This window comes from Quadrisphaera setariae, from assembly GCF_008041935.1.
Classification (GTDB): domain Bacteria; phylum Actinomycetota; class Actinomycetes; order Actinomycetales; family Quadrisphaeraceae; genus Quadrisphaera; species Quadrisphaera setariae.
On sequence record NZ_VKAC01000003.1, the window covers coordinates 343578 to 398964 of the forward strand.

The following is a 55387-nucleotide window of genomic DNA, read 5'->3' on the forward strand; positions in this document are numbered from 1 at the left end:
CGCTGGGCGTCCGCCTGACGAGCGTCCTCGGCGACGACCTGCAGCACGCCGGCCAGGCGGCGTACGCCGCCGGCGTGCTGCGCCGCCGCTGACGAGCGGTCAGTGGTTGCGGGAGAACACCCACGTCTGGGCGTGCCCGGCGGAGTCGAACCCGACCGAGTGCAGGGTGTAGCCGGTCCGCTTGCAGAAGTGGGACACCCCGGTGCCCTGGGGGTCCGGGTCTCCGTGCAGCGCGGCGTAGCCGAGGGCGTCCTCGGCCTCGGCCGCGATCTGCTGGCGGTTCTTCACGACGATCTGCTGAGCCACGTCCCTGCATCGGCACCGCCGTCCACGACCTTGAGGTCAGGCGTGGCAGTGCCCCCCTGAGCCACCCGGTCGCGGCGGGGCGACGTCGAGGGTGGGGTTCCTGTCGAAGAAGCCGGACGGCGTCAGGGAGAAGCCCACCGGGTCGCACGGCATGACCGGCCAGTCCTCCGGCCGCGGCACGTGGTGGATGCCGAAGACGTGCCACAGGACCACGTCGGTGGACTCCAGCGGCTCGTCGTCCGAGATCCACCGGGACATGCCCGTGTCCTGCGCGGACTGCGTCGGGTTGTCGCCCGCGGGCCACAGCTCGTCGTCGTGGTGGCGGGTCACCCACACCGGGTTCCCGATGACCGGCGCGCGCTTGAACTGCGGGGCACCGGGGTCGAAGAGGGACGGGATCGCGGAGGGCGTGTGGAGCTTGTAGGCCACCGGCGCGCCGTGGGCGTTGCGGCGCTGGGGGTTGGTGACCTTCCACGCGCGCGCCGTCGCGGCGTTCGTGGAGCGGGCGGCCTCCGACTCGGAGCGCACCGGCGTCGTCCGGGTCGTCACGGCCAGCCCGTACGGGTTGCCGGGGCCGATCGGCTCGGCCACCGAGTCGACCTCGACCACGGTGTTGGTGGCCAGCGCGCCCGGCGTCGACAGGTCGCGGTCCACGTCGAGGTCGAGCCTCGCGACGATGAAGTGCTGGTGGTTCGGGGCGTAGGTGCGCTCGTCCACCAGCACGCCCGTCGCGGGCGTCGCCCCACCGGGCGGCAGCGGCGTGGTGACCATGATCCCCGTGGCGCGGACCTCGCAGCTCACCGCGCCGTCCTGGTGGAGGCGCCAGTAGACGAGGTACTCGTAGTTCGCCACCGTCGCGTGGAACGAGATGACCATCACCCGCGCGCGGCGCACGGCCGCGCGGCCGTTCGCGTCGACGTGCTTCCACAGCACGCCGTCGTCCTCCTCGTGCAGGCAGATGGCGTTCGTGACGGTGTACGGCTCGCTGCGGGAGTCGGTGAGGACGGCGTCCAGGTAGCGGATCTCGCCCAGGCAGTCGCAGCCGAGCTCCAGCGACGTGGTCATGTACCCCAGGCCCCACTCGCCGATGTCGTAGGCGGTGCGGCGGTAGTGGTCGAACGACGGGTCGCGGTAGGGCACCACCATCTCGGCGAACGACATCCGGTGGCCCACGGTGCGGCGCTGGTCGCCGTCCACCCACGTCAGCTCGTGCAGCACGAGGCCCTCGCGCGGGGTGAAGCCCAGGCGCACCTGCCAGCGGTCCCAGGTCAGCAGCCCGTCGACCACGGAGAACCCGGGCCCGTCCGGCTGGGTGATGTCGAGCCTCGCGAGGGGCTCTCGCGGGGTGAACCCCGGCAGCACCTCGGTGAGCAGGTCGGCCTCGTACTCGCCCACGACGACGGGCGAGGCGTCCACCGCGCCGACCGCGCGGCGCGCCTCGTCGTCGTCCTCGTGGACCTCCAGCAGCTCGAACGTGTTCATGTCGAGCACGAACTTCAGGCCGCTCACCGGGTGCGCGTACGGCGACCCCGTCGGCGTCTCGCGGCGCCACACGTCGGCCCACCCGAGCCGGCGGTCGCGCCACTGCTCCGGCATCACCTCGCGCCCGTACGTCCAGGTGTCCAGCAGCACCAGGTCGAGGTCGGTGATGCCGCGGGCGGCGAGCGCCTCCTGCACGCGGGGGTGCGCCTTGAGCGCCTCCTCGGCCTCGTGCCACTCGTCCACGGTGAAGTTGGGCACCTCGTCGGGCAGGTGGCGCCACTCGTCCACCGCTCCCGGCCCGTCGGGGCTGATGTCGACGACGGCGGTGTAGGTCCTGTTGTCGGCGCGGTCCCACAGCACCGAGCGGGTGCGGCGGGGCACCGGGTCTCCCTCGCGCCAGGCCAGCAGCTCCGCCTTGGGCGGCTCCGCCAGCGCGACCGACGCGAAGCGCATCGTCTCGGCCAGGTGGCCGCTGGCCGCGAGCAGCTCCCGGCTGCGGGTCAGCTCCGCGGCGCTGAGGGGCACCAGGGGGTGGCTCGGCGACGACGACGGCAGGCTCGACGGCGGAGTGCTCACGGGCGAACCCTAGGACTCCGCCGGAGCGGGGAGGTGGACGGGGAACACCCAGCGCCGCCCGGGGTGCTCGCTCGCCCCCCACAGCACCGAGCCCGGGTCGGTCGGGTCCGCGGGGTCGAGGTCCTCGCAGCCCGGCGGGAGCGCCCCCCGGTGGGTGGTCCAGGCCCCGGGGGAGCCCACGTGCAGGTCGCCGCACCTGTCGTGCCCGGCGCTCGCGGACAGCACCCACGTGGGGGTGGCCCCGGGTGCTCCCGGGGGCAGCAGCGCCGCACCCTGCATCCGCGGCGGCTGGTCGGGGTGCACCGCCACCGGAGCTCCGTGCGGCAGCCCCGTCGAGGGGTCGAGGTGGTGCACCACGAGGCGGGGAGCGCCTCCCGGGCCGCGCTGGGCGGCCCGCCGGTACTCCCCGCTGACGAGCACCGCACCGGCGCCGGGCAGGTGGCCGGCGCCGGTGAAGGAGAAGCGGAAGCGCGCCGCGCCCAGCCCGGCGCGCAGCAGCGGCGCCCGCACGGACCGGCGCTGCGGCAGCACCCACCGGCCGTCACCGTCGCCGTCGTCGTGGCGCGCGAGGTCGTCGAGGGCGAACACCCGCAGGCCGAACAGGGTGTCCGCCACCAGCAGCAGCGGCCCCTCGGCCGGGGAGGCCACCACCGCCAGGCCGCCGGCGTGCACCGGCACCGCGCCCAGCGGTCGCAGCCACGCCAGCGGACGCCGAGCACCGACCACCAGCTCCGCGTGGGCGTAGCGCGGGTGGAGCGGGTCGGAGGCGTCCACCACGCTCACGCGGGAGCGCGGCACCCGTCGGCGCCACCAGGGACCGGCGGGCTCCTCGTACCAGCCGACGAGGAGCACGGCGCCGCCGTCGAGGGCGGCGACGCCCTGCGGCCACCACGCGCGGTCGTCGGCGTCGGCGGGCGCCCAGGTGAACCCGTCACCGGTGAGGTCCCCGGGCAGCTGGTCGGCGGGGACGGAGCGGGCCGGGGTGCCGCCGCCGCGGCGCAGCTCACCGAGGAGGGCGTCGAGGCCTCCCCGCCGGACGCCGGCGGCCCGCCGGAGCCGCGGCGGTCGGCGCGGACGGGTGGGGCGCAGGACCAGGCTCACGGGCCCAGCGTGCTCGCCCTCGCCGGCCGGTGCTCGCGGACGCGAGCGGCGCGCACCACCAGCACGGCGTAGCCGCCGTCGACCTCGCCGCCGTCCCCGTCCGCGCCGCGGGTCAGCTCCGCGCCCTCCCACGTCGACCAGCGCTGCTCCACGCGCAGGCCCGCCCCGGTGAAGGCTCCCTCCGCCGCGTCGAGCGGCACCGCGTCGCACCCCTCCGGCAGGTGCTCGGCGTCCAGCCCGAAGCCCGCCACCAGCAGCCCGCCCGGCCGCAGCAGATCGGCGCACCGCCGCGCGGCGGCGGCCAGCTGCGCGGCGAGGAAGGGCACGACGTTGCCCGCCAGCAGCACCAGGTCGAAGCGGCCGCCGGCCGCCTCGGGGGTCAGCGCGGCCAGGTCGGCCACCAGCCACGGCAGGTCGGGGCGCTCGCGGCGGGCCACCTCGACCATGGCGGCGTCGACGTCGCAGCCCACCACGTCGTAGCCGAGCCCGGCGAGGTGGACCGCAGCGCGGCCGGTGCCGCAGCCGGCGTCCAGCACGCGCGCCGGGGGCGGCAGGAGGCGCTGCACGCACCGCGCCTCGCCGTGGACGTCCGCGCCGTCCGCGGCGAGGGCCGCGAACCGCTCGGCGTACGCCCGCGCGTACTCGGGCCCGTGCTGGGCGGTGGCGACCCTGCGCCACAGGGCGGCGGCGTCTGCAGCGGTCACAGCGGCATCCTGCCTGGGCCAGGCTGGGAGGGTGAGCCCCGACGCCGCGCCCGCCCAGCACCCGCTCGCCGACCTGCCCTGCCACGACCCGTGGGTGATCGCCGTGGACGGCGGGTACCTGCTGTACGTGTCCTTCGACGGCGCCCGGTGGGAGCGGAGCCTGCCGCCGGGAGCCTCCAGCCCGGCCCCGAACGGCACGGGTGTGCTCGCCTGGTGGAGCCCGGACCTGCGCGCGTGGAGCGACCCCCGGGTCGTGTTCACGGTGCCCGGCGGCTGCTGGGCGGACCCCGCCAGCGCCCCGTGGGCGCCGGAGGTGCACCGCTGGGGCGGCCGGTACGTGCTGGCCACCACGCTGCACGACCCGTCCACCGACCTCGGCCCCGTGCGCCAGCGCGGCACCCGCGTGGCGCTGTCGGGGGAGACCGCGCCGCTGGCGCCCGTGCGCCGCGGCACCGTGCTCGCCGTCGCCGACGACCCGCGCGGTCCCTTCGAGCTGCTCGACCCCGCCCGCGCCCACAACCCCGACGGCTTCACCGCGCTGGACGGCACCCTGGTGGCCGGCGACGACGGCGAGCCGTGGCTCGTCTACGCCCACGAGTGGGTGCAGGTGCTCGACGGCACCGTCGAGGCCGTCCCGCTCCACGCCGACCTCTCCGGCGCGTCCGGCCCGCCGGTGCACCTCTTCCGCGCTTCCGAGGCGCCCTGGTACCGCGAGCTCGTGCCGTCCGCCGAGGCCCTGGCGCCCTACGTCACCGACGGGCCCCAGGTGCACCGCCTGCCCGGCGGGGCCCTGGCGGTGCTGTGGGCCAGCTACCGCACCAGCCCCGACCACCCGACGGGGGAGTACGTGCAGACCCAGGCCCTCTCGCCGTCGGGCTCGCTGGCGGGCCCGTGGGAGCAGGGCGAGGTGCTGGTGGGCGGCAACGCCGGTCACGGCATGCTGCTGGCCACCCACGAGGGCGACCTGGTGCTGGTGCTCCACCGCGGCATGAACACCCCGCGGGTCCGCGCGGAGGTCCACGGCGTGCAGGCCGGCCCGACCGGGCTGCGCACCACGGGCCGCCTCGTCTGACGGCGCTCCGCTGGGCGAGCGCTGACGAACACCCGTCCCGCGCCTGGGAGCCACCTGGCACACTGGTGCAGGCATCGAAACCAGGTGGCTCCGGTCCTTCGGGGGGCGATTCCTGGTGTCCGCGCAGTCCTCATCCACGCCGTCGTCGTCAGCGCCGACCTCGGTCGACCTCCTGGAGCTGCGGGTGCAGCGGCTCACCGAGGCGCTGTCCGCTGCCGACAGGGCCCTCTCGGCCCAGCAGCGCGAGGTCGACGAGCTGGTCACGAGCCGGGAGCGCGCCCGTGACGCGGTGAGCCGGCTGGTGGCGTCGCTGCCGGTGCCGATCGTCACCACGGGCGCCGACGGCGCCGTCGAGCTGTGCAACGCCGCGGCCTCGTCCCTGCTGGCGGTCCCCGCGCCGGCGCTGGTGAGCACCCCGGTGCACGCGTTCGTGGTCGCGGAGGACCGGCCGCTCGCCAGGTCGCTGCTGTCGCGCGCCGGGCGCGAGGGCACGGCCGCCGCCCGGCTGCGGCTCCAGCCGCGCGAGGGGTCGGTCCGCGAGGTGCACGCCGCGGTCTCCGCCTGGCCCACCGCACAGGGCGACCCGCGCCTCGTGGTCGTGCTGGCCCCGGCGGAGCCCGTCGACGCGGCGGAGCCCGTCGACGCGGAGGAGCCCCCGACCCGCGCTCCCGGAGGCGGCGTGGAGGCGGGTGCCCTGCGGTCGCTGGCCCGCCTCGTCGAGCTCGCGGTGGGGGGCTCCTCCGGGCACCAGCTGCTGGGAGCGCTCGCGGCGGCGGCCACGGCCTCGGTGCCGGGTGCGTCCTCGGCCAGCGCCAGCACCGGAGACCCGGCCCAGCCCGCTGACAGCGCCGCGGACTCCGCGCAGGCCCAGGCCGTCGACGGGGCGCAGTGGGCCGCGGACGAGGGCCCCGCCTCGAGCGCCCACAGCACGGGACGGCCCGTGTGGAGCTCCGACCTCAGCGCCGACGACCGCTGGCCGCGGCTCGCGCGGCGCGCGTCGGGGCTCGACGCCGGGTCCGCTGTGGCCGTGCCCCTGCGGGACGGCGAGCGCGTCGTCGGCGTGGTGAGCACCTACGGCCCGAGCGGCGGCCAGCCCGAGGTCGAGCGGGCCGTGGCGTTCGCCGAGGCCGCCTCGGCGGTGCTGGGAGCTGCCAGGCGCACCGCCGACCTGGCGGCGGAGGTCGAGAACCTCAAGCTGGCCATGCAGTCGCGCGCCGCCATCGAGCAGGCGAAGGGCGCGGTGGCGAGCCGGCTCGACTGCACCGTGGAGGAGGCCTTCGGCGCGATGGTCGTGATGAGCCAGGACCGCAACGTCAAGGTGCGGGACATCGGGCTGCTGCTGGCGGCCTCACCGGGCGACAGGTCGCTCGACGAGCCGCTGCGGGCAGCCCTGGAGCGCGCGCAGCAGCGCACCGCCGCGCGCCCGAAGGCGTGACGGCGGCGGGGAGGTCAGAGGTCGGAGACCAGGCCGCCGGCGCCGGGCTCAGCCGACGTGGCGGGGACGCAGCACCGAGGCGGCGGCGGCGGCCACGACGTCGGTCGTCTCCAGTGCCAGGGTGAAGTCGAGCACGTCGTCCCAGCTGATCGTGGACCCGCTGTGCTCCTCCAGCGCCTCGGCCGGCACCGACCAGTGCTCGGCGGGCACGCCGCCGGTGGTCAGCAGCCGCACGACGTCGTCGCTGGCGTGCTTGCGCACCTCGTCGCTGCACCCCGGGCAGCCGAACGCGTAGAAGCTCCACGCAGAGACCGTGCAGACGACCAGGCGCACCTGCGGCGGGGTCAGCTCGACGTCGCCGCAGGTGGGGCAGGAGGCCTTGATGGTCGTCATGTGAGGGTGGGTCCTTCCGGCGCGGTGCACACCCCGGCTCCTCGGGGGTACTCACTGCGTCGGGAGTTCCTCGGTCGACCTTGAGCCCCCGGCGGCGACGGCGTCGCGGCCCGTCCTCCGACCGGCCCTGCAGGACCGGTCGGAGGACGGCCCTCAGATGACCGAGCGGACCGCCACCTCGAAGCCCTTGACGTGCTGCGCCGCGCGGTGGCCCGCGTCCGCCCCCTGGCCCGCCGCGATGGCCCGCAGCAGCTCCACGTGCTCGCTGACGTGGCCGTCGACGGCGGGGAGCCGGTCGAGGAACAGGCAGAAGATCCTCGTGGCCAGGTTGTGGTGCCGCACGAGCGCGTCCTCCAGGTGCGGGTTGCCCGCGACCTTGTAGATGGCGCGGTGCACCTGCGCGTCGTAGTAGATGAGGTCGTGGTTGCTCGTCGTCGTGAGGTCGAGCCGCTCCAGGCGGTCGGCCAGGTCGAGCAGCTCCTGGCGCTCCGCCGGTGTGGCGCGCTCCGCCGCCCGCTGCGCGGCGAGGGGTTCCAGCAGCGCGCGCACCTCGGAGATGTGGGCGAGGTCGGTGATGTCCACGCCGGTGGCGAAGGTGCCGCGGCGCGGGTAGGTGACGATGAGGCGGTCCACCTCGAGGCGCTTGATGGCCTCGCGCACGGGTGTCTTGCCCATCTGCAGCTGCTCGGCGAGCGCGTCGTCGTCGAGGGGTTCGTTGGGGCGGATGTCGAGCATGATCAAGCGGTCGCGGATCTCCGCGTAGGCGCGCTCGGCCAGGGACGAGTAGCGCTCCTCGCGAAGGCCGGTGACCTGCTCCACCCCCCAACTGTAGGGGCGGGGAGCCCGCCGGCTCCGGGGGTCGCCCGCTCGGCGGGTGCGCGGACGCGCCGCGGCCGGGGCGGTCACGACCGGCTCCGGCGGGCCAGGTCGAGGAACTCGGCCCGGGTGCGGGCGTCGCTGCGCACCCGGCCCCTCAGGGCGGAGGTGCGCGTGAGGGCCCCCACCGCGCGGACCCCCCGCAGCGACATGCAGGTGTGCTCGGCCTCGAGCACCACCCCCACGCCGTCCGGGTCCAGCGCCTCCTGGAGCAGGTCCGCCACCTGGCACGTCAGGCGCTCCTGCACCTGGGGCCGCCGCGACAGCGCCTCCACGACCCGGGCGAGCTTGGACAGCCCCACCACGCGCGAGCCCGGCAGGTACCCGACGTGGGCCACGCCCGAGAAGGGCAGGAGGTGGTGCTCGCACAGCGACGTGAAGGGGATGTCGCTGACCACGACCAGCTCGTCGTAGCCCTCGTCGTTGGGGAACGTCGTCAGCGCGAAGGGCTCCGGCGTGAGCAGGTCGGCGTAGGCCCGCGCCACGCGCCGCGGCGTGTCCTGCAGCCCGGGAGCACCCGGGTCCAGCCCGAGGGCCACCAGCAGCTGGCCCACGGCGCGCTCGGCGGCGGCGGGGTCGACCGGGGGGGAGGAGGGCGCCACCTGCGCGAGCGAGCGCTCGCGGTCCAGGTCCTCGTCGGGCCTGGGCGGGGGGACGGTTGTCGCAGACCTCATGTCGACCTCTCCTCACGACCGGATGTGGAGCGGCCCCCTTGACCCGAGGGGCGGCGGTCCCTACGTTACCGGCAACTGATACATCAGTGTTCAGTCCACAGGCTCCACTCCGCCGAAGGGGGCGACATGACCGCAGGGCTCCACCAGCAGCTCCGGCAGCCGGAGGGGGTGCTCGACCGCTCGCTGGCCGACACCGACCCGGAGGTCGCCGCCGCTGTCGACGCGGAGCTCCTGCGCCAGCAGAGCACGCTGGAGATGATCGCCAGCGAGAACTTCGCGCCGGTGGCCGTCATGCAGGCGCAGGGCTCGGTGCTCACCAACAAGTACGCCGAGGGCTACCCGGGTCGGCGCTACTACGGCGGCTGCGAGAACGTCGACGTCGTCGAGCAGCTCGCCGTCGACCGGCTCAAGGCCCTCTTCGGTGCCGGCTTCGCCAACGTCCAGCCGCACTCCGGGGCCCAGGCCAACGCCGCCGTCATGCACGCGCTCCTCAAGCCCGGGGACACCATCCTCGGGCTCGACCTGGCGCACGGTGGGCACCTGTCGCACGGCATGAAGCTCAACTTCTCCGGCCGGCTCTACGACGTCGCCGCCTACCACGTCCGCGAGGACGACCACCGCGTCGACATGGACGAGGTCGAGCGGCTCGCCCGCGAGCGACGTCCACAGCTGATCATCGCCGGCTGGTCGGCCTACCCCCGCCAGCTCGACCTCGCGCACTTCCGCCGCATCGCCGACGAGGTGGGTGCCCTGCTGGTGGTGGACATGGCGCACTTCGCGGGCCTGGTGGCCGCCGGGCTGCACCCCAGCCCGCTGCCCCACGCGCACGTCGTCACCTCCACCACGCACAAGACCCTGGGCGGTCCGCGTGGCGGCATCATCCTCAGCAACGACCCCGCGATCGCGAAGAAGGTCAACAGCGCGGTGTTCCCCGGTCAGCAGGGCGGCCCGCTGGAGCACGTCATCGCGGCCAAGGCCGTGGCGTTCAAGCTGGCCGCCGAGCCGGCGTTCACGGAGCGCCAGGAGCGCACGCTGCGCGGTGCGCGGATCCTCGCCGAGCGGCTCACCTCCCCGGAGGCCACCGCGGCCGGCATCGGCGTGGTCAGCGGCGGCACCGACGTGCACCTCGTGCTCGTCGACCTGCGCCACTCCGACCTCGACGGCCAGCAGGCGGAGGACCGCCTGCACTCCATCGGCATCACCGTGAACCGCAACGCGGTGCCGTTCGACCCGCGCCCGCCGATGGTCAGCTCCGGTGTCCGCATCGGCACTCCGGCCCTGGCGGCCCGCGGATTCGACGACGACGACTTCCGCGAGGTCGCCGACATCATCGCCACCGCGCTGCAGCCCGGCACCAGCGAGGGGCAGCTGGCCGAGCTCGGCCAGCGGGTCCACGACCTCGCGCAGGCCCACCCCCTCTACCCGCACCTGTCGCCCCTGTCCTCTGAGCCGACCCGGCAGACCACGGAGACGAGCCGATGACCACCGTCGACGCCTTCTCGACCGATCCGGACGACGCCGTCCCCCACACCCCCGCGGCTGCCGCCGCGGGCCGGCTCAACGGCACCCCTCCCCGCACCCCGGGCGCGGACCTGCCGGAGCACCCCGACGCGCTGTGGAAGAACCCCGAGCCGAAGAAGGCCTACGACGTCGTCATCGTCGGCGGCGGCGGCCACGGCCTCGCGACGGCGCACTACCTGGTGAAGAACCACGGCATCACGAACATCGCGGTGCTGGAGAAGGGGTGGCTCGCGGGCGGCAACATGGCCCGCAACACCACCCTCATCCGCTCCAACTACCTGTGGGACGAGAGCGCCGCCATCTACGAGCACTCCCTCAAGCTGTGGGAGGGGCTCGAGGAGGACCTGGGCTACCCGATCCTCTTCAGCCAGCGCGGCGTGCTGAACCTCGCGCACACGCTGCAGGACGTGCGCGACAGCGTGCGCCGCGTGGAGGCGAACGTCCTCAACGGCGTCGACGCCGAGTGGGTCGAGCCCGACGAGGTCCGCAAGATCTGCCCGATCGTCAACACCTCCACCGACATCCGCTACCCGGTGCTGGGCGCCACGTACCAGCCGCGCGCGGGCATCGCCAAGCACGACTACGTGGGCTGGGGGTTCGCCCGGCGCATCGACGAGGCCGGCGTCGACATCATCCAGAACTGCGAGGTCACCGGCTTCGTGCGCGACGGCAACCGCATCACCGGGGTGCGCACCACCCGCGGCGACATCGCCTGCGGCAAGGTCGCGCTGGCCGCCGCCGGCAGCACCTCGGTGCTCACCGACATGCTGGGCCTGCGCGTGCCGATCCAGTCCCACCCGCTGCAGGCGCTCGTCTCCGAGCTCCTCGAGCCGGTGCACCCCACCATCGTGATGTCCAACGCCGTGCACGTGTACGTCTCCCAGGCGCACAAGGGCGAGCTGGTCATGGGCGCCGGCGTCGACGCGTACAACGGCTACGGGCAGCGCGGCGCCTTCCACATCATCGAGCGGCAGATGGCCGCCGCGGTGGAGCTGTTCCCCGTCTTCGCGCGGGCGCACCTCCTGCGCACCTGGGGCGGCATCGTGGACACCACCCCCGACGCCTCGCCCATCGTCGGACGCACCCCGTACGACAACGTCTTCCTCAACTGCGGGTGGGGCACCGGCGGCTTCAAGGCCACCCCGGGCCTGGGCTGGGTGTTCGCGGACACGATCGCCAACGACGAGCCGCACCCCTACGCCGCGCCGTTCTCCCTCGACAGGTTCGTCACCGGACGCCTCGTCGACGAGCACGGCGCCGCCGCCGTGGCCCACTGACGCCCCCGCCGACCCGCAGAGCCAGGAGACCCGACGTGCAGATGATCCAGTGCCCGTGGTGCGGGCCCCGCGAGGAGGTCGAGTTCCACTACGGGGGCCAGGCCCACGTGCCCTACCCCTCCGAGCCGGCGGCCCTGTCCGACGAGGAGTGGGCCCAGTACCTGTTCTTCCGCGACAACACCCGCGGCCTGTTCGCCGAGCGCTGGTCGCACAGCGCCGGCTGCCGCAAGTGGTTCAACGCCGTGCGCGACACCGTCACGTACCGCTTCCACGCCACCTACCGCCCCGACGAGCCCCGGCCGGTGACCGCATGAGCGAGACGACCTCCACCACCGCGGCCGCCGCGCAGGCGCGCGGGTCCTTCCGCACCCCGACCGGGGGCCGCGTGGACCGCACCAGCCCGGTCGCGTTCACCTTCGCCGGCGTGGAGCACACCGGCTACCGCGGCGACACCCTCGCCTCGGCCCTGCTCGCCGACGGCGTGCACCAGATCGGCACCAGCATCAAGCTCGGCCGCCCCCGCGGCGTGGGCGCGGCCTGGGCCGAGGACCCGAGCAGCCTGGTCCAGGTGGAGGAGCCCTTCCCGGACCCGATGCTGCTGGCCAGCACCGTCGAGGTCTTCGACGGCCTCGTGGCCGACGGCGTCCCCGGCCAGGGCCGGCTCGCCGACATCGCCGACTCCGCCCGCTACGACTCCCGCCACCTCCACGTCGACCTGCTCGTCGTCGGCGCCGGCCCCGCGGGCCTGCAGGCGGCGCTGACCGCTGCCCGCTCCGGCGCCCGCGTGGCGCTGCTCGACGAGCAGGCCGAGGCCGGCGGTTCGCTGCTCGGCTCCGACGACGTGCTCGACGGCCGTCCGGCCCTGGAGTGGGTGGCGGACGCCGTGGCCGAGCTCGCGGCCGCCCCCGAGGTCGTGCACCTGCAGCGCACCACGGTCTTCGGCGTCTACGACGACGGCTTCGCGCTCGCCGTCGAGCGCCGGACCGACCACCTCGGCGGCGCCGCTCCCGAGGGGACCTCGCGCCAGCGCGTGTGGCGCGTCCGCGCCCGCCGCACGGTGGTCGCAGCCGGCGCCCACGAGCGTCCCGTCGTCTTCACCGACAACGACCGCCCCGGCACCATGCTCGCCGGCTCGGCGCGGACCTACCTGCACCGCTACGGCGTGCTCGCCGGCTCCCGCGCGGTGGTGTTCACCACCAACGACAGCGCCTACCGCAGCGCCGTCGACCTCGCCGACGCGGGCGTGACCGTGGCCGCCGTCGTCGACACCCGCGACGTCGCTCCCGCCCACTGGGCCGCGGAGCTGGAGCGCCGCGGCGTGCCGCTGCGCACCGGGAGCGCCGTCGTCGGCACCCGCGGTGTCGAGCGCGTCTCGGCCGCCCTGGTGGCCCCGTACGACCGCGCCGGCCTCGCCGCCGGCGCCCGCTCCGGCTCGGGCGTGGAGCCCGAGGCGCTCGAGTGCGACCTGCTGCTCGTCAGCGGCGGTTGGAACCCGGCGGTGCACCTGCACAGCCAGGCGCGCGGGAAGCTCGCCTTCGACGCCGGTCTGGGGGCCTTCCTGCCGGCCGAGCGCCTGGAGGACCTGCTGGTCGCGGGCTCGGCCGCCGGCACCTTCGACCTGCAGACCTGCCTGCGCCAGGGCGGCGCCTCCGCCGCGACGGCGCTGTCGGAGCTGGGCCTCGACGTCACCGCGGTCCCGGTGCCCTCGGCCGGTGAGCGGTCGGCGGTCGCCTCGTCGACCGCTCCCGACCTCGTCTGGGTGGTCCCGGACCCGTCCGGCGACAGCAGCCGGCAGTTCGTCGACGTGCAGCGCGACGCCACCGTGGCCGACGTCGAGCGGGCGCTCGGTGCTGGCCTGCGCTCCCCGGAGCACGTCAAGCGGTACACGACCATCGGCACCGCCCACGACCAGGGCAAGACCTCCGGCGTCGTCACGTCGGGGATCATCGCCGAGCTGCTGGGCTCCGCCCCGGACGCCGTGGGCACCACGACGTTCCGGCCCCCGTACACGCCGGTCGCCTTCGCGACGCTCGCCGGACGCGACCGCGGCCAGCTGTTCGACCCGGTCCGCACCACCTCCGTGCACGACTGGCACGTCCAGGCCGGAGCGGTGTGGGAGGACGTCGGCCAGTGGAAGCGCCCGCGCCACTACCCGCTCGCGGGTGAGGACATGGAGACCGCGGTGCTGCGCGAGTGCGCCGCCGCCCGCGCTGGCGTCGGCATCCTCGACGGCTCAACCCTCGGCAAGATCGACGTCCAGGGCCCTGACGCCGGTGAGCTGCTCGACAGGCTCTACACCAACCTCATGAGCAGCCTCGCCGTCGGCAAGGTCCGCTACGGGGTCATGTGCGGCGCCGACGGCATGGTCATCGACGACGGCACCGTGCTCCGCGTCGCCGAGGACCGCTTCCTCGTCATGACGACGACGGGTGGTGCCGCCAAGGTCCTCGACTGGATGGAGGAGTGGCACCAGACCGAGTGGCCCGAGCTGCGGGTGCACCTCGCCTCGGTGACCGAGCAGTGGGCGGCCTTCCCGGTGGTCGGCCCCCGCTCGCGCGACGTCATCGGCGCTGTCTTCAGCGACGTCGATGCCAGCAACGACGCCTTCGGCTTCATGACCTGGCAGGACACCACCCTCGACGGCGTGCCGGTCCGCCTGGCGCGCATCAGCTTCTCCGGGGAGCTCGCCTGGGAGGTCCACGTCGACTCCCGCTACGGCCTGGCGGTCTGGGAGCGGCTGGTGGAGGCCGGACGCCCCTACGGCATCACCCCCTACGGCACCGAGACCATGCACGTGCTGCGAGCTGAGAAGGGCTACCCGATCATCGGGCAGGACACCGACGGCACGGTCACCCCGCAGGACCTCGGCATGGCCTGGGTGGTGTCCAAGAAGAAGCCGGACTTCGTGGGCAAGCGCTCCTTCGCCCGCGCCGACAACCAGCGCGAGGACCGCAAGCAGCTCGTCGGGCTGCTGCCCGTCGACCGCACCACCGTGCTGCCGGAGGGCTCGCAGATCGTCGAGCACTCCGAGAGCGGTGAGCTGCCGCCCCCGCCCGTCCCGATGCTCGGGCACGTCACCTCCAGCTACCGCAGCGCGCACCTCGAGCGCCCGTTCGCCCTGGCTCTGCTCAAGGGCGGCCGCGCCCGCGAGGGCCAGCTGGTCCACGTGCCCGTCGGGGGCCGCCTCGTCGCCGCAGAGGTGACCGGTCCCGTCCTGGTCGACCCCGAAGGAGCCCGCCGCGATGGCTGACACGCTGGTGCCCCTGCCCCGCACCCACCCGCTGGACGTCCGTCCGGACCTGACCGGGGCCACCGCCGGCGCGGTGCGCGTCGAGCAGGTCTCGGCCATGGTCCAGGTCCGGGCCGCGCTGCCCGGCCCGGCGGCCGACGCCGTCGCCCAGGTGCTCGGCGTGCCGCTGCCCGCCCGGCCGGGCACCTGGGTGCCCACGCCGGCCGGCGGCCGCGTCGTGTGGCTCGGTCCCGACGAGTGGCTGGTGACCGACCCGGCGGCTCCCTCGTGGGACCTGGAGTCGCGGCTGCGCTCCGCAGCCGCCCCGGCCGGCGGGGCCGCGGTGGACGTGTCGGCGCAGCGCGTGGTGCTCCGCCTGAGCGGTCCGCACGCCCGCGACCTGCTCGCCGCCGGCTGCGCCGTCGACACCCACCCCTCGGTGTTCACCAGCGGGTCGGCGGCGCAGACGCTGCTCGGCCAGGCCGGCGTCGTCCTGCTGGCCCTGTCCGACGACGGACGCGACTACGAGGTGCTGGTGCGGTCGTCCTTCGCGCGCTACCTCGCCGACTGGCTCGCCGACGCCGCCACCGAGCACCGCACCACCGGCGCCTGACGGCGCTCCGCACCCGACAGCAGCTCCCGACAGCAGCAGGAGACGGACATGACCTCCTCACCCCGAGTGGTGATCATCGGTGCCGGCATCGTCGGGGCCAACCTCGCCGACGAGCTCACCGAGCGCGGCTGGACCGACATCACCGTGCTCGACCAGGGGCCCCTGCCCCTGGCGGGCGGGTCGACCTCGCACGCCCCAGGGCTGGTCTTCCAGACCAACTCCTCCCAGACCATGGCCCGCCTGGCGGCCTACACGGTCGAGAAGCTGAAGTCCCTGGACGTCGACGGCGCGTGGTGCTTCAACCAGGTCGGCGGCCTGGAGGTGGCCACCACCCCCGAGCGCCTCGCGGAGCTGGAGCGCCGGCGCGGCTGGACCCGGTCCTGGGGCATCTCCGACGCGCGGGTCCTCTCGCCCGCCGAGTGCGCGGCCCTCCACCCCCTGGTCGACCCCGAGCAGGTGCTCGGCGGGCTGCACGTGCCCAGCGACGGCCTGGCGAAGGCGCACCGCGCGGTCATCGCGCTGATGGCGCGGGCCTCGGCCCGCGGCGCGGTGTTCCGCGGGCAGACCGAGGTGCTGGGCGTGGAGCAGTCCGGCGGCCGGGTCACCGGGGTGACGACGCAGGACGGCGTGGTCCCCGCCGACGTCGTCGTCTCCTGCGCCGGCTTCTGGGGCCCGAAGGTGGGCGCCATGGTGGGCATGGACGTGCCGCTGCTGCCCCTGGCCCACCAGTACGCCAAGACCGGCCAGGTGCGCGAGCTCGTGGGCCGCAACACCGAGCTGGCCGAGGCCGGCCTGCCGATCCTGCGCCACCAGGACGCCGACCTGTACTTCCGCGAGCACGGCGACCGGATCGGCATCGGCTCCTACGCGCACCGCCCGATGCCGGTGCGGCTGGACTCCCTCGACTCCTCCGACGAGGTCTCGGCGTCCTCGATGCCGTCGATGCTGCCCTTCACCGAGGAGGACTTCGCCCCCGCCTTCGAGGACGCCAAGGTGCTCCTGCCGGCGCTGGCCGAGGCGAAGGTCGAGGAGGGCTTCAACGGCGTCTTCTCCTTCACCCCCGACGGCGGCTCGCTGGTGGGGGAGAGCAAGGAGGTGGCGGGCTTCTTCGTGGCCGAGGCCGTGTGGGTGACCCACTCCGCCGGCGTGGCGAAGGCCGTGGCGCAGCTCCTGGTCGACGGGCGCTCGGAGTACGACCTCCACGCCCTCGACGTGCACCGCTTCGAGGAGGTGCAGCTCGACGAGGCCTACGTCAGCGAGACCTCCCAGCAGAACTTCCGCGAGATCTACGACATCCTCCACCCGCTGCAGCCCAAGGAGTCTCCGCGGAACCTGCGGGTCAGCCCCTTCCACGCCCGCCAGGTGGAGCTGGGCGCGGTCTTCCTCGAGGCCGCCGGGTGGGAGCGCCCGCACTGGTACGAGGCCAACGCCGGCCTCGTCGAGCAGCTGCCCGCCGAGTGGACCCCGCCGGCGCGCGACGCGTGGGCCGCGAAGTTCCACTCGCCCATCGCCGCAGCCGAGGCGTGGAAGACCCGCACCGCCGTCGCGATGTACGACATGACCGCGCTCAAGCGCATCGAGGTCTCCGGGCCCGGTGCCCTGGAGCTCCTCGAGCGCATGAGCACCGGCAAGATGGACAAGTCCGTCGGGGCGGTGACCTACACGCTGTGGCTCGACGAGGCCGGCGGCATCCGCAGCGACGTCACGGTGGCGCGCCTGGGAGACCAGCTCTTCCAGGTGGGCGCCAACGGCAACCAGGACGTCGCGCACCTGCTCGACGAGGTCCGGCGGGCCGGTCTGCAGGACAGGGTCCAGGTCCGTGACACCACGGGGGAGACCTGCTGCATCGGCCTGTGGGGCCCGAACGCCCGCACGCTGGTGGAGCGCCTGTCCACCGACGACTTCAGCAACGAGGGCCTGAAGTACTTCCGCGGCACCCGCGCCCGCATCGCCGGCGTGCCGGTGACGGCGCTGCGCCTGTCGTACGTGGGAGAGCTCGGCTGGGAGATCTACACGACGGCGGACAACGGCCAGCGGCTGTGGGACGCCCTGTTCGCCGCGGGCCAGGACCTCGGCGTCATCGCCGCCGGGCGCGCGGCCTTCAACAGCCTCCGGCTGGAGAAGGGCTACCGCTCCTGGGGTTCCGACATGACCACCGAGCACGACCCGTACGAGGCCGGCCTCGGCTTCGCCGTCCGCTCGGCCACCGGCACCTTCACCGGCAGCGAGGCCATCGCCGGCCGCAGCGAGGGCACCGCCTCGCGCCGTCTCGCGTGCCTGACCGTCGACGACGGCACCTCGGTGGTGCTCGGGCACGAGCCGGTGCTCGTGGACGGCGAGCCGGTCGGCTACGTGACCAGCGCGGCCTTCGGCCACACGGTCGGTCGTCCGATCGCCTACGCCTGGCTGCCCGCCTCGGCGGCGTCCGTCGGGAGCAGGGTCGAGATCGAGTACTTCGGCGAGCCGGTGGCCGCCACCGTGGCCGCCGAGCCGCTCGTCGATCCCGAGATGGCGCGGATCCGGCGGTGAGCCTGTCGGTCTTCGACCTCTTCAAGATCGGCATCGGGCCCTCCAGCTCGCACACCGTCGGCCCCATGAAGGCCGCCTGGACGTTCGTGGAGCGCCTGCGCTCGTCCGGTCTCCTCGCCGGGACCGCCCGGGTGCGCTGCGAGCTCTTCGGCTCCCTCGGCGCCACCGGCCACGGCCACGGGAGCCTGGGCGCGGTCGTGCTGGGCCTGTCGGGGGAGCAGCCCCACCTCGTCGACCCCGTCGCCGCGGCACCCCTGGTGCAGCGGGCGCGGGAGGAGGGGGTGCTCCGCCTCGGCGGCGAGGGCGGGCCCGTCCTGCCCTTCGACGTCGACGAGGACGTGGTCCTCCACCGCCGCAAGCGGCTGGAGTTCCACAGCAACGGCATGGTCTTCCGCGCCCTCGGCGCCGACGGCCAGGTGCTCGAGGAGCGGCACTACTACTCGGTGGGCGGCGGCTTCGTCCTCGACGAGGACGAAGCGGGCCAGCCGCAGCTGGTCCCCGACTCCACCCCGGTGGCCCACCCCTTCACCACCGGCCTGGAGCTGCTGGAGATCACCGAGCGGACCGGGTTGCGCATCAGCGACGTCATGATGGCCAACGAGCTGGCGTGGCGCACCGAGGCGCAGGTCCGCGAGGGTCTGCTGCACATCTGGTCGGTGATGCAGGAGTGCGTGGCGCACGGCACCAAGACCACCGGCGTGCTGCCGGGCGGCCTCAGGGTGCGCCGCCGCGCCGCGGCCCTCAAGGCCCGCCTGGAGCTGGAGGCCGACGAGCGCGACCCGCTGCGCGCCCTGGAGTGGGTCACGCTGTACGCCCTGGCGGTCAACGAGGAGAACGCCGCGGGCGGGCGCGTGGTCACGGCCCCCACCAACGGTGCCGCGGGGATCATCCCGGCGGTCCTGCACTACTACGAGCGGTTCGTGGAGGGCGCTGACGACGACGGCGTGGTGCGCTTCCTGCTCACCGCCGGCGCCATCGGCATGCTCTTCAAGCTCAACGCCTCCATCAGCGGTGCCGAGGTCGGCTGCCAGGGCGAGGTCGGCTCGGCCTGCTCGATGGCGGCCGCGGGGCTCGCCGAGGTGATCGGCGGGAACCCGCTGCAGGTGGAGAACGCCGCTGAGATCGGCATCGAGCACAACCTCGGGCTGACCTGCGACCCCGTCGGCGGGCTCGTGCAGATCCCGTGCATCGAGCGCAACGCCGTCGGCTCCGTGAAGGCCATCACCGCGGCCCGCATGGCGGTCCGCGGCGACGGGGCGCACCACGTGCCCCTGGACAAGGCCATCAAGACGATGCGCGAGACCGGCGCGGACATGAAGGACAAGTACAAGGAGACCGCACGAGGCGGTCTCGCGCTCAACATCGTCGAGTGCTGAGGAGGCACCCCCGTGACCACCACCGACGCTGCGCCCACCGCGGCCCCCGCACGGACCAGCACCGCCGTCCTGTCGCTGGTCTGCCCCCAGCAGCCCGGCATCGTGAACGCGGTGACGTCCTTCCTGTACCAGCAGGGGCACGACATCGTGGAGCACCAGCAGTTCGACGACGCCCTGTCCGGCAGGCTCTACTCGCGCACGGCGTTCTCCAGCATCGACGGCGGCGTGGACGTCGCCCAGCTCCAGGCGGCGTTCGCCCCCATCGCGCAGAAGTACGGCATGGACGTGACGTTCAGCGGTGGCGAGCGCCAGCGGGTGCTCGTCATGGTCTCGAAGATGGGGCACTGCCTGAACGACCTCATCTTCCGGTGGCGCTCGGACACCCTCGCCGGCGACCTCGTCGCCGTGGTCTCCAACCACGAGGACCTGCGCCCGATGGCGGAGGCCGCCGGGCTGCCGTTCCACCACGTGCCGATCACCGCCGCCACCAAGCCGGAGGCCGAGGCGCGGCTGCTGGAGCTGGTGGACGAGCACGAGGCCGACCTCGTGGTGCTGGCCCGCTACATGCAGGTGCTCTCCGACGACGCCTGCCGCAAGCTCCGCGGGCGGGCCATCAACATCCACCACTCGTTCCTTCCGGGCTTCAAGGGCGCCAAGCCCTACCACCAGGCGTTCGACCGGGGGGTGAAGCTCGTGGGCGCCACGGCCCACTACGTGACCCCCGACCTCGACGAGGGCCCGATCATCGAGCAGGAGGTCATCCGCATCGACCACACGCACGACCCGGCGGCGCTGGCCACCGTCGGCCGCGACGCCGAGGCCCTGGCGCTGTCGCGCGCGGTGAAGTGGCACTGCCAGCAGCGCGTGCTGCTCAACGGCCACCGCACCGTCGTCTTCCGCTGAGCCCGCGGCGCCCCTGAGCCCGTCCGACGAGCACCCGCCCCGCTGGGGGCGGGTGCTCGTCGGCGTCCCGGTCGTCGGGCTGACCAGGCCCGCAGCCACGACCAGTTGCCTCCAGACTCTTGACCTGGCACTGATGCATCAGACATCGTGTTACATCTAGATCACGCGCGGCAGAGTTGCCCGCGTCCTGCCTAGGGTGCAAGTCCCCGTTCCACCCGGCCCAGGCCCACCCGCCTGTCGTGAGAGGACCAGCTCATGTCGCTCGACAACGGAGCCCCCCCGGAACACCGCCACCGCAAGCAGCCCATCGACAAGCCCGTGCTGGCGGTCTCGGCCGTCGTCGTCGTGGCGCTGTGCGCCGTCGGCATCGTCGTCCCGGACCAGCTCGCGAAGGTCTCCGGAGCCTGGCTGGGCTGGATCACCGGCAACCTGGGCTGGGCCTTCGCCGTCAGCGCCAGCGGGTTCGTGGCCCTCGCCCTGGTGCTCGCCTTCAGCCGCGTCGGCCGGATCCGCCTCGGCGCCGACCACGAGCGCCCGCAGTTCAGCCGGGCCTCGTGGATCGCCATGATGTTCTCCGCCGGCATGGGCATCGGCCTGATGTTCTACGGCGTCACCGAGCCCGTCACCCACCTCATGACCCCGCCCGAGGGCGACGTGACGCCGGGCACGCCGGCCGCGGCCGACGAGGCGATGCAGTACACGCTGTTCCACTGGGGCCTGCACCCGTGGGCCATCTACGCGGTCGTCGGCCTCGCCCTGGCCTACTCCACCTACCGCAAGGGCCGCCCGGGCGGCTTCTCCGCCGCGTTCGCCCCGCTGCTGCGCGGGCCCCGCGGCCGCGGTGCGGCGAAGGCCATCGACGTCCTCGCCATCTTCGCCACCGTCTTCGGCTCCGCGGTCAGCCTGGGCCTGGGCGCCGCGCAGATGAACGGCGGCCTCACCCACGTCTTCGGCATCGCCAACGGCACGGGCGTGCAGGTCGCGATCATCGCGGTGCTCACCGCGTGCTTCGTCATCAGCGCCGTCAGCGGCATCGAGCGCGGCGTCAAGATCCTGTCGAACACCAACATGGTGCTGGCCGGGCTCCTGCTGCTCTTCCTCTTCGTCGTCGGCCCGACGGTCTTCATCCTCGACATGGCCCCCAACGCGGCCGGCAACTACCTCGCCGCGCTCCCGCACATGTCGCTGCGGACGGGCGTGTTCGGCGGCCAGGAGTGGCTGTCCGGCTGGACGATCTTCTACTGGGCCTGGTGGATGTCGTGGACGCCCTTCGTGGGCGCCTTCCTCGCCAAGATCTCGCGCGGCCGCACCATCCGCGAGTTCGTCATCGGCGTCATGCTCATCCCCACGCTGGTGAGCCTCATCTGGTTCTCCGTCTTCGGCGGCACCGCCATCAACGCCCAGCTGACCGGCGCCCTCGACGTGCTGGCCGACAGCGACCAGACCGCCCAGATGTTCAACCTGCTGGCGCTGTTCCCGTGGTCCGGGCTGACGTCGATCCTCGTCGTGCTCCTGGTGGCGATCTTCTTCGTCTCCGGTGCCGACGCCGCGAGCATCGTCATGGCCTCGCTGTCGAGCAACGGTGACGACGAGCCCCGCCGCTGGCTCACCGCCGCCTGGGGAGGCATCACCGGCGTGGTGGCGATCGTGCTGCTCCAGGCCGGTGGCCTCCAGGCGCTGCAGAACCTCACGATCATCGCCGCCACGCCGTTCCTCGTGGTGATGGTCCTCATGTGCTGGGCGCTGCTCAAGGACCTGCGCGGCGACAAGGCGCCGATCACGGGGCAGTTCCCGGTGGTGCCACCCGCGGCCGGCGTCCCCACGGGCCGCTCGGCCCAGGAGCCCCGCAAGGTCACGATCAGCGACTGATCCCGGGGCCGGTCTCGGGAGACGTCCGCTGCCCGGCTGAGCCGGTGGCCCTGCGCCTCCGGCTCAGCCGGGCTTGACCGCGCCCAGGCGCCAGGAGGCCCGCGCTGCGGCGGCCACCACGTGCGCGGCGATCGACGGGAGGGCCTCCGGGGTCATCCGGTAGGTGGGGCCCCCGACGGTCATCGCCGCGGCGACCGTGCCGTCGGCGGCCCGCACCGGTGCCCCGACCACCACCAGGCCCGTCTCGTGCTCCTCCTGTGCGGCGGCCCAGCCCCGCGTCCGGACGAGCCGCAGGTCCTCCTCCAGCCCCCGCTGGTCCACGAGGGTGCGGTCGGTGAACCTCTCCAGGCCGCCGCCGCACAGCTCGGCGAGGCGGGCCGCAGGCCACTCCGCCAGGAACACCTTCCCCGCGGCCGTGGCGTGCAGCGGGCCGCGGCGCCCCACGTAGTCGGTGCTGGCCACGATGGAGCCGCCGGCGGCCTGGTCCACGGTGGTGATCTGCACCCCGTCGCTCACCACGAGGTTGACCGTGTCGCCCACCTCCTCGGCGAGCTGGGCGCACAGCGGCCGGCACAGCGCGGTGACGTCCTTCGCCCCCGCGGCACCGGCCGCCAGCTGCGCCGCCGACGGGCCCAGGCGGTAGCGGCCGCGCTCCCCGTCCTGCTGGACCAGCCCCCGCGCCTCCAGCGTGGCCAGGAGGCGGAAGGCCGTGGCCTTGTGGATCCGCACGCCGGCGGAGAGCTCCGTCAACCCCGCGGGGCCGTGGGCGGCCAGTGCCTGGAGCAGGGAGACGGCCCTGTCGACGGACTGGACCGTGGACGCGTCGTTCCGCATCCCGGAACACTACGGCCGCCGCCACGGCGAGCGGCCGGCGTCGCCGGAGGACTTCGCGCGGATCGCCGGTCACCCCCTTGACACGCACCGCGAGCGAGAGAACGATCTGCCGGACCACAGAGTGAAACCGTCTCGCAGAACGAAACTCGCTGGCGATGGAGCTGGTGAGCCGAGCACCCCTGGCACCGCCGAGAGCCCCCCACCTCGACACCGCAGATGCCGGTCCCGAAGGGAAGTCCCATGACCACGCAGCTCACGCCCCCCGCCAGCACGAGCGCACCGGCCTCTCCTGGCGTCGAGGCTCCGGCTCCCGGCGCCAGCGCCGCCGAGCTCGTGGCGCGCCGCCGCAAGGGCTACAGCCTCGAGGGTGATTTCTACACCAGCCAGGAGGTCTACGACCTCGACGTCGACGTGGTCTTCAGCAAGAACTGGATCTTCGTGGCGGCCGCTGCCGAGATCCCCGAGGCCGGTGACTTCGTGACCGTGGACGTCGGGAAGGCGTCGGTCATCGTGGTGCGCGACGACGACGACGAGATCGCCGCCTTCCACAACGTCTGCCGCCACCGGGGGTCGCGCCTGCTGGAGGACAAGGGCTTCGTGGGCAACATCGTGTGCCCCTACCACCGCTGGACCTACGCCCTGGACGGCTCGCTGCTGCACGCCGAGTCCCAGCCGCCGACCTTCGACAAGACCTGCTTCTCGCTGCGCAAGGTGCACGTGCGCAACCTCGCCGGGCTGGTCTTCATCTGCCTGGCCCCCGAGGCTCCTGCCGACTTCGACGAGGTCGCGAAGATCGTCGAGCCGCACCTGCTGCCCTACCAGCTCGACAAGGCCAAGGTGGCCCGCCAGGTGGACCTGCCCGAGGCGGGCAACTGGAAGCTGGTCATGGAGAACAACCGCGAGTGCTACCACTGCGACGGCCACCCCGAGCTCATCAGCGCCTACTTCCCGATCTTCGCCTACGACGAGGAGGACATCACCCCTCGTCTCAAGCCCCTGTACGACCGGTACACGAAGGCCGCGGACGCCCTCGCCGAGAAGCGCCGGGAGCAGGGCACGCCCCTGGCCGACCACATGCAGCTCGACACCCGCCAGGTGGGCTTCCAGCTGACCCACCTGCCCCTGGACGGCGAGGGCAAGTCGTTCGCCGCGAACGGCGCCGCCGTCTGCTCCAAGCTCATCGGCGAGGTCAAGGACGCCGCCTTCGGAGACCTGTCGCTGCACATGCAGCCCAACAGCTGGTTCCACTTCCTCGGCGACCACGCCGTCGTCTTCTCGGTCATGCCGACCTCGCCCAGCACCAGCGTGCTGCGCACCACCTGGCTGGTGCACCCGGACGCGGAGGAGGGCGTCGACTACGACCTCGAGGCCCTGTGCACCGTGTGGAACGCCACCAACGACCAGGACCGCGTGCTGGTGACCAACACCCAGATCGGCTGCAGCGACCCGAGCTACGTGCCCGGCCCCTACTCGATGGTCGAGGACCAGGTCGAGGGCTTCGTGAACTGGTACGTCACCCGCCTGCGCGAGCACCTGGGCGTCGAGGCCACGGCATGACCGCGCACTGCCCCCCTCACCCCGCCGGCCTGGCCACCTGGGGCGACGACGAGGACGAGTCGCTGCTGGTGTGCCAGGCGGTGCTGGACGTCACCCACGACGTCAAGACCTTCACCTTCGCCTCGCCGGACGCGCACCTGTTCCACTTCGAGCCGGGGCAGTTCATCACGCTGCGGCTCGAGGTCGACGGCACCGAGGTGCTGCGCTCGTACACCGTCTCCTCCCCGCCCACGCGTCCGCACGCGCTGTCCATCACGGTCAAGCGCAAGCCGGGCGGGGTCGTCTCGCCGTGGCTGCACGACACCGTGCGCCCCGGCACGATGCTGCGCGTCCAGCCGCCGCTGGGGGTCTTCAGCACCAGCCGCCACCCCGCGCAGAAGTACCTGTTCCTGTCGGCCGGCAGCGGCATCACCCCGCTGATGTCGATGACGCGCACCCTCGCCGACCTCGGCCGCGACGCCGACGTCGTCTTCGTCCACAGCGCCCGCACGCCGGCGGACATCATCTTCCGCAAGGAGCTGGAGGCCCTCGAGGCGCTGCACCCGTGGCTGCGGGTGGAGCACGTCGTCGCCGCCACCGGCGACGAGCCGGGCTGGGCCGGGCTCGTCGGCCAGCTCGACGGGCCGGTGCTCACCGCCGCGGTGCCCGACCACGCCGACCGCGAGGTCTTCGTCTGCGGGCCGCCGCCGTACATGGACGCGGTGCGCACGGCTCTGCTCGACGCGGGCCTGCCGGCCGAGCAGTACCACCAGGAGACGTTCTCCTTCGAGCGGCTCGACCTCGGGGACGCCCCCGCGGACGCGTCGCTGGACTCCGAGGACGTCGAGCGGGTGGCAGACGCCGCCGCCGACTCCGGTGACGGCGCCGCGGCGGCCGCCAGCGCGGAGGAGGGCTTCGCGGTGCAGTTCACCCGCAGCGGCTGCTCGATCCGCTGCGGCCGCGACGAGACGATCCTGCAGGCGGCGTTCCGCGCCGGGCTGACCCCGCCGTCCTCGTGCAGCGAGGGCGTGTGCGGCACCTGCAAGACCACGCTCGTCGAGGGCGAGGTGGACATGCAGCACCAGGGCGGCATCCGGCCGCGCGAGGTCAAGATGGGCAAGGTGCTGCTGTGCTGCTCCAAGCCCCTCACCGACGTCTCGGTCGAGGCCTGACCCCCGGCCGGGACGTCAGTCCCGGGGCTCGTCCGCCTGGCGGTCGCTGGACAGGGTGAACCACACGACCTTGCCGCCGGGCTCCTCCCGCACGCCCCAGGCGTCGGCGAGGTCCTCCAGGAGCGCCATGCCGCGACCGTGGGGCGAGCCGCGGCGCAGCCGCAGCACCTGCGGCAGCTCCGTGCTGTCGTCGCCGACCTCCACGCGGATCGACTCGTGGTTCGCGATCACGCTCAGCCGGGCCCGGCTGGCGGCGTGCAGGACCGCGTTGGTGACCACCTCGCTGGTGAGCAGCACGGCGAGGTCACGGGACAGGTCGGTCGCCCCGGCCACCCGGCAGCGCTCACGCACCATCGCACGGGCGGCGGCGATGGAGCTGGGGATCGCGTCGAGGACTGTCGACGCCGGTTCCACACCCCGAGATTAGGGGCGGCTCCGCCGTCGCACCCGTCGGGGAGGGCCCGCGCCGGCACCCCTCGTCGGACGACGGCGATCAGCCCTCGCCGTCGTGATCTTCCGTGGGGAGTGCGTCACGCTCCGTAGCCGCGGCGCGTCGCTCGTCGGCGGCCGAGCGACGAGCCTCCGCGGCGCGGCGACGGTCGGTGCGGGACTCGTAGCGGTCGCTGGCCGCCCAGTCCCGTGCCACCGCGGCGTGCTGGCGATCGAGCGCCCCCACGTCCGGGACGCCCTGCGCGGTGGCGCGGTCTGCCGCGGCGCGGTCGCGGGCCAGGGCCCGGGTGCCACGGGCCTCTGCGTCGCGGTCCCGCCTCTCGGCCTCGGTGTCGAAGGCGTCGGCCAGCGCGTCGAGCCGGTCGGCCAGCGCGTCGAGCTCCGCGACGAGCCGCGCCCGCTCCTCCGGGTCTGCGGTGCGCTCGAGGCGCTCGCGCAGGTCGGAGATGCGGTCCAGAGCGTTCTGCTGGTCCAGGACCAGCGCGTCCTCGTCCTCGGGGGGTGGACCGACGGGCACGCCACCACCGTAGGGGACGTCGGCGCCGGGCACCCCCCTCAGGCTCAGCGCCCGGTGCGTCCGCGGTTCTTGCGCTTGCTGCGCTGGGCCGCGTCCGCGGCCTTCGTCAGACCCTTGGTGACGGCGCTGGGGCCGCGGCGCGCTTCGATGCTGCGGGCGACCTTGCGAGCCACAGCCGCCCCGACCGGCACGGCGACGGACAGCAGGACCCAGCGGCGGATGCTGGAGGCGAGCAGAGCGGGCACGGCGTCTCCCAGGGAGTCGGTCGACGAGGACGCCGACGGTGTCTGCTGACGGCGCGTCACCGCAGCAGGAAGATCAGCCTTACACCGCAAGGCCGTCCCGGCGACCCGAGCGTCCGTCGGCTGGGGCGCACCACCGGCGGGCTGAGCGCGATCAGCGCTGGGGGAGCTCCCCGCTGGCGGTGAGGTCCACGGCGACGTCGTGCAGCTTGCGGTTGGTGTGCTGGCTGGCCGAGGCCAGCAGGGCGAAGGCCTGGTCGGCGGTGATGCGGTGGCGCTCCATGAGGATGCCCTTCGCCTGTCCGATGACGTCCCGGTGGGCGAGGCCCAGCTGGAGGTTCTCCAGCTGGTGGGCGTCGGCGATGGCCCGTCCCGCGTGGACGGCCAGCAGCGCCGCCACGCGCTCGGCCTCGGCGTCGAAGGCCCCCGGCTCCTCGCTGAGCAGCTTCAGCGCCCCCAGGCCCCTCTTCCCCGAGCGCACGTGCAGGCACAGCACGCTGAGCGTCCCCAGCGCCCGCGCGCGGGAGGCGAGCTCCGGCCAGCGCTCGACCTCGGCGCCGACGTCGGCCACGCGCGCGGCCCGCTGGTGCAGCGCCGCGTCCCAGCACGGCCCCTCACCGGTGTCGGCCTGCAGCTCGTCCAGGCGCAGCACCAGCTCCGACGTGGCCGACGCCGGACCGACCCGGCGCCCGGCCCGGACCAGGCAGACACCGGCGTGCTGGGCCCCTGGGACCAGCTCGACAGCGGCAGCGGCGGTGCGGTCGAGGACGGCTTGGTGGGACGGGTCCTGCTGCAGCTCGTCGACGAGCTCGGCCAGCTGCTGCGCGAGGTCACCGTCCGCACTCCGGGTGCCGACCGCGGGCGCACCCGTGGAGCTGAAGGCGTCGCCGTCCATCGCACGAGCGTGTCAGCGCCCGACCAAGAACACCTCCCGAACGGGGGACTCACCAGGGCCAGCGGGACGGGAACCGCCGGCGGGCGTCGTCGGCCTCCTGCCACCGCGCACGGGTCAGGTCCACGTCCTCGTGGGCGCGCTGGAGCTGCCCGGTGAGCGCCGGGTCGGTGCGGGCGAGGTGGGTGACCACGCGCTCGCGGCGCAGCGCGGCGTCGAGCGCGTGGTGCAGGCGCCTCTCCTCGTCCTCGGCCTCGTGCCGCAGGCGCACCTGCTCGTCGCGGACGCGGCGGTCGGCGCTCTGGCGCTGCTCCACCTCGTGGCGGTGGCGCTCCTCGACGTCGCGCTGGTGGCGCCACAGGTCCACGGCGGCGCGGCGGCGCTGGGCGGCGTCGACAGCGCGTCGCTCGAAGGTCTCGTCGTGCTGGCGGCGCTGCTGCTCGAGGGCGGCGAGGTCGTCACGGGGTGCAGGTGCCTGGGGGGCCATCGGTCCGCCCTTCGTGGGCCCCGCCCGATCGGCGGAGGGCGCGCACGTGCGCGCACCACCAGGGTCGCACGCCGGGAGCACACGGCCGGCACGCCGCGCGGTGACCGCGCGGTGGCCGAGCTCAGTCCCCTCGGGAGAACGCCACTGCGGCCGCCCCGGCCAGCAGCCCGGTGTCGGTGGCCACCACGACGTCGGAGAACCCGAGCTCGAGCAGCAGCTGCCCGCGAGCCGCGTCACCGCCGTAGGCGCCGGCGCGCACCCCCGCGGCGCGGCACGCGGCGACCACCCGGGGCAACGGGCCGCCCTCGTCGTCGTCGGCGAGGAGCGCGTCCAGGGTGGTGCCGAGGGAGAGCGACAGGTCGTTGGGTCCGACGAACACCTGGTCGACGCCGGGTACCGCGGCGATCTGCTCGACGCGGTCGAGGCCCGCCGCGGTCTCCACCATCACCGCGCACCCCACGGCGGCGTCCGCCTCGGCGGTGGTCGGCGCGGTCCCTCCCACGAGGCCCTGCATCGGCCCGGAGCTCCGGCGACCCGTGGGCGGGTAGCGGCAGGCGGCGGCCACCGCAGCGGCCTGCTCCACCGACTCGACGAGGGGGACGACGACGCCGGCCGCACCCGCGTCGAGCGCACGGCCGATGCCGCTGGGGCGGTCGTCGGGCAGGCGCACCCACACCGGCACGTCCGTCGCGAGCGTGAGGAGGACGTCGGTGAGGGTGCGGTCCGTCCACGCGCCGTGCTGGGCGTCGAGCACCACCCAGCCGGGCCGCGCGGCGAGCAGCAGCCGCAGCACCCGCGGGTCGTCGAGGGTGCTCCACACGGCCAGGTGCTGCTCAGAGCTTCGCGGGGAGGTCATGGGTCGCTCCGTCTCGGTCGTCCTCGGTGGCGCAGCCACGCTAGCCACTCCCTCGGTCCGTGCTCCTCCACGGCAGGGTCCGGCTCCGGCATCGGCGACCCGGCGCAGAACGCCACGTGGCGGCGTCCGCCCTCCGACAGGGGCGCCGAGGCCAGGAGGTCCCGCAGCCGAGCAGCGCGCTCGAACCGGGGTGCACCGGACGGCCACTCGCGACAGGGACCGGACCGCCACCGCGACCTCGCGGCGCGTCTGCGCCGGGCCCCGGTGACAGGTCGAACCCCCTGCTGGGGGAGGATCCGAGCGGGTGCAGCGTCGACGTCGACAGGGGGACCCGTGCTGGTGCGGCGACTGGTGACCGGTGAGGTCGACGCCCGCGACCTCACCGCCTGCCGGCTGCTCGCCGCCTTCGAGCGGCGCCGCGGTGCCCTGGTCCCCGTGGCCTTCCTCGCCTTCGACGGCGACGTCGAGCTCGTCCACACCGCTCCGACGCACCGCCGCCGAGGCGTCGCGTCGGCGCTGCTCGCGCGGGCGCTCGAGGCGGTGCCGTCCCTCGGCTACTCGGCGGACCACACCGCTGACGGGGCTGCCTGGGGCCGCGCCCGCGGGCTGCAGGTCCCCGCTGCTGAGACCCTCACCGATGACGCCGAGGTCGCCTGGGCCGCGGCGTCGGTCTACCTCTACCTCACGCACACCGACCCGGAGGAGCTGCTGGGCCTGCGCCCGCTGCGACGGCGCCGACCGCGGGGCCGTGCTCGCACCTGAGGCGATCCCCGAGCGCTGCGACGCAGGACCTCAGCCGGCGAGGGCGTCCCTCGCGGCGCGCACGGCGGCGAGTGCCTCGTCCACGAGGCCGGCGTCCGCCCAGCGCTCCCACCACTCCTCGTCCTCGGAGGAGGTGATGCGGTCGCACGCCGCCATGGCCAGCGGGACGACCCCTGGCGCTGCCTCTGCCAGCGACCGCGCGAGCGCGTGGTGCTCGGCGGGGACGTCGACCCGGTCCACCGCCCACGCCACCACGAGCGCCGCGGCCAGCGCCTCCACCGCCTCGGGAGCGTCCAGCGGCCGACCGCGGTCTGCAGCTCGTTCCAGTGCAGCGCGGACGAGCGGCGCTCGACGGATCACCGCGGCGTCCTCCAGCTCGTCCACCCAGTCCGCGGCGATGTCGTCCTCGACGAGTCCCGTCCCCCAGGCGCCCACGGCCCGTCCCTACGCCTGTCGCTGCTGCGCGGACGCCAGCCGCACGAGGTTGCGCGCCGCCATGGCGATGGTCAGCGGGCCCACCCGCGGCACGAAGACGCCAGCCCGCTCGTGCGCGGAGGCGTCGAAGTTGGTGAACTCCGCGACGTCCACGCAGATCGCCCCCGCCTTCAGCTCATCGCCGCGGACGAGCTCGAAGTCGCGCGAGGGCACCGCCGAGATGACGACGTCGGCGTCTGCCAGCGCGGTGCGCCGGTCGACCTCGGAGTCGCGCACGTCGTGGGAGTGGCGGCCGATGGCCGGCTCGAACACCAGCGGACCCGTGAGGTCCAGGGAGTGCACGCGGGCGCCGTCGTTGGCGAGCATCGCCGCCAGGGGGCGGCCCACGACGTCGCTGCGGTTGATGACGCACGCGGTGACGCCCTCCAGCGGGGCGTTCTCCCGGTCGCTGCGCAGGCCCGCCGCCTGCAGCAGCTTGAGCACGGCCAGCGGCGTGCACGGCAGGATCGCCCGGAACCGGCGCTCGGGGTCCACGAAGCGCTGGTTCTCGTAGAGCAACCGCCCCCAGAACGAGTGCATGCCCTCGACGTCCTTGCGCGGGTCCACCAGCTCGCGCAGCCACCGGTCCCCGGTGCGGTCGGTCAGCGGGTAGTAGAGGAAGACGCCGTCGACGTCGGGGTCCGTGTTCGCCCCAGCGACAGTGGCCTCCGCCTGCTCGGACGTGGTCCGCCGCAGCTCGAAGTCGATGCCGACGTCCTCGAAGCCCCGCTGGGCGTACCGCGCGTAGGTGGCGGCCGGCCCCTTCTCCTGGCTGATCAGCCCGACCACGCGCAGCGACCGGCCTTGCACGGCGAGGCGCCGCACGTCAGCGCGGACCTGGTCGCGGAACCCCGCGGCGACCGGGGAGGGGTCGAGCACCGTCGCGGTCATGGCCCCGGACCCTACCCAGGGCAGCCGGCTGCGCCGTCGTGCGGCGGGCAGACCGGCTCCCGCTCGTGGTTGTATCGATACACAAGGGGTGGTTCGACCGCTGTCCAGCCCCCTCTCCGTCTGTCACGATCACCTTCTGCGGTCGCGACGGCTCGCCGTGAGGAGGTCGGCCCGTGGTGACGATGCGAGACGTCGCTGACGCCGCCGGCGTGTCGGCGATGACCGTGTCCAACGTCCTGGCGGGGCGGAACGTCAGGTCCGAGACGCGCGAGCGCGTCCTGGCGGTGGTGGAGCAGACCGGCTACCGGGTCAACGTGGCGGCGCAGAACCTCCGCAGGCGCCGGACCGGGGTGGTCGGCCTCGCGGTGCACGAGCTCGACAGCCACTACTTCAGCATGCTGGCCGCGCGCCTGACCGCCCGGCTCGCTCGCGAGGGGCTGCGGCTCGTGGTCGAGCAGACAGGTGCCAGCCGCCAGGGCGAGCTCGCCGCGATCAGCGGGTCGCGCGTCAACGCCTACGACGGCCTGCTCCTGAGCGCCAGCGACCTGTCCGCCGAAGACGTCGCCGCCCTCGCCGGTGACCTCCCGGTGGTGATGCTGGGGGAGCGGCAGGACCTCCAGCGCTTCGACCACGTCGAGATGGCGAACACGGCGGGGGCCCGCGACGCGGCGCAGCTGCTGCTCGACCGGGGCTGCCGCCGGCTTGCGGCGGTCGGGCTCCCGCAGCCCGCGGCCGCCGACGGGTCGCGCCGCGATGCGTTCCGCCTGCGGGCGGCGGGCGTGGCCGCCGCCGTCGAGGGGAGCCCGGCGGCGCGGGTCCGCTTCCACGAGTCCGCCACCTACCGCGCTGCCGACGGGCTGCGGCTCACCCTCGAGGCCCTGCAGCTCGAGCCCAGGACGGACGGTCTGGTCTGCGCCACCGACACCCTCGCCCTCGGCGCCCTGCGCGGTCTCGCCGACGCGGGGCTGCGGGCGCCCGACGACGTGCAGGTGGTCGGCTTCGACGACGTCCCCGACGCCTCCACCAGCGTGCCGTCGCTGTCGACCGTCGCACCGGGGCACGACGAGATGGTCGACGCCGCAGCCCGCCTGCTCGTGCGGCGGATCGCGGACCGCGAGGCTCCTCCCGAGCACGTCATCGCCTCCCACCGGCTGGTGCTGCGGGAGTCGACCCGCCGGCCCTGACGGCGGCAGCGCAGCAGCACCCGCGCGTCAGCGGGGACGCAGCGGCACCGGCAGCAGGTCGGCGTGCGCTGCCAGCAGCTCCTCGGTCATGGCGCGGGCCTGGTCGAGCGTGCACAGCGCGGCCGTCAGCGGGTCGAGCGCCACCGCGTGGTGGACGTGCTCGACGTCCCCGGTGAGCGCTGCGGCAACGGCGAGCTGCTGCACGCCGATGTTCGTCCTGTTGAGGGCTGCCAGCTGGGGCGGCACGGGCCCGGCAGCGGTCGGCTGCACACCACCGGAGTCCACCAGGCACGGCACCTCCACGCAGGCGTCGTCGGGCAGGTTGGAGATGAGCGGACCCCGGTTGGGCACGTTGCCGTTGACCACCGCGGGCACCCCCGTGACGATGGCGTTGACGATGCTCGCGCCGTACTCCACCGACGGCACGAGCTCGGTCTTGAGGCGGGCCAGCTGCTCATCCAGCTCCCCGCCGACGTCGTGCGCGGCGCACACCTCGTAGTAGTCCCACCGCTGGGGGATGAAGCTCTCCACCATCTCCGGGTCCTTGCGGAAGTACGGCAGGTACTCCGAGGCGTGGTGGCTGCTCTCGGTCTGGAAGCAGCCGAACGCCGACATGATGGCGGTCCGGACCTGCTCGTTGCCGCCCTCGTAGGTGGACGCGGCGTCCGCCACACCGCTGTGGTCGCCGTCGTCCCCGGCGAGCTGGCCGGCGGCGCGGCCGGGCACGTGCCGGGCGGCCATCTCCGCCCGCAGGCGCGGGTAGAGGTCCTCGTGGCCCCGGCGGAAGCGCAGGACCCACGCCTGGTGGTCGATGCCCGCGCAGAGGTGGTCGACCTCGTCGTAGGGGACGTCGAGGGGACGCGCCAGCATGCGCGTGGTGCCCTGCACGCTGTGGCACAGCCCTACGGTGCGCAGGCCCTTCGCGCTGCTGCCCCGCCCGAGCCGTCCACCGGCCGCGACCCCGTGGCCGACCTGGCGCGCTTCTGCGTCGAGCGCTTCCGCGACGGGGTCACCACCGCCGACGCCGCGGCGGCCGTCCACCTGAGCGCGCCGTACGCCACCACGCTCTTCCGCCGCCGGATGGGGGGTGACGCTGGGCGGGTACCTGCTCGGGTGCCGCCTGGCCGAGGCCCGCCGCCTCCTGCTCACCACCGACGCGAGCACCGCGGACGTGGCCCACGCCGCCGGCTTCGGCTCGCAGAGCTCGTTCTACGACCACTTCACCCGCCAGACGGGCACCACACCGGCCGCCTACCGCCGCGGGCGTCAGCAGTAGCGGGCCAGCACCTCCGCCTCGGCGTCCGCCTCGTCGGCGCGGTCGGCGCGTCCCGCGGAGCGCAGCTCCCGCGCCGCGCTCCGCCGCTCCTCGACCTCGCGCCGCAGTACGGCGAGCACGTCGTCCGGGGAGAGGCGCTTGCGCTCCACCTCCGTCGCGCCGACGCCGATCGCCGAGCCTGCGACGTGCTCGCTGGTCGAGGTCATCCCCATCGCGCCCTGGCCGTCGGGCGAGGGTTGCGCCTCGGCGTTGGCGACCGCCGCGAGGGCGCTCCGGAGGGCGGCCACGGCCACCCGGTCACGGGAGCGCATCGCCTCCCGCAGGTCGGTGCCGATCCGGTCCAGGAGCACGCGAGCAGGCTGCCACGGACGGCGCGGCAGCGCGCAGCACCTCCCGCCGGATCCTGTCCTGGCTCACCACCGCGCAGGTGCCCTTCGGGAACCGCCGCTGCACGGCCCTGGCGACGGTGGTCTTCCCCGAGCCCGAGTTCCCCCGCAGGACGACGAGCGTGCCCGCGCTCCCCCCACCCACGGGTCAGGAGACGGTCGCGGTCGCCCCGGCCGACTGCAGCGGCCGGCTGGTCGCGTCGCCGCGGGCGGAGGAGGTGTCCACCCACAGGTCGGCTGGACCGGTGTGGACGGCGGCTGCGCCACCACCCGTGGGCCTGTACTGCACGGTCACCAGCTGGTCCGCGGGGCTGCACGGGTAGGTGGTGGGGCCCTGGGCCGCCCGAGGCGACGACTCGCCGTCCTGGAAGAGGGTGAAGACCACGCGCACGCTGCCGGTGCACGCCGGCACCACCCAGCGCGCCGCGGCGCTGCCACCGTCGTGCCGCACGACGCCCTGGGTGTGGCGCGGCACCACGGCGGAGCCCTTGGGGAGTCCCTTCGCGCTGGCCACCGCCTTCGCGGTGGTGGAGGTGCTGCTCGTCTGGTCTCCTCCGGCAGCAGCTGAGGAGGTGGTCGTGGTCAGCACCACCGGGCTCGTGGTGAGCACCGCCTGCGACGGGTCGGCGGGGCCGTAGCGCACCGTGACCGCCTGCGGCGCGGGCTGGCACGGGTAGGCGCGGAAGCCCTTGTCCTGCAGGTGCACCGACGGCGAGCCCCCAGCCCCTTGCTGGCGCAGCACGAACTCGGCGTAGACGGTTCCGCTGCACGCGGGGATGCTCCACTGGGCGCTGGCCGAGGTCGGTGCGGAGGCGTCGCCGGTGGCAGTGATGGTCACGACGCTGGTCAGCGAGGGCGCCACAGACGCGGCTGCCGGCAGCGAGGACGGGCCGCCGTGCGCCGAGGCGGCGGGCGCCAGCGCCACCGCCGCCGTCGCGAGCAGGGCTGAGGCGGCGAGGGGAGCCACGATGCGGGGAAGGGCCATCCGGTGAGACTGGTCCTGCAGGTGGTGCCGCAGCAACCCACGTGACCACCTCCTTGCCGTGCCTGGGGCGGACGCCGCCGACGCGCTCCCGAGCGAGGCTGCTGGGTACGGTGCGGCGGTGTCCGAGGTACCCACCGTGACCCTGCGAGCGCGCACCGAAGCGGACCGTGACGTCCTCTACAGCATCGCTTCCGACCTCAGCACCTGGGAGGAGCGCGACCCGAGCGCCCCCGGGCCGGTGCCGCGCCAGCGGTACGACGCGCAGGCGAACGCCTCCGCCACCAGCTACCGCGACGACGTCTTCTTCGTCATCGACGTCGACGGGCGCCCCGCGGGCAGCGCGACCCTCTTCGCCTTCGACACCCTGGCGCGCCACGCCGAGGCGGGCATCAGCCTTGCCGACGGCTTCCGCGGGCGCGGCGTCGGCACCGAGGCGCTGCGCCAGCTGGTCGACTTCGGCTTCACCCGGCGCAACCTGCGGCGCATCCACCTGCAGGCCATCGCCTCGAACGCTGGGGCGCTGCGCGCCTACGCCAAGGTCGGCTTCGTGGAAGAAGGACGACGACGCCAGCACGCCTGGGTGCGAGGCGGCTACGAGGACGTCGTGCTCATGGGCCTGCTGCGCGACGAGCGCTGAGCAGGTCCGGCGGCGACAGCACGGCGTCCAGGTCCGCCGAAGCGGTGACCACCGCCGAGGAGTCTGGTCGGAGCGCTGCGCCAGGTGGTCCGGCTGCAGCGTCGCGGTGCTGGCGGTGTGGAGATCCCATCAGCCGAAGGGATCTCGTCCGAGTCGGTCTGGGGGCTCAGAGACCCCCGGGGGCGCCGGTAGCGGGCGGGTCGCCACGGCGACCCGCCCGCTACCGGCGCCACAGCCGGTGGTGGGAACGGCGCGCTCAGCGCGCCAGCACGTCCTCCACGTGGACGTTGACCGGCTGGGGCACAGAGGCCCCGAGACCGGCGACGGCGTCGTGCACCGCTCGCGCGGTGGCGCGGACGTCGACGCCGTATCGGACGGCCACGTGCACCTCGGTGCCGGTCGGTCGCAGGGCCACACCGTCGATCCGCCGTCCGGGGAGCAGCGTCGCCGCAGAACCGGCAGGGCCGGCGCTGAGGCTCGCGACGCCGGGGACGCGGAGCACCGTCTCCACCACCGCCTCGACCGCTGTGACCTCGTCGGCCGGATCAGGAGCGGTCACCGGCGTCGCCCCGGGAGTCGGGGCGGCAGAGGGGCTCACTGGACGCGAGCGGGCTTGGCGGGGGCCTCGTGCTCGTCGTCGTCCGAGGGGATGTGGACGTCGGCGACGTCGATGTTGACCTCCGTGACCTGCAGGCCGGTCATCCGCTCGACCGAGGAGACCACGTTGCGGCGCACGCCGGCGGCGAGGTCGGCGATGGAGACGCCGTACTCGGCGATGAGGTTGATGTCGACGGCGGCCTGCTTCTCGCCGACCTCCACCGACACGCCCTGGGAGTGGTTGGTGGTGGCACCCGGGATGCGCTCGCGCAGGGCACCGATGGCGCGGGCAGCGCCGCCACCGAGGGCGTAGACGCCGTTGACCTCGTTCGCGGCGATACCGGCGATCTTCGACACGACGGTGTCAGCGATGGTGGTGTGGCCCTGGGACGTGGTGAGCGCACCCGGCTTGGTCGAAGCAACGGCGGTGCTGGTGGTGGTCTGGGACATGGGGTTCCGTCCTTCCCTCTGCCGGCCTGTCGGCCGGTCCTCGTCGGGCTCGTGCGTCGTCCTCCGGGCTGTGCCCGAAGTGCGCGACATGAGGTGGGAGTCAGGGAGTCCCGGAACGTCACGGTCGATCCACTGTGACCTGGGTCACAGTGCCGCAGGTGGGGCTCGAACCCACGACCCAGGGATTATGAGTCCCCTGCTCTGACCGGCTGAGCTACTGCGGCGTGCGCGCCCGATGCTGCCAGACGCGGGCGGGCGGCTGGTGACGGCGCCGTCAGAGCCCGCGCGCCACGGCGGCCGCGGCCGCCAGCCACGCCCTCTGCGTCGCGGGGCGCAGGAGGTCGTGGCGCAGCTGGCCGTCCACCAGGGCGGGGTCGAACGGCACCGTGACCACCTGGTGGGCGAGGGCGCCGAAGCCCTCCACCACGCGCTGGACGTCGGCGGCGGTGGCCTTGGGGTCGGCCTGGGTGACCACCACCACGGCCGAGGCCGCGAGCTGGGCCGAGCGCTCGTCGCGAGCGGCGAGGGCCTCCAGCAGCAGCGCGCCGGCCTCGGCGTGGTCGTCGCGGGTGGTCGTGGGCACCACCAGCTGGTCGCTGTGCTCGACCATGCGCAGCCAGGTGGGGTCTGACTCGTCGTTGCCGGAGTCGATGAGGATCATCCGGTAGTACTTGCACGCCAGCTCGTGCACGGCGTCGACGTCGTGCGGGGTCACGCGCTGCTCGCTGGCCAGCGCCAGCGGCTGCGAGCGCAGCACGTCGTAGCGGTCCGCGCGCTGGTGGTGCACGTAGCGGGCGAGGTCGGCCGCGCGGGCGCCGGTGCCGAGCAGGTGCTGCACCCGGGGGAGCAGGTCCATCGACGTCGCGTCGTGCCGCGCCTGCTCGGTGCGCCACCCGAGCGTGCCGCGGGTCTGGTTGTTCTCCCACGCCAGCACGCCCGCGCCTCCGTGGCGCGCGAACGTGGCCGCGAGCATCGCCGTCGTCGGGGTCTTCCCGGCCCCTCCCTTGGCGTTGACCACGGCGATGGTGCGCGGGCCCACCCAGTGCTGGGAGACCGTCGCGGCGTCAGCGCGTCCGCTGCGCTCCGCCTCGTCGGGGGCGAGGCGCAGGCCGAAGTGGTTCAGCGCCCCTCGCCAGCCCTCCCGAGCGGACAGCTCCTGCTGCTGGTCGCGCAGGAAGGACTGGCGGCCCTCGGGGTAGTCGTAGCCCCAGGGGCGGTGGCCGGCCGGAGGGCTGCTGGTGGCTGCGGCGGCGTCGGGCTGGTGCGTGGCGGTGGACACGGGAGCTGCCTCCGGGAGGGTCTCGACGTCGGGTCCGGCGGGGGAGGGGGACGTGCGGCGGTCCGCGCGCCCGGTGGAGCGGCTGTCGGGCCGCACCGCACCGCTGGGGTCGACCACGACGGCGCTCCAGCTCGACCCACATCTCGTGAGCACGCGCACCGGCTTCCCGAGGGCTGCGGCGCGCTCCGCGACCAGCGCGGTGACCACCTCGGCGACCTCCGCCTGCGGGACGGCGCTCAGCACCTGCACCGCGCCGCCCACCGTCACCTCGGAGGTGCCGTCGGGCCTTTCCACCACGAGCACCTGCTCGGCCTCGTTCACGTGCACCACGTCGTCAGGTCCGCCTCTCGCGCTCGGCCGGGGCGCGCGTGACCCGACCGGTGGACGGCCGGAACTGTAGGGGAGATCGTCGGGTTCGTCCGATCTGCGCAGTCCGGGAGCTGCAGGGACATCCGTGAGGGTGACCAGGGGGACCGTGCGTGCTCGAGGAGTCACCCAGCGGTGACGTGGTCCGGGCAGGTCTGACGCGTCGCCTGCTGTGGGAGGTCCCTCGGACGGCGCCGCCACCGACCTCCGCGCTGGGCGACGCCGGGCGCACGGGCGCGTCGGGCTGGGAGGCCGAGCAGCGCACCCGCTCCGCGAACGACCGGCGGGCCATCACGCGAGAGCTGGGCCGGCAGGAGGACACCGCTGACGCAGCCACCTGGTCGCCGCTGTGGAGGGGGTACCAGCTGCGGGTGCCCCGGCGAGCCGGTACCGGTGGGCTGATGAACGTTCAGGAGCCCTGGAGGATGGGCTCCCGCACTTGGACTCGAACCAAGAACCTGCCGGTTAACAGCCGGCTGCTCTGCCAATTGAGCTATGCGGGATGGGACGCGCCATCGGCGGCGTCGGATGACGACACTACCAGGCGCCTCGGTGGTTCGTGGGAGGTCGCCGCTTCACCAGTCGGGGCGTCGTCGCAGGGCCTTGGTGGAGCTGCGCGACTGCTTGGCCTCCGTCCGGCGCCGCCGCGCCCCCGCGGAGATCCGCGTCGGCCGGCGCGCCGGCGCCGGGGGAGCGGCGGCCGACGCGACCAGCGCCGCGATCCGGTCGCGCGCCGCAGAGCGGTTGCGCCGCTGCTGGCGGTGCTGGGCGGCGGCGACCGTGAGCACGCCGTCCACCAGGCGTCCCTCCAGGGCCAGCAGGAGCCGCTCGCGCAGCGGCTCGTCCAGCACGCGCGAACCCGCCACGTCCCAGGACAGCTCCACGCGCGAGTCCGCGGTGTTCACACCCTGCCCGCCGGGGCCCGAGGAGCGCGAGAAGCGCCACCGCAGCTCCTCAGCGGGCAGCACGAGCCGGCCCGCCGCCCGGCCGGAGCGTCCGGTCAGTGTGACGACGAGCGGTCCCTCGGGGCGGTCCGAGGGGTGGTCGGCGGCGGTCAGCTCGGCGACGGCGGCACCTCGTCCTCCGGCGGCAGGTCCTCCAGGGCGGCGACCTCCTCGGGCAGGGGCAGGCCCTCCCCGCTGAGGTGGCCGGGCCCGTCGGCCCAGGGTGCGTCCTCGTCCGGCAGGTCCGGCGGCTGGCTCATGAGGCAGTCGTACCCCCTGCGGCGCGCGACCGCTACACCGCGCGCGAGGCTGCTGGGGTGGCAGAGGACGACGACGACCGTGTCGACCTGGTGGTGGACGCGGCCAACGCGGTCGGCTCCCGCCCCGACGGGTGGTGGCGCGACCGCCCGGGAGCCGCCCGCCGCCTGCTCGGGCAGCTGTCGCACCTGGCCGCCCGGACCTCGGCCACGGGACCGGACGGTCGCGCGCTGGCGCTGGGGGAGGTGCACGCCGTGCTCGAGGGCGCGGCGCGCAGCGCCTCCCCCGGGGGGCTGCGCGACGCGGTGCACGTCCACCTGGCCGAGGCGGACGGGGACTCCTCCGTCGCGGAGCTCACCGAGCTCCTGACCGCGAGAGGCCGGGCGGTGCTCGTGGTGACCGCCGACCGGGGCCTGCGGGCCCGGCTCCCGCCGACCGCGGTGTGCGCCGGCCCGGGGTGGCTGCGGGACCTGCTCGACGAGCTCGAGGAGTAGGTGCGTCGGGCCGGGAGCGCCTCTCGGCGCGGGGCCGCTCGAAGCGGCTTCAAGTGGAGCCCGGGGCTACCGCGGCCCGACGCACCCCCAGGCTAACCCCGCGCGGGCCCCTCAGTCGCGCGATGGGGGAGAACTGGACGGAGGCGCGCCGCCTCCTGGCGAGCGGGACGAGTCCGAGGAGGCCTCGAAGCGCTCCAGGCGCACCTGCCGCGCAGCGGCCTCGAGCTGCTCCGCGGTGCGGACCAGGCGCACGGCGGACTCCGTGGGACCCCCTGGCCGCTCCGCCGTGGCCCGACCCGTCACGGGAGGGAGGCCCTGCGCGGCGCGAGCCGCGCGTCCGGCGGCCACGACGCGCGCGAAGGCGGCAGCCCGCTCGAAGGTGGTGGGAACGTCACCCCGAGCCAGGCCGCGCAGCACCGCGTCGACGGAGCGGCGGACCTCGTCGGGGCCGGGTGGGTCCCCGACGCCCGCCACCACCTCCATCACGGGGACGCTGCGGCGCCCCTCCTCGAACTCGCGGGCGGCACCCACCGGGTCTGCGTGCACCCACTGGCGCAGCGCGAACAGGCGCCACAGGGCTCCGGCGAGGCTGTCGGCGGGCGCGTCGGCCCACAGGGTGGACAGCACCTCCAGGCCGTGCTCGTCGGCCAGGCCCACGAGGCGGGCGGCCACCTCCTCGTCGTCGGAGCCGCGGGCGCCGTCCACGATGAGGCGCGCCGTGGTCTGGGCGGCCTCCTCGCGCAGCGCCGGGTCGCCGCCGCCCCGCACCGCGTCGATCGCTGCGGGTCCCAGGAAGGCAGGTCTGCGGGGGTGGTCGACCACGTCCCCATTAGAACGCCGCGACGGCGACCGCGCCGAACCCGGCGGCCCTGGTCGGGGCGCTGGCCGCCGAGCGCGAGGGTCGACACGCCGGAGCCGAGGGCCGGGATCTCCTGGTGCCGCCCCGCCGCGTGGTGCATCATGACCGACGAGCATGGCGCCGCACGGTCCACCCGCGCAGTTCGCACCACCGCTCGTCCCGTCGCAGGTCGTTGGGGAAGACGTACCAGGCGCCGAGGTCGGAGGAGGTCGAGATGTCCGGTGGGATCACCCGTGGCGTGCTGTTCGTGCACTCCGTGCCACGTGCGGTCTGCCCGCACGTGGAGTGGGCTGCGGCCAACGTCGTGGGCGTGTCGGTCACCATCGACTGGACGGACCAGCCGGTGGCTCCCGGCCTGCTGCGCGGAGAGGTGCCCTGGCACGGGGCACCGGGTACCGGGGCGCGCCTCACCTCAGCCCTGCGGGGGTGGGCGCACCTGCGCTTCGAGGTCACCGAGGAGCCCAGCGAGGGCGTCGACGGCGGCCGCTGGAGCCACACCCCGGAGCTCGGCATCTTCCACGCCGTGACGGACGCCCACGGCAACGTCGTCGTGCCCGAGGACCGGCTGCGCGCCGCTGTCGAGCGCGCCGGGGACGACCTGGAGCTGCTGCGCGAGGGCATCGACCTCGCCGTCGGCCGCGCCTGGGACGACGAGCTGGAGCCGTTCCGCTACGCCGGTGACGGCAACCCCGTCCGCTGGCTGCACCGGGTCGGCTGACGGACGGCTGACAGACGGCGAGAGCCCCCTCACGAGCTCGTGAGGGGGCTCTCGCCGTCTGCGTGGTGCAGCCCGGCGGGCCGGTCAGCTGGCGGGGCCGAACGCCACGGCCACGTTGTGCCCGCCGAAGCCGAAGGCGTTGTTGAGGGCGATGCCCTCCGGCAGCTCGCGCGGGGTCTTGAGCACCAGGTCGACGTCGGCGCCCGGGTCGACGTCCTCCACGTTGATCGTGGGGGGCGCGAGGCGGTGGTGCAGCGCGAGGATGGAGAAGATCGACTCCACGGCTCCTGCGGCACCCAGCATGTGCCCCGTCATCGACTTGGTGGCGCTGACGGCCACGTGGTCGAGGTCGGCCCCGAGGGCCACGCGCAGCGCCTTGACCTCCGCGAGGTCACCCGCGGGCGTGGAGGTCGCGTGGGCGTTGATGTGGACCACGTCGGCGGCGCTGACGCCCGAGGTGCGCAGCGCCTCGACGACGGCCCGCGAGGCACCCGCGCCCTCGGGCTCGGGAGCGGCGATGTGGTACGCGTCGGAGGAGGTCCCGGCGCCGAGGACCTCGGCGTAGATGCGGGCTCCGCGGGCGCGGGCGAACTCCTCGGACTCCAGCACCATGATCCCGGCGCCGTCACCCATGACGAACCCGTCACGGGTGGTGTCGTAGGGCCGCGAGGCGGTCTCGGGGGAGTCGTTGCGGGTGGACAGCGCCTGCATCGCGGCGAAGCTCGCCAGCGGCATCGGGTGGATCGCCGCCTCGGTGCCGCCGACCACGGCCACGTCCGCACGACCCGTGCGGATCATGTTGAGGCCGTACGCGACGGCCTCGCCGCCGGAGGCGCACGCCGACACCGGTGCGTGCGCGCCGGCCGCGGCGCCCAGCGCCAGGCTGACCGCGCCCGCGGCGCCGTTGGGCATGAGCATCGGCACGGTCATCGGCAGCACGCGGCGCGGGCCGCGCGTGCGCAGGGTGTCGTAGGCGTCGAGCAGGGTGTGCACACCGCCGATCCCCGTCGCGACGACCGCGGCCAGGCGCAGCGGGTCGACCTGGGGCGTGCCTGCGTCGGCCCAGGCCTGGCGGGCTGCGGCCACGGCGAACTGGCCCGAGGGGTCCAGGCGCTTCGCCTCGTGCTTGGGCAGGACGTCGGGGGAGGGGACGTTCGTGCGCGCGGCGAAGGTGACCGGCAGGTGGAACTCCTCCACCCACGGCTCGTCGATGGTGTGGGCACCGGGGGTGCCGGAGAGCAGGGCGTCCCAGGTCGCCTGCACGGTGTCACCGAGCGGGGTGACGGCGCCGAGGCCGGTGACGACCACGCGCGTGCGGGACGGGCTCGAGCTCACGGGGACCTCCGAGGTGGGCTGGCGGGTGCCTGGCGTGACGCGGCCGCAGCGGGTCGCGGCAGCGGGTGGTGCGGGTGGTGCGGCTCCGGGGAGCCCGCGCGCGCGGGCCCCCCGGACGCGGGGCCGGTGTCAGCCCTGGGCCTGCTGGATGTAGGTGACGACGTCGCGCACCGTCTTGAGGTTCTTCGTGTCCTCGTCGGGGATGGTGACGGAGAACTTGTCCTCGGCCTGCACGACGATCGAGGTCATCGACAGGGAGTCGATGTCGAGGTCGTCGGTGAAGGACTTGTCCATCTCCACGCTCTCGACGGGCAGGCCGGTCTCCTCGTTGACCAGCTCGGCCACGCCGGCCAGGATCTCCTGCTCGGACTGCGCCATGGGTGTTCTCTCCTTCGTCGGCCCGGCGTCGCCGGGTCTTGGTGGGACCTGTGGTCTGGTGGTTCTGGACGCCCGCGGCGGGTCAGGGCAGCACGACGACCTGCGAGGCGTACGACAGCCCCGCGCCGTAGCCGATGAGCAGCGCCAGCCCGCCCGAGGGCGCCTGGCCCTCGGCGAGCATCCGGTGCATCGCCAGCGGCACGGAGGCCGCCGAGGTGTTGCCCATCTGCGCGATGTCGCGGGCCACCGGCACGCTCTCGGGCAGGCCGAGCTGCTTCACCATCGCGTCGATGATGCGCATGTTCGCCTGGTGGGGCACGAAGGCGGACAGCTCCTCCACGGCGATGCCCGCGGCGTCGATCGCCTTCTGCGCCACCGGGGCCATCTGCCAGACCGCCCAGCGGAAGACCTGCCGGCCCTCCTGCTCCAGCGCCGGCCAGACGACCTCCTCGCCGGCCTCCTGGGCGGCGCGCAGCTCCAGCCAGGAGCGCTTGTTCTTGATGGTCTCCCACTGGCCGCCGTCGCTGCCCCACACGGTGGGGCCGATGCCGGGGGCGTCGGAGGGACCGACGACGACGGCGCCCGCGCCGTCGGCGAACAGGAACGCGGTGGACCTGTCGGTGAGGTCGGTGAAGTCGGTGAGCTTCTCCGCGCCGACCACCAGCACGTGGCGGGCGGTACCGCCGCGGACCAGGTCGCTGGCCTGGGCGAGCGCGTGGCAGAAGCCGGCACACCCGGCGGAGACGTCCCACGCGGCGGCCGGGGTGGCGCCCAGGCGGTGCGTGAGGATCGCCGCGGCGGCGGGGGTCTGGTACGGGTGGCTGACCGTGGCGACGATCACCGCGTCGATGTCGCTGGCCGCCAGGCCAGCCTTCTCGATCGCCTCGGTCGCAGCGGCCTGCGCCATGTCGACCACGGAGGTGTCCGCGTCCGCCCAGCGGCGCTCCTCGATGCCGGTGCGCTGCCGGATCCACTCGTCGGTGGACTCGATGTAGGTGCAGATCTCCTCGTTGGTCACCACGCGCTGCGGGCGGAACGCGCCCACGGACATGATCCGGGCGTGACCGGGGCCGGTCGAGGAGACCAGCGAGGACGTGCTGCTCATGCGAGGGCGCTCCGGGAGTCGGCGGTGGCGTGGCGGGCGACGAGGTCTCGGGCCGCGTCGAGGTCTTCGGGGCCCTTCAGCGCCAGCAGCTCGACGCCGGGCATGGCCCTCTTGGCCAGCCCGGCGAGGGTACCCGCCGGGCTCAGCTCCAGCAGCGCCGTCACCCCGTGCGCGACGAGGGCGTCACTGCACAGGTCCCAGCGGACGGGGTTGGCCACCTGGGTGACGATGCGCGCCAGCACGTCGCGGCCGTCGCCCACGAGCGCGCCGTCGGCGTTGCTGAGCAGCGGCAGCACCGGGTCGGCCGTGGGCACGCCGGGGGCGAGAGCGGCCAGCTGCTCGCGCGCCGGCGCCATGTGCTCGGTGTGGAACGCGCCCGCCACCTGCAGCGGGATGACGCGGGCCCGGGCGGGCGGCGAGGCGGCGAGCGCGGCCAGCTGCTCGGCGGTGCCCGCGGCCACCACCTGGCCCGCGGCGTTGTGGTTGGCGGCGGTGGCCCCGGCGGCCTCGATCGCCGCGAGCACCTCCTCGGGCTTCCCGCCGACCACGGCGCTCATGCCGGTGGTGGTGGTGGCTGCCGCCGCGGCCATGGCGCGGCCCCGCTCGCGCACCAGCACGAGGGCCGCCTCCGGGGTCATGGCCCCTGCCAGGGCGGCGGCGGTCAGCTCCCCGACGGAGTGGCCGGCGAGCACCACGTCGCCGGTGACGCCGTCGGGCCACAGCGCAGCCGCGGCCGCCAGGCCGGCGGCCACGATGAGCGGCTGGGCGACCGCGGTGTCGCGGATGGTCTCGGCGTCGGAGGTGGTGCCGTGGGCCAGCAGGTCCGCACTGCCGCCCACGGGACCCACGACGGCGCTGGCCCAGCGGAGGCGGTCGGCCACCCCCGGGACCTCGAGCCACGGGGCGAGCATGCTGGGGGCCTGCGACCCCTGACCGGGGCACACGAGAGCGAGCACCGCACCAGCCTGCCTGGTGCCGCTGAGGCGCAGCGGTGCGGGGGGTGACGAAGTCCTGCGCCGGAACTTGTAGGGATCCTCCAAAGCGGGTCAGGGCGCCGCCGCGCCGCCGCGGCGGCCGGGCCGCTCCGCCAGCGCGCCCACGGCCAGCCCCACCTGCAGCACGAACGCCTCGCGGGGCACCGCCGGGTCCCACCCGGTGACCTCCGCGACCCGCCGCAACCGGTAGCGGACGGTGTTGGGGTGCACGAACAGGGCCCGCGCCGTGCCCTCCAGGGACCGGCCCGAGGCCAGGTGCGCGCGGAGCGTCTCCACCAGCACGGGAGCGGCTGCCGCCAGCGGTGCGTGCACCCGGTCGGCCAGCGCGCGGCGCGCGCCGGCGTCCCCGGCGAGCACCCGCTCGGGCAGCAGCTCGTCGGCCGCCACCGGCCGCGGTGCCTCCGGCCAGGCCCGGGCCGCCGTCAGCGCCACCAGCGCGGTGCGCGCCGAGCGTCCAGCCGCTGCCAGGCCCGCCACCACTGGACCCACCACGACCGGCCCGGGGCCCAGGCGCGGCGCCAGGGCCTCCGCCGCCCGCAGCGGGCCGTCCTCGCCGGTAGCGCCCAGCACCACCAGCGCCCGTTCGCCGCGCAGCCCCACCAGCGCGTCGTCGGCCACGGTCCGCGCGGCCCGGCGCAGGTCGGCCACCACCGCGTCCGACGCACCGGCGGGGCGGGTGCCCACGAGCACCGCGACCGGCACGTCGTGGGCCCAGCCGAGCGCCGCGACGCGGGTGGCGAGGTCGTCGTCGGCCTCGCCCCGCACGAGGGCGTCCACCACGAGCGCCTCCAGACGGGCGTCCCACGCCCCGCGGGCCTCCGCCGCCCGCGCGTAGACCTCCGCCGCGGAGAACGCCACCTCCCGCGAGTACCGCAGCACCGCCTCCCGCAGGTCGGCGCGGTGGGGGCCGTCGGCCAGCGCGGGGACGTGCTCCTCCACCACGTCCACCACCACCCGCAGCAGCTGCAGCGCCTGGTGCAGCGACACGGCGCGGACCAGCTCGCGCGGGGCGGTGGCGAAGACGTCCGCCGAGACCGGCGGCCGCTCGCCCGCGGCCCGGAACCACGCCACGAACGCCGCGATGCCGCCCTGGGCCACCAGCCCCACCCAGGAGCGCTCCTGCGGTCCCAGCGCGGCGTACCAGGGCTGGTGCTCCTCCAGGCGCGCGATGGCCGCGGCCGCCAGCGACCCGGTGGCGGCCTGCAGGGCGCGCGCCACGTCCTCGGAGGTCGGGGTCACCGCGCCAGCGTAGGAGCTGCGGCGTTGTGGACCTCCTCCAAGACGCCTGGCCGGGTGAGGACCGGGTGGCGACCGCAGACGGACCGGGGGCCGGCTCGTACCGCAGCGCGTGCGGTCCGAGCCGGCCCCCGGGAAGGTCGGAGACGGCGAGCGTCAGGCGTCGCCGCCCGCGTTGCCGGACGTGCCGGCGGTGACGTCGTCCAGGCGGTACTGCTCGTAGGCCTTCACCGGCAGCCCGCGGTCCACCTCACCGCGGCGGGCGAGCACCTGCAGCGCCCGGTAGGCGATGCTCGGCCCGTCGATGTGGAAGTGCCGGCGGGTGGCCGCACGGGTGTCGGACACGCCGAAGCCGTCGGCGCCGAGCGAGACGTACTCGTTCGGCACCCACTGGCGGACCATGTCCGGCACGGCGCGCATCCAGTCGGACACGGCGACGACGGGGCCGGGAGCGTCGGCGAGCTGCTGGGCGATGAACGGCACCGGCGGCTCCTCGGCGGGGTTGGTGAACGCCGCCTCGTCGCAGGCCAGGCCGTCGCGGCGCAGCTCGTTCCAGCTGGTGACCGACCAGACGTCGGCCAGCACGCCGAAGTCCTTCGCGAGCAGCTCCTGGGCCTCCAGCGCCCACGGCACGCCCACGCCGGAGGCGAGCAGCTGCACGCGGGGTGCACCCTCCTCGCCCGAGGGCGCCGGGGCGATCTTGTGGATCCCCTTGACGATGCCCTCGACGTCGACGTCCTCCGGCTCGGCCGGCTGGACCATGGGCTCGTTGTAGACGGTGATGTAGTAGAAGACGTTCGGGTCGCGCAGCTGGACCTGACCGAGGTTCTTGCGGTCGGACTCGCTGGCCTGGACCTCGGTGGAGCCTTCGCCGTACATGCGCTCGAGGCCGTCGCGGACGATGTGCCCGATCTCGTAGGCGTACGCCGGGTCGTAGGCGACCACCGCGGGGTTGGTGGACGCCAGGAGCAGCGAGTGCCCGTCGGCGTGCTGCAGGCCCTCGCCGGTCAGCGTGGTGCGACCGGCGGTGGCGCCCAGGAGGAAGCCCCGGCCCATCTGGTCCGCGGTGGCCCAGAAGGCGTCACCGGTCCGCTGGAAGCCGAACATCGAGTAGAAGATGTAGACCGGCAGCATCGGCTCGCCGTGGGTGGCGTACGACGTCGACGCCGCCTGGAACGCCGCGGCGGACCCGGCCTCGTTGATGCCCAGGTGCAGGATCTGCCCAGAGGTCGACTCCTTGTACGCGAGCATCAGCTCGCGGTCGACGGAGGTGTACTGCTGGCCCTCCGGGTTGTAGATCTTGGCGGTCGGGAAGAACGAGTCCATCCCGAAGGTGCGGGCCTCGTCGGGGATGATCGGCACCACGCGGGGGCCGAACTCCTTGTCGCGCATGAGGTCCTTGAGCAGGCGGACGAACGCCATGGTGGTGGCGATCTGCTGCTTGCCCGAGCCGCGCTTCACCACGGTGTAGGCCGAGTCGCCCGGCAGCTTCAGCGCCTTCGAGGACGTGCGGCGGCTGGGGATGTACCCGCCGAGGGCCTTGCGGCGCTCCTGCAGGTACTGGATCTCCGGCGCGTCCGGTCCGGGGTGGTAGTACGGCGGGCGGTACGGGTCGGCCTCGAGCTGGGCGTCCGTCACCGGGATCTTCAGGCCGTCGCGGAAGGCCTTGAGGTCCTCCAGCGTCATCTTCTTCATCTGGTGCGTGGCGTTGCGGCCCGCGAAGTGCTTGCCCAGGCCGTAGCCCTTGATGGTCTTGGCGAGGATGACGGTCGGCTTGCCGTTCCTGGCCGTGGCCGCCTGGTAGGCCGCGAAGACCTTGCGGTAGTCGTGACCACCGCGCTTGAGGGACCAGATCTGGTCGTCGGTCATGCCGTCGACCAGCTTGGCGGTGCGCTCGTCACGGCCGAAGAAGTGCTCGCGGATGAAGGAGCCGTCCTCGGCGCGGTAGGTCTGGTAGTCGCCGTCGAGGGTGCGGTTCATCAGCCCGACGAGCGCGCCCTCGGTGTCCTTGGCCAGCAGCGGGTCCCACTCGCGGCCCCACACCACCTTGATGACGTTCCAGCCGGCGCCCAGGAAGAACGACTCCAGCTCCTGGATGATCTTGTGGTTGCCGCGGACCGGGCCGTCGAGGCGCTGCAGGTTGCAGTTGACGACGAAGGTCAGGTTGTCCAGGCCCTCGTAGCCGGCCAGCTGCAGCAGGCCGCGGCTCTCCGGCTCGTCCATCTCGCCGTCGCCGAGGAACGCCCAGGTGTGCTGCTCGGAGGTGTCCTTGATGCCGCGGTTGTGCAGGTACCTGTCGAACTGCGCCTGGTAGATCGCGTTCGCCGGGCCCAGGCCCATGGAGACCGTGGGGAACTCCCAGAAGCCCTTCATCAGGCGCGGGTGCGGGTAGCTGGGGAGCCCCCGGCCGGGGGAGGTGAGCTCCTGGCGGAAGCCGTCGAGGTCGTCCTCGGACAGGCGGCCCTCGAGGAACGCGCGGGCGTAGGTGCCGGGGGAGGCGTGGCCCTGGATGAAGACGTGGTCGCCGCCGCCGGGGTGCTCCGGGCCGCGCCAGAAGTGGTTGAAGCCGACCTCGTACAGCGTCGCCGAGGAGGCGTAGGTGGAGATGTGCCCGCCCACACCGATGCCCGGGCGCTGCGCGCGGTGCACCATCACCGCGGCGTTCCAGCGGTTCCAGGCGCGGTAGCGGCGCTCGACGGCCTCGTCACCGGGGAAGTCGGGCTCGTCCTGCGGCGGGATGGTGTTGACGTAGTCGGTCGAGATCAGCCCGGGGACCGGGGCGCCCAGCTCTCGCGCGCGCACCAGCGAGCTGCGCAGGACGAAGGAGGCGCGGTCGCCGCCGCGGGCCTCGACCAGGCCGTCGACGGACCCGAGCCACTCACCGGTCTCCTCGGGGTCGGCGTCGGTCTGGTGCAGGGGGCCTGCGAGGGCTCCCAGCTCAGCGACCTCGTCGCGTGGTGCCACGTTGGTCTCCACATCGCTCGTCGTCCCCGCGGCGGGTGGCGCCGCGGGCTCCCGGCGTTCCGTGCGGGCGCGAGGTGGAGCGCTGCAGGGCCGCGTCGGGGCCCCTCCATCCTGCCCTCCCCGCCGGGGATGTTCACCCCCCGCCCCGACGGCGGTGCTCGTGGTCACACGGCGGCGGCGTCCAGGGGGGCGAAGCGCTCCTCACCGGCGTAGACGTTGAGCCGCGGGGCGCGGACGAAGCCGGCCAGCCCCATGCCGGCCCGGTGCGCCAGGTCGACGGCGAGCGACGACGGCGCCGAGACGGCGGACAGCAGCGGCACGCCCGCGCACCACGCCTTCTGGACCAGCTCGAAGGAGGCCCGTCCGCTCACCTGCAGCACCGTCCCGCGCAGCGGCCAGCCGCCGGCGAGCCGCTCGCGGGCCGCACGCCCGAGCACCTTGTCGACGGCGTTGTGGCGCCCCACGTCCTCGGCCACGGCGAGCAGCTCGCCCGAGCGCGTGAAGAGCCCGGCGGCGTGCAGGCCGCCGGTGCGGGCGAAGACCCGCTGCGCCTCGCGCAGCCGGTCCGGCAGGGACAGCAGCACCTCGGGGGCCACGCTGGTGGGGTCCTCGCGCAGGTCGTGCCGGCTGCGGCGGGAGACGGCGTCGATGCTGGCGCTGCCGCACACCCCGCACGCGGAGGTCATGCCGAAGGTGCGGCGGCCCTCGAGGTCGGGAGCGGGCACGCCCGGGCGCAGCGTCAGCTCCATGACGTTCATGGAGCTGAGGCCGTGCTCGTCGGCGGGGTCGGGGTCTCCGCAGTGCACGGCCGCCGCGACGTCGTCGGGGCCGGTGAGCAGGCCCTCGGTCATCAGGAAGCCGATCGCGAGGTCGACGTCGTCGCCGGGGGTCCTCATCGTCACGACGACGGGCTCCGCGGCCGGCGCGTCCAGCGCGCGCACGCGCACCTCCAGCGGCTCCTCCGCGGCGAGGGAGTCGGGGCGGCGGACGGCCGTGCCGAGCGCCGCGTCGAGGCGCAGGACCGGCCGTCGGGGGCTCGAGCGCGCCATCCCGCCAGGTTAGTGCCGCTCCCCGGGGGTGCGAGGCGGTAGCGTTCGGGCGGCCAGCCAGGAGCTGGTGCACGGCAGCGCGGCAGAGGTGTCCGCGGGAGGCGGCACCACACGGGGGGAGATCGAGCGTGAGCGAGACCGCGGGGGCACCCGCCACGGACGGGGCGGTGCGGCTGGGCCTGAAGGCGGGCCAGGCCGTGCAGGAGCGCGGCTACGACCACGACGTCGACCACGACCTGCGCGACGAGGTCGAGGACCTCATCGGCGCCGAGATGCTGGACGAGCACGACGTCGACGTGGTCGACGCGGTGCTGCTGTGGTGGCGCGAGGACGACGGCGACCTCGTCGACGCCCTCGTCGACTCGCTGGTCTCCCTCGCCGACGACGGCGTGGTCTGGCTGCTGACGCCCAAGGCCGGCAGCCCCGGTCACGTGCGGCCCTCCGACGTCGAGGAGGCCGCCCCCACCGCGGGGCTGTTCGCCACGTCCACCGTCAAGCCCTCCCCGGACTGGACGGCGATCCGCCTCGTCAGCGGCCGCGGCCGCCGCTAGGGCGCGACGAGGAGCCAGGGCCTGTAGCTCAGCTGGTAGAGCACCGCGTTTACACCGCGGCTGTCGTCGGTTCGAACCCGGCCGGGCCCACCCCACTACCCTCGCGGACGTGAGCACCCCGACGCTGGCGCAGGTCGTCGCCGTCCTGGACGAGCTGTACCCGCCGGCCTGGGCCGAGGACTGGGACCGCCCGGGCCTGGTCTGCGGTGACCCCGACGCTCCTGTCGAGCGGGTGCTGCTGGCGGTGGACCCGGTGGAGGACGTCGTCGACGAGGCCGTCGCGGAGGGCGCGCAGCTGGTGCTGGCGCACCACCCGCTGCTGCTGCGCGGCACCTCCACGGTGGCCGCGACCTTCCCGAAGGGGCGCCTGGTCCACCGGCTGGTGCGCTCCGGCGTCGCCCTGGTCACGGCGCACACCAACGCCGACTCCGCCCGCCCCGGCGTCTCCGACGCCCTGGCCCGCGTGGTCGGCCTGGTGGACCTCGAGCCGCTCGTCCCCGCCTCCCACGACGCCTCCCTCGGCCTGGGCCGGGTGGGGCGCCTGGAGCAGCCGCTGCCGCTGCGCGCCTTCGCCGAGCAGGTGGCGCAGGCCCTGCCGGGCACCGCGGGCGGCGTGCGGGTGGCGGGAGACCCCGATGCCCGCGTGGAGCGCGTGGCCGTGTGCGGCGGCGCCGGAGACTCGCTGTTCGCCGACGTCCGCGCCGCCGGCGTGGACGCCTTCGTCACCGCCGACCTGCGCCACCACCCCGCCTCCGAGGCCCGCGAGCAGGCGCCGCAGACAGCCCTGGTGGAGGTCTCCCACTGGGCCAGCGAGTGGCCCTGGCTGCACGGCGCCGCCGAGCGCCTCACCTCCGCCCTCGCCGAGCGCGGCCTGTCCATCACCACGTCCGTGTCCGTGCGGTCGTCCGACCCCTGGAGCTTCCACGTGCCCTCGCCCACTGGGACCGCCCGATGAGCCCGACCACCGCCCCCGCGAACGACCAGCGCCGCCTGCTGGACGTGCAGGCGCTGGACACGCGCCTGGCCCAGATCGCCCACCGCGCGCGGACCCTGCCCGAGCACGCCCGCGTCGCAGCGCTCGACGCCACCGAGCGGACCCTGCGCGACGAGCTGGTGGCCGCCCGCACGGTCGCCTCCGACATCGAGCGCGAGGCCACCCGCGCCGAGACCGAGGTCGACCAGGTCCGCGCCCGCGCCGAGCGCACCTCCGCCCGCCTGGCCGCCGGTGGCACCCCCGCCAAGGAGCTGCAGCAGCTGCTGGCCGAGGCCGAGGCGCTGACCCGCCGGCTGCGCAGCCTGGAGGACTCCCAGCTGGAGGTCATGGAGCGCCAGGAGGCCGCCGCGGAGGCCGTCGCCGTCCTCGAGCAGCGCTCCGCCGGACTGGCCGGCGAGCGCGCCGCGCTGGTGGCCGCCCGCGACACCGCCCTCACCGCCGCCCGCGAGGAGCACGAGCGGGTCGGCGCCCAGCGCGCTGGCGCCATCGGCCAGCTCGACAAGGGCCTCGTGGCGCTCTACGAGCAGGTCCGCGCCAAGCGCGACGGGCTCGGCGCCGCCGCCGTGGTGGGGGAGAGCTGCGGCGGCTGCCGCCTGCCCTTCACCGGCCCGTTCCGCGGACAGGTCACGAACGCCGCTCCGGACGCCGTCGTGCAGTGCGAGGAGTGCGACAGGATCCTCGTCCGCGTCCCGCGGGCGGCCGACCCCGAGCTGGGCTGATGAGCGCCTTCACGCCCCGCACCGGAGACCTCACGCCCCGCCAGGCGTGGGAGGCGCTCGCGGCCGACCCCGGCGCGGTGCTCGTGGACGTGCGCACCCAGGCGGAGTGGGTCTTCGTGGGCCTGCCGGACCTGTCCGAGCTGGGCCGCCGGGTGGTGGCGCTGGAGTGGACGAGCTTCCCCGACGGCGCCCACAACGCGCAGTTCCTCACCCAGCTCGAGGGGGTGGCCGCCAAGGACGCGCAGGTGCTGTTCCTCTGCCGTTCGGGCCACCGCTCGGTGGCCGCCGCGGACGGCGCTGCGCGCGCCGGGTGGCTGCGCTCCTTCAACGTGCTCGACGGCTTCGAGGGCGACCTCGACCACCAGGGCCACCGCGGCGCCCGCGGGTGGCGCGCTGAGGGTCTGCCCTGGCGGCAGTCCTAGCCGGTGCGCGGCCACGCCACCCCCTTCTGGGCGTTCCGGCTCGCCGTCGTCACCGGCCTGGTGGGCGTCGCCGGTGGTGTCGCCGGCATCGCGGTCTGGCTCGCCCTCCAGCTCATCCAGCGCGTGGCGTTCGGGTTCCCGTACGGCGGGCACCTCGAGGCGGCCGACGCTCCCGCGTGGAACCGCGTGGCGGCGGTCGCCGCTGCCGGTGTGCTCACCGCCGTGGCGTGGTGGGCGCTGCGGCGATGGGCGGAGCCCGTCGTGTCCGTGACCGCGGCGGTCTCGGGCCGGCGGATGCCGGGCGTCGCGACCGTCGCGAACGCCGGCACGCAGATCCTCGCCGTCGGGCTCGGCGCGTCGATCGGCAAGGAGGTGGCGCCGCGCGAGGTCGGCGCCTGGCTCGCCCAGCTCGTCACCGCCCGCGCCGGCCTGACCGCGCGGGAGGCGCGGATCCTCGTCGCGTGCGGCGCCGCGGCCGGTCTCGCGGCCGTGTACGACGTCCCCCTCGGTGGTGCGCTGTTCGCCGTCGAGGTCCTGCTCGGCGAGCTCTCGTTCGCCACCGCGCTCCCCGCGTTCGCCACCAGCGCGGTGGCGGCGTTCGTCTCGCGGCTGGTGATCCCCGACGAGGTGCTCTACCACGTGCCGGCGATGCCGCTGTCGAACTCCCTCGTGGTGTGGTCCGTCCTCGTCGGGCCGGTCCTGGGCCTCGCCGGTGTGGGCTTCGTGAAGGTCACGAACCGGCTGCAGGGCGCCGCGCCGAGGGGGTGGCGCGTGCTCGTCGTGCTCCCGGTGGCGTTCGCCCTGGTCGGGCTGGTGTCGATCTGGTTCCCAGAGGTCCTCGGCAACGGCAGGGCGACCGGGCTGGTCGCCATGAACGCCTCGCTCGACGACCGCGCGGTGCTGGGGCTCGCCCCGGTCCTGCTCCTGCTCGTCCTCGGCCTCGCGAAGGCCGCGACGACCGCGGTGACCATCGGTGCCGGCGCGGTCGGCGGCACCCTCACGCCGTCCATCGCGGTCGGCTCCGCGGTGGGCGGTGGCCTCGGCGGGCTGTGGCTGCTCCTGTGGCCGACCGGCACCTCGTCGCTGGCCGCCTTCGCCTTCGTCGGCGCTGCGGCGTTCCTCGCCACCACCATGCGGGCGCCCTTCACGGCGCTCGTGCTCGTGCTCGAGTTCACCCAGCGGGGCACGGAGATCCTCGTGCCGTCGCTCCTCGCGATCTCCGGGTCGGTCGCCGTCGGGTACGTCCTCGCCCGTCGGCGCAGCGCGCAGATGGCCTAGGCGGGGCGAGCGGACGCCCTCAGAGGACCAGCGCGCCGACCGCCGCGACCAGCACCACCGGCACGAGCACGAGACCCTGCAGGGCGAACCGGCCCCACCGCACGGGCACGTCCTCGGCCCGGCAGGCGCGCGCCCACAGCAGCACCGCGAGCGACCCCCACGGCGTGATGAGCGGTCCGGCGTTGACGCCGACGAGCACCGCGGCGGTGCGCAGCGGGTCGTCGGGGGACAGCAGCGGCTGGAGGGCCAGGTAGGCGGGCAGGTTGTCGACCGCGTTGGCGGCGGCGGCTGAGGTGGCCGCCAGTCGCAGCAGCTCGGTGAACCCCTCGCCCTGGCCCGCCACGGCGGCCAGGGCGCCGGTGAGGCCGTGCTGGTTCAGCGCCTCCACCAGCACGAACAGGCCCAGCACGGAGATCGCCAGCGGCAGCGGCACCATCTCCCGGGACAGCGCAGACCGCTTCCTCACGGCGAACACCGCGGCCAGCACCAGCGCGGCGGTGCCCGCCACCGCCCACGGCTCCAGTCCCGCGGCCAGCGCCGGCAGCACGAGCACCACGACGGCCGCCGCCACCTTGAGCAGCACGGGGTCGGCCACCTCGGCGGGCTGCGGAGGGGAGTAGCTCGTGCGCAGCGCTCTCCGGTGGAGCACCGCCAGGACGACGACGGTGGCCACCACGGCCGCCACCGCCGGACGCCACGTCAGCGCGGCGAACGCCGGCACCCCACCACCGGCGGGCCCTCCCTCCAGCACGTCGAGAGCGAGCAGGTTGGTGAGGTTGGAGACCGGCAGCAGCAGCGAGGCGGTGTTGGCCAGCCACGCGCACGTCAGGGCCAGCAGCGCCGCAACGGACGCCGGCGCACCGGTCCGGCGGGCCAGCG

58 protein-coding genes, 3 tRNA genes and 1 pseudogene (2 of these 62 only partly in view) are annotated in these 55387 nt (G+C 74.6%); 26 read left to right on the forward strand and 36 right to left on the reverse strand.

Translation table 11 applies throughout. The features are described 5' to 3' along the window. Window positions 1-92, forward strand: the 3' end of a protein-coding gene (locus FMM08_RS06880; protein WP_147925591.1) for a mycothiol transferase. It extends 445 nt beyond the left edge of the window; the window shows 92 of its 537 coding nt (coding positions 446-537); the start codon falls outside the window, past its left edge; its stop codon occupies window positions 90-92. Window positions 93-99: 7 nt separating this feature from the next. On the opposite strand, the gene FMM08_RS06885 is transcribed toward FMM08_RS06880, so the two are convergent. From FMM08_RS06885 to FMM08_RS06900, 4 genes are read right to left on the reverse strand one after another with little or no spacing between them, the layout of a single operon-like run. After that, entirely contained in the window at window positions 100-306 is a 207-nt protein-coding gene (locus FMM08_RS06885) for a hypothetical protein (protein WP_147925592.1), read from the reverse strand. 36 nt (window positions 307-342) lie between these two features. After that, window positions 343-2364 carry a primary-amine oxidase gene (locus FMM08_RS06890; RefSeq protein WP_222710494.1) on the reverse strand — a complete coding sequence of 674 codons (2022 nt, stop codon included), beginning with the start codon at window positions 2362-2364 and terminating at the stop codon, window positions 343-345. A 9-nt stretch (window positions 2365-2373) separates the two neighbouring features. Further along, a complete protein-coding gene (locus FMM08_RS06895; RefSeq protein ID WP_147925593.1) occupies window positions 2374-3465 on the reverse strand; it encodes a hypothetical protein in 1092 nt (363 codons plus the stop codon). Beyond that, window positions 3462-4169, reverse strand: a complete 708-nt coding sequence (locus FMM08_RS06900) for a class I SAM-dependent DNA methyltransferase (protein ID WP_222710495.1) — start codon at window positions 4167-4169, stop codon at window positions 3462-3464. The genes FMM08_RS06895 and FMM08_RS06900 overlap by 4 nt, the downstream gene beginning before the upstream one ends. Window positions 4170-4200: 31 nt before the next feature. Between FMM08_RS06900 and FMM08_RS06905 the strand changes: the two genes are divergently transcribed. Both FMM08_RS06905 and FMM08_RS06910 read left to right on the forward strand, forming a co-directional pair. Further along, window positions 4201-5241: a family 43 glycosylhydrolase gene (locus FMM08_RS06905; RefSeq protein ID WP_187279598.1), complete on the forward strand. Its 1041-nt coding sequence runs from the start codon at window positions 4201-4203 to the stop codon at window positions 5239-5241. Window positions 5242-5356: 115 nt separating this feature from the next. Next, window positions 5357-6676, forward strand: a complete 1320-nt coding sequence (locus FMM08_RS06910) for an ANTAR domain-containing protein (protein WP_147925595.1) — start codon at window positions 5357-5359, stop codon at window positions 6674-6676. Between the two features lie 48 nt (window positions 6677-6724). Here the strand turns inward: FMM08_RS06910 and FMM08_RS06915 are convergent, their stop codons facing one another. The 3 genes from FMM08_RS06915 to folE all read right to left on the reverse strand — a co-directional run bounded on the left by FMM08_RS06915 (window position 6725) and on the right by folE (window position 8619). Then, on the reverse strand, window positions 6725-7069 hold the full coding sequence (locus FMM08_RS06915) for a hypothetical protein (protein WP_147925596.1): 345 nt from the start codon (window positions 7067-7069) through the stop codon (window positions 6725-6727). A gap of 153 nt (window positions 7070-7222) precedes the next feature. Further along, window positions 7223-7888, reverse strand: a complete 666-nt coding sequence (locus FMM08_RS06920) for a GntR family transcriptional regulator (RefSeq protein WP_222710496.1) — start codon at window positions 7886-7888, stop codon at window positions 7223-7225. An 83-nt stretch (window positions 7889-7971) separates the two neighbouring features. Then, on the reverse strand, window positions 7972-8619 hold the full coding sequence (gene folE, locus FMM08_RS06925; RefSeq protein ID WP_147925597.1) for a GTP cyclohydrolase I FolE: 648 nt from the start codon (window positions 8617-8619) through the stop codon (window positions 7972-7974). Between the two features lie 126 nt (window positions 8620-8745). Between folE and glyA the strand changes: the two genes are divergently transcribed. The 9 genes from glyA (at window position 8746) to FMM08_RS06970 (ending at window position 21936) form a co-directional block, all read left to right on the forward strand. Continuing rightward, window positions 8746-10101 (forward strand): serine hydroxymethyltransferase, encoded by a 1356-nt coding sequence (gene glyA, locus FMM08_RS06930; RefSeq protein WP_147925598.1) that lies wholly within the window; start codon window positions 8746-8748, stop codon window positions 10099-10101. Next, window positions 10098-11417 carry a sarcosine oxidase subunit beta family protein gene (locus FMM08_RS06935; RefSeq protein ID WP_147925599.1) on the forward strand — a complete coding sequence of 440 codons (1320 nt, stop codon included), beginning with the start codon at window positions 10098-10100 and terminating at the stop codon, window positions 11415-11417. The genes glyA and FMM08_RS06935 overlap by 4 nt, the downstream gene beginning before the upstream one ends. A 35-nt stretch (window positions 11418-11452) precedes the next feature. After that, window positions 11453-11731, forward strand: a complete 279-nt coding sequence (locus FMM08_RS06940) for a sarcosine oxidase subunit delta (RefSeq protein WP_147925600.1) — start codon at window positions 11453-11455, stop codon at window positions 11729-11731. Then, window positions 11728-14667, forward strand: a complete 2940-nt coding sequence (locus tag FMM08_RS06945; RefSeq protein WP_147925601.1) for a glycine cleavage T C-terminal barrel domain-containing protein — start codon at window positions 11728-11730, stop codon at window positions 14665-14667. Before FMM08_RS06940 ends, FMM08_RS06945 begins: the two co-directional genes overlap by 4 nt. Continuing rightward, window positions 14660-15259: a sarcosine oxidase subunit gamma gene (locus tag FMM08_RS06950; RefSeq protein WP_147925602.1), complete on the forward strand. Its 600-nt coding sequence runs from the start codon at window positions 14660-14662 to the stop codon at window positions 15257-15259. The genes FMM08_RS06945 and FMM08_RS06950 overlap by 8 nt, the downstream gene beginning before the upstream one ends. Window positions 15260-15307: 48 nt before the next feature. Beyond that, entirely contained in the window at window positions 15308-17788 is a 2481-nt protein-coding gene (locus tag FMM08_RS06955) for a GcvT family protein (protein ID WP_147925603.1), read from the forward strand. Next, on the forward strand, window positions 17785-19164 hold the full coding sequence (locus FMM08_RS06960; RefSeq protein WP_147925604.1) for an L-serine ammonia-lyase: 1380 nt from the start codon (window positions 17785-17787) through the stop codon (window positions 19162-19164). Before FMM08_RS06955 ends, FMM08_RS06960 begins: the two co-directional genes overlap by 4 nt. Window positions 19165-19176: 12 nt before the next feature. Continuing rightward, window positions 19177-20067 carry a formyltetrahydrofolate deformylase gene (gene purU, locus FMM08_RS06965; protein WP_147925605.1) on the forward strand — a complete coding sequence of 297 codons (891 nt, stop codon included), beginning with the start codon at window positions 19177-19179 and terminating at the stop codon, window positions 20065-20067. A 255-nt stretch (window positions 20068-20322) separates the two neighbouring features. Further along, the gene (locus FMM08_RS06970) at window positions 20323-21936 is read left to right on the forward strand and encodes a BCCT family transporter (RefSeq protein ID WP_147925606.1); all 1614 of its coding nucleotides are present in this window, start codon (window positions 20323-20325) and stop codon (window positions 21934-21936) included. 63 nt (window positions 21937-21999) lie between these two features. Here FMM08_RS06970 and FMM08_RS06975 read toward each other — a convergent pair whose 3' ends face one another. Next, a complete protein-coding gene (locus FMM08_RS06975; RefSeq protein WP_147925607.1) occupies window positions 22000-22770 on the reverse strand; it encodes an IclR family transcriptional regulator in 771 nt (256 codons plus the stop codon). A 240-nt stretch (window positions 22771-23010) separates the two neighbouring features. On the opposite strand from FMM08_RS06975, the gene FMM08_RS06980 reads away from it, so the two are divergent. Both FMM08_RS06980 and FMM08_RS06985 read left to right on the forward strand, forming a co-directional pair. After that, the gene (locus FMM08_RS06980; RefSeq protein ID WP_147925608.1) at window positions 23011-24327 is read left to right on the forward strand and encodes an aromatic ring-hydroxylating oxygenase subunit alpha; all 1317 of its coding nucleotides are present in this window, start codon (window positions 23011-23013) and stop codon (window positions 24325-24327) included. Further along, entirely contained in the window at window positions 24324-25478 is a 1155-nt protein-coding gene (locus FMM08_RS06985) for an FAD-binding oxidoreductase (protein WP_147925609.1), read from the forward strand. The genes FMM08_RS06980 and FMM08_RS06985 overlap by 4 nt, the downstream gene beginning before the upstream one ends. A 15-nt stretch (window positions 25479-25493) precedes the next feature. Here the strand turns inward: FMM08_RS06985 and FMM08_RS06990 are convergent, their stop codons facing one another. From FMM08_RS06990 to FMM08_RS07015, 6 genes are all read right to left on the reverse strand, one after another. Then, the gene (locus tag FMM08_RS06990; protein WP_147925610.1) at window positions 25494-25892 is read right to left on the reverse strand and encodes an ATP-binding protein; all 399 of its coding nucleotides are present in this window, start codon (window positions 25890-25892) and stop codon (window positions 25494-25496) included. 79 nt (window positions 25893-25971) lie between these two features. Beyond that, window positions 25972-26445: a hypothetical protein gene (locus tag FMM08_RS06995; protein WP_147925611.1), complete on the reverse strand. Its 474-nt coding sequence runs from the start codon at window positions 26443-26445 to the stop codon at window positions 25972-25974. A gap of 44 nt (window positions 26446-26489) precedes the next feature. Next, complete coding sequence (locus FMM08_RS07000; RefSeq protein ID WP_222710497.1) at window positions 26490-26750, reverse strand: hypothetical protein; 261 nt, start codon at window positions 26748-26750, stop codon at window positions 26490-26492. A 91-nt stretch (window positions 26751-26841) separates the two neighbouring features. Then, the gene (locus FMM08_RS07005) at window positions 26842-27582 is read right to left on the reverse strand and encodes a GAF and ANTAR domain-containing protein (RefSeq protein ID WP_147925612.1); all 741 of its coding nucleotides are present in this window, start codon (window positions 27580-27582) and stop codon (window positions 26842-26844) included. A 49-nt stretch (window positions 27583-27631) separates the two neighbouring features. Further along, on the reverse strand, window positions 27632-28066 hold the full coding sequence (locus FMM08_RS07010; protein ID WP_147925613.1) for a hypothetical protein: 435 nt from the start codon (window positions 28064-28066) through the stop codon (window positions 27632-27634). A 121-nt stretch (window positions 28067-28187) separates the two neighbouring features. Continuing rightward, complete coding sequence (locus FMM08_RS07015; protein ID WP_147925614.1) at window positions 28188-28922, reverse strand: HpcH/HpaI aldolase family protein; 735 nt, start codon at window positions 28920-28922, stop codon at window positions 28188-28190. 333 nt (window positions 28923-29255) lie between these two features. Between FMM08_RS07015 and FMM08_RS07020 the strand changes: the two genes are divergently transcribed. Further along, window positions 29256-29684, forward strand: a complete 429-nt coding sequence (locus tag FMM08_RS07020; RefSeq protein ID WP_147925615.1) for a GNAT family protein — start codon at window positions 29256-29258, stop codon at window positions 29682-29684. Window positions 29685-29714: 30 nt separating this feature from the next. Here the strand turns inward: FMM08_RS07020 and FMM08_RS07025 are convergent, their stop codons facing one another. Both FMM08_RS07025 and FMM08_RS07030 read right to left on the reverse strand, forming a co-directional pair. After that, the gene (locus FMM08_RS07025) at window positions 29715-30119 is read right to left on the reverse strand and encodes a DUF4259 domain-containing protein (protein WP_147925616.1); all 405 of its coding nucleotides are present in this window, start codon (window positions 30117-30119) and stop codon (window positions 29715-29717) included. Between the two features lie 9 nt (window positions 30120-30128). Then, a complete protein-coding gene (locus tag FMM08_RS07030) occupies window positions 30129-31049 on the reverse strand; it encodes a bifunctional methylenetetrahydrofolate dehydrogenase/methenyltetrahydrofolate cyclohydrolase (protein ID WP_147925617.1) in 921 nt (306 codons plus the stop codon). Between the two features lie 182 nt (window positions 31050-31231). Here FMM08_RS07030 and FMM08_RS07035 point away from each other — a divergent pair, with 182 nt between their 5' ends. Then, entirely contained in the window at window positions 31232-32233 is a 1002-nt protein-coding gene (locus FMM08_RS07035; RefSeq protein WP_255472139.1) for a LacI family DNA-binding transcriptional regulator, read from the forward strand. Between the two features lie 27 nt (window positions 32234-32260). Here FMM08_RS07035 and FMM08_RS07040 read toward each other — a convergent pair. Continuing rightward, window positions 32261-33160: pseudogene (locus tag FMM08_RS07040) on the reverse strand (family 4 glycosyl hydrolase); the annotation flags it as partial. Window positions 33161-33320: 160 nt separating this feature from the next. Here FMM08_RS07040 and FMM08_RS07045 point away from each other — a divergent pair. Continuing rightward, a complete protein-coding gene (locus FMM08_RS07045) occupies window positions 33321-33509 on the forward strand; it encodes a helix-turn-helix transcriptional regulator (protein ID WP_147925619.1) in 189 nt (62 codons plus the stop codon). On the opposite strand, the gene FMM08_RS07050 is transcribed toward FMM08_RS07045, so the two are convergent. From FMM08_RS07050 to FMM08_RS07060, 3 genes are read right to left on the reverse strand one after another with little or no spacing between them, the layout of a single operon-like run. Then, the gene (locus FMM08_RS07050) at window positions 33500-33859 is read right to left on the reverse strand and encodes a GatB/YqeY domain-containing protein (protein ID WP_222710499.1); all 360 of its coding nucleotides are present in this window, start codon (window positions 33857-33859) and stop codon (window positions 33500-33502) included. The genes FMM08_RS07045 and FMM08_RS07050 overlap by 10 nt on opposite strands. Further along, window positions 33807-34040 carry an AAA family ATPase gene (locus FMM08_RS24060; RefSeq protein ID WP_147925620.1) on the reverse strand — a complete coding sequence of 78 codons (234 nt, stop codon included), beginning with the start codon at window positions 34038-34040 and terminating at the stop codon, window positions 33807-33809. Before FMM08_RS24060 ends, FMM08_RS07050 begins: the two co-directional genes overlap by 53 nt. A 3-nt stretch (window positions 34041-34043) precedes the next feature. Further along, on the reverse strand, window positions 34044-34880 hold the full coding sequence (locus tag FMM08_RS07060; protein WP_147925621.1) for a hypothetical protein: 837 nt from the start codon (window positions 34878-34880) through the stop codon (window positions 34044-34046). A 118-nt stretch (window positions 34881-34998) separates the two neighbouring features. Here FMM08_RS07060 and FMM08_RS07065 point away from each other — a divergent pair, with 118 nt between their 5' ends. Beyond that, complete coding sequence (locus FMM08_RS07065; protein WP_187279599.1) at window positions 34999-35517, forward strand: GNAT family N-acetyltransferase; 519 nt, start codon at window positions 34999-35001, stop codon at window positions 35515-35517. A gap of 256 nt (window positions 35518-35773) precedes the next feature. On the opposite strand, the gene FMM08_RS07070 is transcribed toward FMM08_RS07065, so the two are convergent. From FMM08_RS07070 to FMM08_RS22920, 7 genes are all read right to left on the reverse strand, one after another. Next, a complete protein-coding gene (locus FMM08_RS07070) occupies window positions 35774-36076 on the reverse strand; it encodes an Asp23/Gls24 family envelope stress response protein (protein WP_187279600.1) in 303 nt (100 codons plus the stop codon). A gap of 35 nt (window positions 36077-36111) precedes the next feature. Further along, complete coding sequence (locus tag FMM08_RS07075) at window positions 36112-36564, reverse strand: Asp23/Gls24 family envelope stress response protein (protein WP_147925624.1); 453 nt, start codon at window positions 36562-36564, stop codon at window positions 36112-36114. Window positions 36565-36714: 150 nt separating this feature from the next. After that, window positions 36715-36788 (reverse strand) — tRNA-Ile (locus FMM08_RS07080). A gap of 50 nt (window positions 36789-36838) precedes the next feature. Next, complete coding sequence (locus FMM08_RS07085; protein ID WP_222710500.1) at window positions 36839-38173, reverse strand: AAA family ATPase; 1335 nt, start codon at window positions 38171-38173, stop codon at window positions 36839-36841. Window positions 38174-38639: 466 nt separating this feature from the next. Continuing rightward, window positions 38640-38712, reverse strand: a tRNA-Asn gene (locus FMM08_RS07090). 72 nt (window positions 38713-38784) lie between these two features. Next, window positions 38785-39177, reverse strand: a complete 393-nt coding sequence (gene arfB / locus FMM08_RS07095; RefSeq protein ID WP_255472133.1) for an alternative ribosome rescue aminoacyl-tRNA hydrolase ArfB — start codon at window positions 39175-39177, stop codon at window positions 38785-38787. Window positions 39178-39263: 86 nt separating this feature from the next. Then, window positions 39264-39413 (reverse strand): hypothetical protein, encoded by a 150-nt coding sequence (locus FMM08_RS22920; RefSeq protein WP_187279601.1) that lies wholly within the window; start codon window positions 39411-39413, stop codon window positions 39264-39266. 57 nt (window positions 39414-39470) lie between these two features. Between FMM08_RS22920 and FMM08_RS07100 the strand changes: the two genes are divergently transcribed. Beyond that, the gene (locus tag FMM08_RS07100; RefSeq protein WP_147925626.1) at window positions 39471-39905 is read left to right on the forward strand and encodes a hypothetical protein; all 435 of its coding nucleotides are present in this window, start codon (window positions 39471-39473) and stop codon (window positions 39903-39905) included. A gap of 111 nt (window positions 39906-40016) precedes the next feature. Here the strand turns inward: FMM08_RS07100 and FMM08_RS07105 are convergent, their stop codons facing one another. Then, complete coding sequence (locus tag FMM08_RS07105) at window positions 40017-40727, reverse strand: hypothetical protein (RefSeq protein WP_187279602.1); 711 nt, start codon at window positions 40725-40727, stop codon at window positions 40017-40019. A gap of 251 nt (window positions 40728-40978) precedes the next feature. Between FMM08_RS07105 and FMM08_RS07110 the strand changes: the two genes are divergently transcribed. Next, complete coding sequence (locus tag FMM08_RS07110; protein ID WP_139712483.1) at window positions 40979-41482, forward strand: DUF3145 domain-containing protein; 504 nt, start codon at window positions 40979-40981, stop codon at window positions 41480-41482. Between the two features lie 84 nt (window positions 41483-41566). Here the strand turns inward: FMM08_RS07110 and fabF are convergent, their stop codons facing one another. From fabF to fdhD, 7 genes are all read right to left on the reverse strand, one after another. Then, entirely contained in the window at window positions 41567-42817 is a 1251-nt protein-coding gene (gene fabF, locus FMM08_RS07115) for a beta-ketoacyl-ACP synthase II (protein WP_147925627.1), read from the reverse strand. Window positions 42818-42946: 129 nt separating this feature from the next. After that, window positions 42947-43195: an acyl carrier protein gene (locus FMM08_RS07120; protein WP_109776135.1), complete on the reverse strand. Its 249-nt coding sequence runs from the start codon at window positions 43193-43195 to the stop codon at window positions 42947-42949. An 82-nt stretch (window positions 43196-43277) separates the two neighbouring features. After that, complete coding sequence (locus FMM08_RS07125) at window positions 43278-44300, reverse strand: beta-ketoacyl-ACP synthase III (protein ID WP_147925628.1); 1023 nt, start codon at window positions 44298-44300, stop codon at window positions 43278-43280. Further along, window positions 44297-45256 (reverse strand): ACP S-malonyltransferase, encoded by a 960-nt coding sequence (locus tag FMM08_RS07130; RefSeq protein ID WP_147925629.1) that lies wholly within the window; start codon window positions 45254-45256, stop codon window positions 44297-44299. The genes FMM08_RS07125 and FMM08_RS07130 overlap by 4 nt, the downstream gene beginning before the upstream one ends. Window positions 45257-45346: 90 nt before the next feature. Next, window positions 45347-46534 carry a PucR family transcriptional regulator gene (locus FMM08_RS07135; protein WP_255472134.1) on the reverse strand — a complete coding sequence of 396 codons (1188 nt, stop codon included), beginning with the start codon at window positions 46532-46534 and terminating at the stop codon, window positions 45347-45349. A gap of 153 nt (window positions 46535-46687) precedes the next feature. Next, window positions 46688-49495, reverse strand: coding sequence for a pyruvate dehydrogenase (acetyl-transferring), homodimeric type (aceE, locus tag FMM08_RS07140; RefSeq protein WP_255472135.1), 2808 nt, complete (start codon window positions 49493-49495; stop codon window positions 46688-46690). 164 nt (window positions 49496-49659) lie between these two features. Continuing rightward, window positions 49660-50544, reverse strand: a complete 885-nt coding sequence (gene fdhD, locus FMM08_RS07145; protein WP_147925631.1) for a formate dehydrogenase accessory sulfurtransferase FdhD — start codon at window positions 50542-50544, stop codon at window positions 49660-49662. A gap of 128 nt (window positions 50545-50672) precedes the next feature. Here fdhD and FMM08_RS07150 point away from each other — a divergent pair, with 128 nt between their 5' ends. The 6 genes from FMM08_RS07150 to FMM08_RS07175 all read left to right on the forward strand — a co-directional run bounded on the left by FMM08_RS07150 (window position 50673) and on the right by FMM08_RS07175 (window position 54508). Then, entirely contained in the window at window positions 50673-51095 is a 423-nt protein-coding gene (locus FMM08_RS07150; RefSeq protein WP_147925632.1) for a DUF3052 domain-containing protein, read from the forward strand. A gap of 17 nt (window positions 51096-51112) precedes the next feature. Beyond that, window positions 51113-51185, forward strand: a tRNA-Val gene (locus FMM08_RS07155). A 19-nt stretch (window positions 51186-51204) separates the two neighbouring features. Further along, entirely contained in the window at window positions 51205-52050 is an 846-nt protein-coding gene (locus tag FMM08_RS07160) for a Nif3-like dinuclear metal center hexameric protein (RefSeq protein WP_147925633.1), read from the forward strand. Next, entirely contained in the window at window positions 52047-52808 is a 762-nt protein-coding gene (locus tag FMM08_RS07165; protein ID WP_147925634.1) for a zinc ribbon domain-containing protein, read from the forward strand. The genes FMM08_RS07160 and FMM08_RS07165 overlap by 4 nt, the downstream gene beginning before the upstream one ends. Next, on the forward strand, window positions 52808-53230 hold the full coding sequence (locus FMM08_RS07170) for a rhodanese-like domain-containing protein (RefSeq protein WP_147925635.1): 423 nt from the start codon (window positions 52808-52810) through the stop codon (window positions 53228-53230). The genes FMM08_RS07165 and FMM08_RS07170 overlap by 1 nt, the downstream gene beginning before the upstream one ends. Before the next feature lie 3 nt (window positions 53231-53233). Beyond that, window positions 53234-54508, forward strand: a complete 1275-nt coding sequence (locus FMM08_RS07175) for a chloride channel protein (RefSeq protein WP_147925636.1) — start codon at window positions 53234-53236, stop codon at window positions 54506-54508. Between the two features lie 19 nt (window positions 54509-54527). Here FMM08_RS07175 and FMM08_RS07180 read toward each other — a convergent pair whose 3' ends face one another. After that, window positions 54528-55387, reverse strand: partial view of an SLC13 family permease gene (locus FMM08_RS07180; protein WP_222710502.1) — the 3' portion only. Its footprint extends 409 nt past the window's final position; 860 of the gene's 1269 nt are visible here — the last part of the coding sequence; its start codon lies beyond the right edge, outside the window; the stop codon is at window positions 54528-54530.

Excerpts from the sequence above, each read along its gene's own strand:
- FMM08_RS06915 (WP_147925596.1), bottom strand. The coding sequence starts at position 7,069 with ATGACGACCATCAAGGCCTCCTGCCCCACCTGCGGCGACGTCGAGCTG.
- folE (WP_147925597.1), bottom strand. The coding sequence starts at position 8,619 with ATGAGGTCTGCGACAACCGTCCCCCCGCCCAGGCCCGACGAGGACCTG.
- glyA (WP_147925598.1), top strand. The coding sequence starts at position 8,746 with ATGACCGCAGGGCTCCACCAGCAGCTCCGGCAGCCGGAGGGGGTGCTC.
- FMM08_RS06935 (WP_147925599.1), top strand. The coding sequence starts at position 10,098 with ATGACCACCGTCGACGCCTTCTCGACCGATCCGGACGACGCCGTCCCC.
- FMM08_RS06945 (WP_147925601.1), top strand. The coding sequence starts at position 11,728 with ATGAGCGAGACGACCTCCACCACCGCGGCCGCCGCGCAGGCGCGCGGG.
- FMM08_RS06950 (WP_147925602.1), top strand. The coding sequence starts at position 14,660 with ATGGCTGACACGCTGGTGCCCCTGCCCCGCACCCACCCGCTGGACGTC.
- FMM08_RS06955 (WP_147925603.1), top strand. The coding sequence starts at position 15,308 with ATGACCTCCTCACCCCGAGTGGTGATCATCGGTGCCGGCATCGTCGGG.
- FMM08_RS06970 (WP_147925606.1), top strand. The coding sequence starts at position 20,323 with ATGTCGCTCGACAACGGAGCCCCCCCGGAACACCGCCACCGCAAGCAG.
- FMM08_RS06975 (WP_147925607.1), bottom strand. The coding sequence starts at position 22,770 with ATGCGGAACGACGCGTCCACGGTCCAGTCCGTCGACAGGGCCGTCTCC.
- FMM08_RS06980 (WP_147925608.1), top strand. The coding sequence starts at position 23,011 with ATGACCACGCAGCTCACGCCCCCCGCCAGCACGAGCGCACCGGCCTCT.
- FMM08_RS06985 (WP_147925609.1), top strand. The coding sequence starts at position 24,324 with ATGACCGCGCACTGCCCCCCTCACCCCGCCGGCCTGGCCACCTGGGGC.
- FMM08_RS07005 (WP_147925612.1), bottom strand. The coding sequence starts at position 27,582 with ATGGACGGCGACGCCTTCAGCTCCACGGGTGCGCCCGCGGTCGGCACC.
- FMM08_RS07010 (WP_147925613.1), bottom strand. The coding sequence starts at position 28,066 with ATGGCCCCCCAGGCACCTGCACCCCGTGACGACCTCGCCGCCCTCGAG.
- FMM08_RS07015 (WP_147925614.1), bottom strand. The coding sequence starts at position 28,922 with ATGACCTCCCCGCGAAGCTCTGAGCAGCACCTGGCCGTGTGGAGCACC.
- FMM08_RS07030 (WP_147925617.1), bottom strand. The coding sequence starts at position 31,049 with ATGACCGCGACGGTGCTCGACCCCTCCCCGGTCGCCGCGGGGTTCCGC.
- FMM08_RS07035 (WP_255472139.1), top strand. The coding sequence starts at position 31,232 with ATGCGAGACGTCGCTGACGCCGCCGGCGTGTCGGCGATGACCGTGTCC.
- FMM08_RS07060 (WP_147925621.1), bottom strand. The coding sequence starts at position 34,880 with ATGGCCCTTCCCCGCATCGTGGCTCCCCTCGCCGCCTCAGCCCTGCTC.
- FMM08_RS07075 (WP_147925624.1), bottom strand. The coding sequence starts at position 36,564 with ATGTCCCAGACCACCACCAGCACCGCCGTTGCTTCGACCAAGCCGGGT.
- FMM08_RS22920 (WP_187279601.1), bottom strand. The coding sequence starts at position 39,413 with ATGAGCCAGCCGCCGGACCTGCCGGACGAGGACGCACCCTGGGCCGAC.
- FMM08_RS07110 (WP_139712483.1), top strand. The coding sequence starts at position 40,979 with ATGTCCGGTGGGATCACCCGTGGCGTGCTGTTCGTGCACTCCGTGCCA.
- FMM08_RS07120 (WP_109776135.1), bottom strand. The coding sequence starts at position 43,195 with ATGGCGCAGTCCGAGCAGGAGATCCTGGCCGGCGTGGCCGAGCTGGTC.
- FMM08_RS07125 (WP_147925628.1), bottom strand. The coding sequence starts at position 44,300 with ATGAGCAGCACGTCCTCGCTGGTCTCCTCGACCGGCCCCGGTCACGCC.
- fdhD (WP_147925631.1), bottom strand. The coding sequence starts at position 50,544 with ATGGCGCGCTCGAGCCCCCGACGGCCGGTCCTGCGCCTCGACGCGGCG.
- FMM08_RS07165 (WP_147925634.1), top strand. The coding sequence starts at position 52,047 with ATGAGCCCGACCACCGCCCCCGCGAACGACCAGCGCCGCCTGCTGGAC.
- FMM08_RS07170 (WP_147925635.1), top strand. The coding sequence starts at position 52,808 with ATGAGCGCCTTCACGCCCCGCACCGGAGACCTCACGCCCCGCCAGGCG.